Raw genomic sequence first — 56,609 nt, forward strand, 5'->3', positions numbered from 1 at the left:
CAGGCCGCTCGCGCCAGGGCCAGAGGCTACCGAAACGTCACGAACTTCATCACCATGATCTACCTAATCGCAGCCCCAATCGCCGACTTCCTTGCTCAATGAATTCCATTTGAAACGTCGAAGAACCATATTGTCGACGCATTGGCTGCCGATGAATCCATTATAAACAAGGAATTGGTATTTCAGCACGTCTCAGGGCGGCGTTTCATCGGCCTTTGCTCGGCAGCGAGCATTGAGGCCTTCGGCAAGCGCTGTTTGCTCATCATCATCGCGGATATCACCGAGCGTAAAAATCTTGAAAACGAGCTGGTCAGCGCCCGGGAACAAGCCGAAATTGCCAGTCGCGCCAAGTCAGACTTTTTAGCGAATATGAGTCATGAGATTCGTACTCCAATGAATGCCATCCTGGGCATGGCAGAATTGTTGGCAGAAACAGAACTCTCCGCGCGACAGAAAAGCTATGTGGATATTTTCAAGAACTCGGGAAATATTCTCTTGCGGATCATTAATGACATTTTGGACCTTTCCAAGCTTGATGCCGGCAAGTTCACGCTTGTTAAGGAGGAATTCAATCTGCCTGAGACATTACGCCAGGTCTGCGAGGTCTTTCGTCCTCAGGCAACGGAGAAAGGGGTTGCGGTATACTGTGACTTGCCGGCTGACCTGCCCGAGCGCGTGTGGGGGGATAATATTCGGTTGACCCAGATCGTGGTGAATATCCTGGCCAATGCCTGCAAATTCACGCAGGCTGGGGAAATTCGCATCCGAGCGTCGTGCGCGGCCACGGCCAATCCTGATGGATGCCTTTTGCACGTGGAATGTCAGGATTCTGGCGTTGGCATCGCGGCCGGGGATCTCGCCTCAGTGTATGATAGCTTTTTTCAGTCTTCGACTGGCAGTCGGGCCGGTACTGGCCTTGGGTTGGCTATAGTCAAGCGCCTGGCGATGCTCATGGGCGGTGACATCGAGATTGAAAGCCGTCTTGGCACAGGGACAACCGTGCGGGTGACCGTCCAACTCGAATCCCTCCGGAAGCTTGACCCTGATCCAGGTCAGAGCGCCGATCACACTCTTGTCCGCGGACCGTCTCAAGCTGCCCAACGGCCCCGCAGAGTTCTTCTGGCTGATGATTCCAGCAGCAACCGGGAGGTTGTGAAGCTTTTTCTTCAAAATACAGAATTTGAGATCGAAGAAGCGGAAACCGGTCGGGATGCCTTGGCAAAATTCAAGCTACAGCGCTTTGACATTGTGCTGATGGATCAAGTCATGCCTGAGATGGATGGGCTGGAAGCTACCCAGGCCATGAGAGACTTCGAGCGGGCGCAGGGGCTTGCCGAAACCCCGATATTGGCGCTGACGGCACATGCATTCCCAGAAAATGAAAAAACCTGCCTGGATGCTGGCTGTACTGCCTTTATGAGCAAGCCCGTGGGCCGGGCGGCATTGCTCCGTATGTTGGACAAATTACTTGAGCGGCCGGCTGTTTGACGTAAACGTCTGGTAGGCAATGCATTTCGCCCGGATTGGTGATGCCGTTGCGCTTGGACGCCCCATGCACCATGGCAAGCCCGTAAGCCGCGATCTGGGAATTAGCCTTTTACAGTGTAAAAGGAGCAGTTTTCCGGGCAACAATCTCTCGCAGAGGCTGGATTTCTCAGTTTGGAGCCTCGCCCCAGCCCGCTTGGCCCGCCGTGACGCGGCGCTGATCGTGTTCGGCCAGGGCAACGATGGGTTTGACCGTTTCCCCATACAGCTGGAGTTCCTTAAACGAGGGCGCCGCCCTGCGGCGTTGCAGCATGAGCGCGTCAGTTTCAAACCAGCAGGGCATGAAGCCGCCGAAAGAATAACCTCGCGTATTCAGTGCCTCAATCCCCGCCGGAGCGTCAGACCGGCCCAGATCGAAAATCGCCTGGACGATGCCGTTGTCGCCGGCCTTGCGTTCCAGGTCGGACACGATCCTTTCCAGGTCGCGACCCGGCTCATGAACCCAGACCTTGATGCAGGCAGCTTTCTCGAAATCGATGACCTCGACCCGCGACAATTCGGGCAAGAGCGCAGGCGAACCGTCCTTGAGCTGTCTGTCCAGGCCGGCCCTGGCGCAAAAGTCGCCGTACGCCGCATGATACGCGGCCGGCAGGTGGATGGTCTGCCGGGTGAAGAGCATGGGCTTGACGGTCAGCACGAGCGAAGTCCGGTCCCCGTGCTGGTAGGTGTCCGAATAGGCGCGGGAAGGGATGGCGTCCATGGCGATGCCGCAGGGAAGCATGCCGGTTGTCTCGCACATGCGCTGGGAAAAGGTGTGGGTGCACACGGCTTCGCCGAAAATCGCCCCGGCTTTGGCCATGTCCGGCAGCAGTTCCATGGCCTTGAGCCAAAGATCGCGAGCCATGCCCTTGCTGCGCTGGTTTTTGAGAATCAAGAGTTGGGCAAGCTCATACAGACGCGGCCAGGGCGAGCAGCGGTAGATGCCGATCATGCCGAGCACATCCCCCTGGCTGGATTTGGCCACCACGGCGTACTGGGCACCCGAGGCGTACAGCCGGGCGATCTCGGCGGGATCGTAAACGTAATCAAAGGGATGTTGGTCGCCATAGACGCTGTAGACCAACCGGGCGACTCCGAGAGCATCCTGTGGCGAAATCAGGGCTATGGCGTAATCCTGGTTTGGGAGGATCGCGCCGTCTCCAAGGCGATGCGTTTCGATTAAAGCGTCGCGGTCCATGGATGCTCCCCTGGTCCTCGCAGATGGTTTTGGGAAAAGACCGATGAGAGTCTGTGCTTAGCGTCTGGACTTTATCCTGTCAAAGCGACTAGAGCAGTGAAGATGAACAGGGTCGGTGGTCCATGGATATCTTGCGCGGCATTCGGGTGGTCAATCTTGCCCTCAACCTGCCCGGACCCCTGGCGGCGAGCCGCCTTGCCCGCATGGGGGCCGAAGTGGTCAAGGTCGAACCGCCGACCGGCGATCCCATGGAATGCTACAGTGCCGCCTGGTACCGGGAAATGGCGGTAGGGCAGGAACTGGTCCGGCTGGACATGAAAACGCCGGAAGGGCAAACGCGATGCGGCGAACTACTCGCCGAAGCCGACCTGCTCATAACCTCCAACCGCCCGTCGGTACTCACCAGACTGCATCTCGCCTGGGAAACGCTGCACCCGAGGTTTTTAAAGCTCTGCCAGGTGGCCATTTTTGGCTACCCGGAGCCTCGCGGCGACGTGGCCGGTCACGATCTGACCTATCAGGCGGCCCTTGGGCTTTTGTACCCGCCAAACCTGCCCCGCACGCTTCTGGCCGATATAGCGGGCGCGGAACGGGCGGTTTCGAGCGCCCTTGGGCTTTTGTACGCGCGCGAGCGTTTTGGGCGCAGCGGTTTTGCGGAGGTGGTGCTGTCGGACGCTGCCGCAGAGGCGGCCGCCCCTTTGTCGTTCGGGCTCACCCGCCCCGGCGGCCTGCTCGGCGGCGGCGCGCCGGAATACAATATCTACCCGGCCAGGGATGGCTTCGTTGCCGTTGCTGCCCTGGAGCCACGCTTTCGCGAGCGGCTGTTCGCCTCTCTCGGCGGGGTGCAAACGGCCGGGGAAATCAGCGCGGCCTTTGCCTCCAGGGACGCTGACGACTGGGAGCAACTCGGCGAAGACCTCGATATCCCCATCGTCAAGGTCCGCCCCGCAGAGGGGCTGGCGTAAATTCCCGGCCGGCGGCGGGAAAAAGCGTCAATACCGGCACGATGCTTCCTGCTCTTGCGTCACCCGCCTTGTACCGCACCCCATTTCAAGGTATCTCGACGTTAAGGTCTGGAACTCTGTGGGTACCCCAGTGCCCGTCGGCGGCCGCTGGCCGGGGAGGCACGCCGGCAAGATCGGCACGGGAGCGCGAAGGGCGCTTGAGGTGTGGACTCGTTTTAAACGTGTAGCTTTCGGAGGAAAGCCATGAAAAAAGTGCTGCTTATCGATAAAGATATTTCGCAAGGCAATATTTTGGCCGATGCAATCCGGCACAGTTCGCGCGAAATTATTATCGTCCACTCCGTCCAGGAAGCTGTCAGTCTCTTTAAAAGAGAGCCCATCGATCTTATCTTGTTGGATATTGTGCCTGAAGCAGATGCGGCAGCGACAGTTGAAGGCGTCAGAAAGGGCGTGGAGGACGTATTGAAACGAAAGGTTCCTCTGATTGTTCTCGCCAAAAGTTTCAGCGAGAGCGCCTATCTGCTGGAGCGGGCAGATGTTGACGTCTTATTGGAGGTGTCGGCCCATGCCGACCAATTGAATCAAATTGTTGAGCAATTTATCGGTTGTACAGTGATATAGCTGTCCAGACGACACGGTATGGCGGGGGCGGTCGAGACGTTCCCCGTCAGTAGCCTGCGCTTTTCCGAACGCGTGCCCTCCCTGTCGGGTACAGACGGGGCTCCTGTCAGAGCCTGCGCTGCCGCAAGCAGCGGGATGTGGCCGTTTTGTCTGGGGCGGCCGTACGGCTACCCGGCAGCCTTGAGGGCGGCTTCGATGGCCTCGGGCCGGAAACCGACGATGACGGTTTCGCCGATGACGATGGTCGGGAAGGTGACTTCGGGGTTGAGCCGGCGCAGGGTATCCATGGCCCGGGTGCGGTCATCGCCGGATAAAAAATCCACACTGACCGTGTCGTAGGGGATGTTGTGCTCGTCGAGATAGTCTTTGGCGTGGTTGCAGTGGGGGCAGGTTGCCAAGGTATAGACGGTGATTGTGGCAGGCATGAGGATCTCCTTGGGCGCACAGAGCCGGTTCGGGTTTGCTCCTTTCCATAGTTACAGACTTCCCCGGTGGCGCGTCAAGGCTGGTTGCGCGAAACGCGTTGGTTGACTGACGCGCGGCAAGGGCGGGGAGGGCGGCACTCCCCGCTCTGTTCAAACAGTATCCGGCCCCAAAGCCCGGGTGCCGGCCGGCAGTGTGCGGCGCGTGGGGAAGGCTCTTGCTACTTGGCGCTTAAAAGCGCCCCGCCATGGATCATCCAATGGTGGACAGCCTCGCGCACGGCCGCAGCCGCCAGATAGGCGCAGTGGCGGTCGTCGTCGGGAAACCGGCCCACGGCCGACACGATGGCGTCTTCGTCGATATCCACGGCCTCGTCCAGGCTCTTGCCCCGGGCCAGGGCCGCTGCCGTGGCCGCGGCAATGAGACTGGAGGCGCAGCCATCGGTGTCGTAATCCGTGGCCGCGATGGTTTCGCCAACGACAAACAGGGCCACGGTGATGGTATCGCCGCAGGAGCCTGTGACCGTGCCCTGGCAGGTTGGTTTGGCCAACCGCTCCCGGTCCGGGGCGTCGCGCCAGATGGCGAAGCCGCGCTGGCCGAAACGCGCAATGAGTTCTTCCTCCTGCTCTGCTTCAAAGCCGTCGAGCAGGCTGTCCAGGGGGTCTGCCTTGTGTTTACAGGCCATTTTCCGCCTCTTTGTCGCTGCCAACGGCCTTGGCCGCAGCGGCGATGACAGCTTTAAAGGCCGTGGCGGCCGGGCTTTGTCCGGCCACGGCCAGATAGACGTCGCCGTCGTCGCCCGAACGGGCCACTTCCGGGTCGATGGGGATGCGGCCCAGAAACGGGACATCCATCTCTTCGGCCAAACGCGCACCACCGTCGGTGCTAAAGATATGGTGCACCGCGCCGCAGTCCGGGCAGGCGAAACCGCTTAAATTTTCCACGATGCCAAGGATGGGGACGTCCATCTGGCGGCAGAAGGTGACGGAGCGGCGCACGTCGTCCACGGCCACATCCTGGGGCGAGGTGACGATAAGGGCCATGGCCTTGGGGCCAAAGAGCTGGAGCACGGACAGCGGTTCGTCGCCGGTGCCCGGGGGGCAGTCCACCACCAGCACGTCGCGGGCACCCCAGGCGACCTGTTCGGCCAACTGGGCGATGACCCCGGCCTTGGCCGGCCCGCGCCAGATGACGGCGTCGTCCTTGCCCGGCAGCAAAAAACCAATGGACATGACGCCCAGATTCCAGTGCCAGTCCACGGGCAGCATGCCCTGGGGAGACATCTCCGGTCGAAAGCCGGTGAGTTTGAGCAGACGCGGGATGCTCGGACCATGGACGTCCACGTCAAGCAGGCCCGTGCGCAGGCCGCCCATGGCCAGACCGGCGGCCAGATTGGCCGAAACCGTGGATTTGCCCACCCCGCCCTTGCCGGAGAGCACCACGATGACGGCCGCGACCTGATCGAGGCCGGTGGGCCTGGGTTTGGCTCCGATGGCATCATTTAAATCATGCAGGGAATTCTCAGTCATGGTGCAGCGTTCTCCGTAGGGATTGGGCGGCTTTTTCCCGCTGTGGGCGGGGGGTTGGGCCGCGGCGTCTGGGTCTGTCTGCCTGCAAACTGTGGTCGGTGGACGGGGCCGGCTGTTGGGCCGCACCGCCTGAGGATGGTCGGCCGGCAGTTAGGCTTTTTTCAGAAAGCAGGTCTTGAGTACCAGCCCCTTGACCTTGTCGGCGTTGCACTCGATGTGCGCCGGGTCGTCGGTGAGGCGGATGTTTTTGATCAGCGTCCCGCGTTTGAGGGTCACAGAGGAGCCCTTGACCTTTAAATCCTTGGTGAGCGTGACACTGTCGCCGTCCGTGAGGACGGTTCCGTTGCTGTCCTTAACGATCACGTCGTCCATGCGATGATTTCTCCGGTTGCTGTTTGCGCGGCAATGCCGGCGCTTACGGACGCTGTCGTACAGTCTCGCCCGCTTCGGATCAAGCGCTTTGGCTCTGGGGCAGTGGCCGGCGGCGAGCACTGCCCCGGCCCTGCCGTTCGATGGCCCTGGGGCGGCTGCGCGCAAAAAAAGGCCGGGACCGAAGTCCCGGCCGCAAGGCACAGGGGGAGGCAGGGGCTTTAGGCCACCGGCAGTCGGTCGCGGGCCACTTCCTGGGCGAATTCGTCGATCCACCAGATGCGGTCGGCCCGGCATTGCAGATCGGTGGAAACGCCGTTTTTAAAGACAAGCAGCTCGAAGCGCTTATTTTTTTCCGTGATGTACTCGATTGCGTCGAGCAGATCGCTGTCGCCGGAGGAGAGGATCAGGGTATCGTAGTTCTCGATGTGGGTCAGGGCCAGGGTGGCCAGCCCGACGTCCACGCCTTTTTGCTGTTCGCGGCTTAAGCGATGGGTCCGGTCATGGGAGCAGGTCACGGTGACCTTGCGGCGGCATTGTTCGCAGTACAGCTCATTTATTTCGCTGGTGCGCAACTCGTAGAGCTTGGTGATGATTTTCGGTCCCTGGGGCGGTGCGGAGCGCATCCAGTTATAAAAGGCCACCTGTGAATCCGGGGTCGGATTGGGGATGGAGTTGAGATAATAGGCCCGCCAGATGGGGGTTTCTGCTTCCAGCTTATTGCGTAACTTAACGTAGTCGATGCTATATTCTCTGTTGTAATAAGACTGGCCTCTGTACATATACCCGGCATCGATCAGCCACAGTCGTCGGTTGGTCATTGATACTTCCTTTTTTTGGGGAAATTATTTTTGAAAATTGTCAACTTTTCGCAAGCGGCAATGCACTCTTATACTGAAAAGCGGCAATCAGGGAAGGGGGGAGCAAAGAGAAAATATTTCTTATAAAAGGTCGGATGTCAACCTGACCCTTGCTGCCCCTTCCTGACATGGCCAGATCTGGTCGGGCCTGATCGCTTCTGGGCTATTCGGTTCCGGTCGGGGCTGGCACCCCGAAGTATGGCCGGCCCCGGACAGGCCCCGGGCACGTTTCAGGGGGGCAGCCGGCGCAGTCGCAGCCGGAGGAGACACAGCCCGATGCGATGCGGCCAGATGAGATGACTTTGCCCTCGATTTGAACTAGGATCGGCCTGGACGAACCACTTCCAACTTTTTTTGCCGTGTCGAGGTTCCATGCGTTTCATTTCGGCCCTGCTGATCCTTTTCTCCTACGCAGCGACCGCTTTTGGCGGCAATCTCGATTTCACCCTGCATAAGCTCGATTCCGGCCGTCCCGGTCCGACCATCCTGGTCATCGGCGGCATCCAGGGCGACGAGCCCGGCGGATTCTCGGCTGCGGCCCTGCTCGTCTCCCACTATAAGATCAAATCGGGCGCGGTCTGGGTGGTGCCCAATCTCAATTTCCTGAGCATTATTCGCAGTTCGCGGGGCGTGTACGGCGACATGAACCGTAAGTTTGCCGATCTTGACCCCAAAGACCCGCAATACGAGGCCGTGCAGAAGATCAAAACGATCATCCGCGACGAGCAGGTCACGGCCGTACTGCATCTGCACGACGGCTGGGGCTATTACAGCCCGACCACGATTTCCGAATGGCAATGCCCGTTGCGTTGGGGCCAGTCGGTGATCATCGACCAGGACGCCACCGAGGCCCGTAGTTTCGGCGACCTCAGGGAATTGGCCGAGCGGGCCGTAGCCGCTGCCAACGAACATCTCTACGAGCCGCTGCACGCCTACCACGTCAAAAACACCCACACCAAGACCCTGGACGACGAAACCGCCAAGGAAATGGCCAAAACTCTGACCTATTACGCCATCGGCCAGGGCAAGCCGGCCTTTGGCATCGAAGGCAGCAAGAATCTGCCGCCGCCCATGCGCTCCTACTATCATCTGCGCGTCATCGAATCGTTTCTCAAATCCTTTGGCGTGGACCACGAGCGCACCTTCGAACTTGGCGCGCCGCAGGTGGCCGAGGCTTTGCAAAGTAACGTTGCGGTGTCCTTTTTCGATAACAAAGTCTACCTGGATCTGCGCAACGCCCGGGAACGGCTGCGCTATATTCCGTTGAAAAAAGACAGCGCCGTGGAATACCAGCCCGGCAGCCCGCTATTGGCCCTGGTGTCGGCAGAAAAAAGCCTCAAGGTCTATTTCGGCAACACCAACGTCACCGAGCTTGATCCGCAATTCATGGAATTTGATTCCAGCGTGACGGCCGTGCCCATGGCCATCGACGGCGTGCGCCGGGAGGTGCCGTTTGGGCAGGTGGTGGCGGTGCGCAAGGACTTTCGGGTGGAGCCGGGGAGCGACTACCGGGTCAACGTCATCGGCTTTGCCAAGCCGGGGCTTGGCGACGAAGCCGGGGTGACGCTGGCTGCGGCGGATTTGAAAAAGGAATTTTCCGTGGACAAGGCCGGCCGGGTCTACCGCGTGGAAGTGTATAAGGGCGAGAAATTTTGCGGCATGATCCTGGCCACGTTTGCGGGTGATGCGCCGCGTCTGGTCAAGGCCAACACCAAGCTGCTGCAACGCCTCAAAAAGACCGGCGAAATCAACCTCGGCCGCTGATTGTCGTCCGCGTCAGACCTTTGCGGCGACGCCCCCCTCCCCTTTCCGGGGGGCCGGGGGATGCTCTCCCGGCGAGGCTCGGGGCAGCCCCCGATTCTCTTCTCTCGCGACGCCTCCGCACCAGTCCAATCCGGCGACGCCTCCCCCTCGGCTAACCCTTTCCGGGGGTCCGGGGGGATGATCCCCCCGGCGGGGCTCGGGGCAGCGCCCCGATTTTCTTCTCTTTTCTTCCCTATTCGCTTCTTCTCGCTATGACCCTGTGGACAGGCCGCGCCGGTCGCTGACGCGGATGGTCTTGCCTTCCTCGCTACGCGCGAGGCTGCCGGGTTCGACCAGACGCACGGCAAAGCCTACACCCAGTTCCGAGGCCAAGCGGCGTTCAAGCTTTTCCAGCAGCGCCTGATGCCCGGAAACGCGGTCAAAAAGCAGCGCCTCGGTAGGCTCCACCTCCACCAACGCAGTATCCAGCGCGCCCTGGCGGGTCAGCACAATGCGATAATGCGGGGTCACGCCCTCGACTTCGAGCAGCAGCGACTCGACACGCGACGGGAAGACGTTGACGCCCCGGATAATCAGCATGTCGTCGCAACGCCCGAGAATGCGGCCGATGCGGCGCATGGTGCGGCCGCACGGGCAAGGCTCGGGGATGATGCGGGTGATGTCGCCGGTACGGAACCGGATCATGGGATAGGCTTCCTTGGCCAGGGTGGTGATGACCAGTTCGCCTTCCTCGCCATCCGCCAGTGGCTCGCCCGTGGCCGGATCGACGATTTCGATCAGAAAATGGTCCTCGTTCACATGCATGCCGGCCTTTTCCAGGCACTCGCCAGCCACACCCGGTCCCATGACCTCGCTTAAGCCGTAGTTGTCCGTGGCCGTGAGTTTCAGGCGATCCTCAATGGCCGCGCGCATGGCCTCGGTCCAGGTCTCTGCCCCAAACAGGCCATAGCGCAACGACAGCGCGTTGACGTTGACATCCATGGCCGTCAACGTCTCGGCCAGATGCAGGGCGTAGCTGGGCGTGGCCACGAAAACCGAGGTGCGGTAATCCTGCATGATGGCCACCTGCCGCCGGGTGCCGCCGCTCGAGGCCGGAATAACCGCCGCGCCAACCGTCTCGGCTCCGTAATGAAACCCCATGCCGCCGGTGAAAAGACCATAGCCCAACGCAATCTGCACCACGTCGTCGCGGCTGACCCCGGCCGCCACCATTACCCGGGCCACAAGGCGTGACCAGGTCTTCACATCATTGCGCGTATAGCCGGCCACCACCGGCTTGCCCGAGGTGCCGGAAGAGGCGTGCAGACGCACCACATCGCGCAAGGGCACGGCAAAAAGCCCATACGGATAAGCCTCGCGCAAATCAGCCTTGGTGGTAAAGGGCAGACGGCGCACATCGGCCAGATCGGCAAACGTTTCAGGATCAACGCCGAGTTCGGCAAAGCGCTTGCGATACAAGGGCACGTTGCGGGCCACGCGGGTCAGCGTCTCCTGCAACCGCTCCAACTGCAACTGCGCCAGCTCCCGACGCTCCATCGCCTCGAATTTCGGCTCAAAACATTCGCGCATGGTCAGGCTCCCGTGCCGAGATCGTTTTATGAGTGCCTCCGGCGGCCGGGGGGGATAATCCCCCCCGGACCCCCTTGATGGGAAAAAATTAAGGGGGGGACAACGAACCCGGCCCACTCGTACCCTTGGGCTTCGTTACCCTTTACCCCCTTTAGGGAGGGTCCGGGAGGGGCTTAGCCCCTCCCGGCCGCCGGAGGCATCTTATCTCTTCCCTCTTCTCTCTTAATTATCCTTCTCGCGCCCCAAGTAGGCACGGCGGACGTCGTGGTTGGCGAGCAGTTCTTCGGAGGTGCCGGAGAGGAGCACCCGGCCTGTCTCCAGTACGTAGCCCCGGTCGGCCACGGCCAGGGCGCTCTTGGCGTTTTGTTCGACCAGGAGCACGGTCAGCCCTTTGTCGCGGCGAAGGGTGACCACATGGCGAAAGATTTCCTTGCAGATCTGCGGTGCCAGCCCCATGCCGGGTTCGTCCAACAGCAGGCAGCGCGGCCGGGCCATGAGCGCCCGACCAATGGCCAGCATTTGCTGTTCGCCGCCGGACAGGGCCGCCGCCTGCTGGTTGTGGCGGTCGCGCAGCACCGGAAACATGGCGTAGATTTCGTCCAGATCAGCGGCCACCTCGCGGCGGCGAAATTTCGTATAGGCCCCGAGCAACAGATTGTCGGCCACGGACATGGGGCCAAAGACCAGCCGGCGTTCGGGTACATGGGACAGGCCCAGGCGTACGATGCGCTCGGGCTTTTCGCTGGCAATGCAGCGGCCGTCGAATTCGATGTCGCCGCCGGAAACGCGCATGAGGCCGGAGATGGCAGAGAGCAGCGTGGTCTTGCCCGCGCCGTTGGCGCCAATAAGAGCCACGATCTCGCCCGGCGCGACATGCAGCGAGACCCGGCGCACCGCATGCACCCGGCCATAATGAATATCAACGTTACGAAGCGTCAGCATGGGTGGAGTGCCCCTGAGTCATTTTAAGAGTGCCTCCGGCGGCCAAAGGGGTGGCCCCTTTGGAATCCCACCTGGAAGGCAAGGGGGTTACGGGGAACAGCGACTGTTGCAACGCAGTTCCCAGAGAAGGAGAGCCTCCGGCGGCCAAAGGGGTGACCCCTTTGGAATCCCTCCTGGAAGGCAAGGGGTTTACGGAGGGGCAATGTCTCCCATTCCAGCCGCAATCCCCCGTTAAAAAATTTTCCCGTCGGGGGGTCCGGGGGGATCATCCCCCCGGCCGCCGGAGGCCTCTTCACTTCTTATCTCTTCTTATCTCTTCGTTTCTTTTTAATCATCTTCACCGAGATACGCTTTAATCACGTCCGGGTTGGCCTGGATGGCGTCGGGTGTGCCGGCGGCGAGCGGCCGGCCGAAGTGGAGCACGGTGATATGGTCGCTAACGGCCATGACCAGTTCCATGTCGTGTTCGACCAGTCCGACGGTGACGTTTCGGCGGTCGCACACGGCCCGGATGAGGTCGCCGAGCTGGGCTGTTTCTTTGGAATTAAGGCCTGCGGCCGGCTCATCGAGGAGCAGCAGTTTGGGTTCGGCGGCCAAGGCCCGGGCCATCTCCAGCAGGCGTTGTTTGCCGTAGGGCAGATCACCGGCCGGCGTGTCGGCAGCCTCGGCCAGCCCGACGAACTCCAGGCAATCCATGGCTGCGTCGCGGCAGGCGCGTTCGGCCCGGCGAAAGCCCGGGGTGCGCAGCAGGCTGGCTGTGATGGAATAGCGGGTGAGCGCATGGCGGCCGGTCATGACGTTTTCCAGCACCGACATGGAGGTGAAGACTTCGAGATTCTGGAAGGTGCGTACCACGCCGGCCGCAGCGCGTTTTTGCGGCGGCAGGCCGGCGATGTCGGTCCCGTCCAGGGTGATGGCCCCGCCAGCCAGGGGCACCATGCCGGTGATGGCGTTTAACATGGTGGTCTTGCCCGCGCCGTTGGGGCCGATAAGGGCTGTGACCGAGCCTTTGGCGATGGTGAAATCGGCTTCGGTCAGGGCGTGGATGCCGCCAAAGCGCACGGTTGCGCCGCTGACGTCCAAAAGCGGGGCGCAGGGCGTCGTATTAGCCGGCATGGTCCACCCCGACGCGGCGCAGTTTGCGGCCCAGCCGTTTGAGGCCGCCGGCCAGTCCGTCCGGTAAAAACATGATGGTGAGCACCAGGATGGCTCCGTAGACCAGGATGTCGATGTCTTCAAATTCGCGCAGGGCTTCGGGCAGGGCGGTGAGGAAAAAGGCTCCGGCAACCGACCCCCAGACGCTGGCCATGCCGCCCAGGACGACCATGACCACGAGTTGCACGGAAAAGGAAAAGCCGAAGGAGGCCGGGGCAATAAAGCTCAGATAATGGGCATAGAGCACCCCGGCCAGACCGGCCAAAGCGGCGGACAGGACAAAGACGAAGCGTTTGTGGGCGGCGATGTCGATCCCCAGGCTGGAGGCGGCCTTTTCGCTGACGTGCAGCGCCCGAAGTGCGCGGCCGGTGCGCGATTTCATGAGATGCAGGGCCACCAGCACGACCAGGGCGAGGACGACGGCCATGAGCGTGTAATAGCTGCGGTCGCTTTCGAAGGTGTAGCCGAAAAGGGCCAGCCGGGGGATGCCGACATAGCCGGACGGGCCGCCGGTCAGGTCCACGGCTTCGTTGAAAACGATGGAGATGATGATGCCAAAGCCCAGGGTGGCCATGGCCAGATAGTTGCCTTTAAGGCGCAGGGTGGGCGCGGCCACGATCCAGGCCACGGCGGCGGCCAGGGTCACGCCGGCGGCCATGCCGACCGGGATGGGCAGGCCGAAGCGGGTGGTTGCGATGGCCGTGGCATAGGCCCCGAGGCCGTAAAAGGCGGCGTGGCCCAGCGACACCTGGCCGGCATAGCCCATGAGGAGATTCAGCCCCACGGCAATGACGGCGTTTAGGCTGCCGAGAATGCAGATGCTCAAATAGTATTCGTTGGGCAGGGCTGCGGGCACGGCCAGGAGCAGCAGCAGGAACAGGCCGGCCTGGACGACGCTTTGGCCGATGACCGGGCGCTTCATACGCGCTCCACCCCGGCCTTGCCAAAAAGGCCCGAGGGTTTGACGAAGAGCAGGAGCAAAAGGACGATAAAGGCGAAGGCGTCCTTGTAGCCCGAGGACACGTAGCCGGCCCCAAAAGATTCGAGGATGCCAAGGATCAGCCCGCCGGCGGCAGCGCCAAAGGGATTGCCCAGGCCCCCCAGGATACAGGCGGCAAAGCCTTTAAGGCCCAGCATCATGCCGACGTCGTAGGCGGTCATGGTGATGGGGGCGAGGATGGCTCCGGCCGTGGCTCCGATAAGGCCGCTTATGGCGAAGGAAAGCAGGGCCATGCGGGCGACCGAGATGCCGACAAGGCTGGCGGCTTTTTTCTGACAGGCGCACGCCAGCATGGCTTTGCCCTGGATGGTGGCGGTGAAAAAGAGCTTGAGCGCGGCCAAAAGGGCGAGTGTCACGGCCAGCACCCACAGGCTCTGGGGCTGGATGGCCGCACCGAAAGCCAGGATGGGTTTGACGCCGGAAAAGGCAGGCAGGGCGAGCGTGTCCTTGCCAAAGGCCAGCATGGCGCCGCCGCGAAGGAGAATGGAGACGCCGATGGTGATGATGACGGCGTTGACGGGCGGCGCACCGGCCAGGGGGCGGATGGCGAGGCGTTCCATGAGGCCGCCGATGACGGCCGTGGCCAGACAGGCGGCCACGATGGCCAGGGGCAGGGGCAGCCCGGCCACCGAGAGGCAAACTGAAAGCATCCCACCGAGCATCACGAACTCGCCCTGGGCGAAGTTGATGATGCCGGTGGTGTTAAAGATCATGGTGAACCCAAGCCCGATCAGACCATAGGCGGCCCCCTGGGTGAGTCCGGAAACGATGTATTGGGGCGCGCCGGCAAACATCACGGACCAACAATGACCCAGTCGCCCTTCTCGATGCCAAGCATAATGAAGGCGTCGGGACCAAGACCGGCATGGTCCTCGGGCGTAAACGTGAAGATGCCGCCGATGCCGGCGAAGCCTTTGATCTTTTCCAGCGCATCCCGGATGGCTTCGGGCTTGTCGGATTTGGCGTCGGCAATGGCCCGCACGGCCAGATGCAGCGAGTCGTAGCCATGGCCGCCAAAGGTCGAGACCGGGGCCTTGTAGCGCTCGTCGTAGGCCGTGGCATAGGCCACAAGCTGGGCCTTTTGCGCGTCGGTGCCCGGCAGCTTGGCGGCGGCGGTGATCTTGCCGGCCGGCAGGAGCAAGCCATCGGCCGCGTCGCCGGCCAGTTCGATGAATTTTTTGGAGGCCACGCCATGGCTCATATAGAGCGGCGTGGTCAGGCCGAGCTGGACCCGATTTTTGGCCACAACGGCCGGGCCGGGGTTGGTACCCCAGCAGATGACGGCGTCGGGGCTGGTTCCCTGGATCTTGGTCAGTTGGGCGGTCATGTCCGTGTCTTTGGGACCGAACACTTCATCGGCCGTGAGTTCAAAGCCTTCGGCCGGCACAAGCTCTTTGAGCACTTCGCGCCCGGCCTGTCCGAAGCCGTCGGACACGGTGAGGATGGCCAGCTTTTTATAGCCCTTGGTCTTGGCGTGGGCCAGGATGCGGGCCACGGCCAGCCGGTCGGACGGAGCGACCTTGAAGATATAGGGATTGACCGGTTTGGTGATTTTCTCGGCAGCGGAGCAGGAAATGAGCGGCACCTTGGCCGCAGCGGCCTTGCCCATGACGGCCAGGGAATTGCCCGAGGTGGTGGGGCCGAGGATGGCGGCCACGTTTTCCTTTTTGATCAGGCGATCCACGGCCAAAACGGCTTTGTTGACGTCGGTTTCGTCATCCAAAATGATGACTTCCACCGGCCGCCCCAGGACGCCGCCGGCAGCGTTTATCTTGTCAACTTCCATCAGGATGGTGTTTTTCTCGGGTTCGCCGAGAAACGAGGCCGGGCCGGTGACGGACAGGACCGCACCCAGGCGGATGGGTTCAGCGGCGCTGGCCGGGCCGGCCGCGACAAACAGGGCGCAAAGCGCGAGGAGGATCGTTTGGAGAGGCATGGCACGCTCCTTACAGCACGTTTGCGCGCGAAGGGGTCAGTCCCGTCGCGCGCAAAACACGGGTTCATCGATTGGCGTCCCGCCTTGTAGTCGATTCCGGGCGGGAAGGAAACCGGAGAGGTCCGCTTCCTGCCGCTAATCGGCCAGCAATTTGAAATCGCCACCGGTGATGGTGACCATGACAAAGGCGCTCTCGTCAAGGCCGTTGTGATCAGCCGGCGAGAAGTTGAACACGCCGGTCACGCCGGGGAAGGCGGCGATTTTTTCCAGAGCCTCGCGGATGGCGGCCGGGGAGGCGTCTTTGCCGGCCGCAATCGCCTGGGCCACCAGCATGAGTCCGTCGTAGCCGTAGCCGCCAAAGGCCGAGGCCGGGGTCTTGAAGCGATCTTCGTAGGCCTTGGAATAGGCCAGGAGCAGGGCTTTTTGGGGATCGGACTCGGGCAGTTGCCCGGCCACGGTCAGCTTGCCGGCCGGCAGCAGCAGGCCTTCGGCCGCTTCGCCGGCCAGTTCGATAAATTTTTTCGAGGCCACGCCATGGCTCATGTAGAGCGGGGTGGTGATGCCGAGCTGGACCCGGTTTTTGGCCACAACGGCCGGGCCGGGGTTGGTGCCCCAGCAGATGATGGCGTCGGGTGCGGTGCCCTTGAGCTTGGTCAACTGGGCGGTCATGTCCGTGTCCTTGGGACCGTAGACCTCATCGCCTGCCAGCTCGAAACCGCCGGCCGGGAGCATTTCCTTGAGCACTTCGCGTCCGGCCTGGCCGTAGCCGTCGGACACGGTGAGGATGGCCAGCTTTTTATACCCCTTGGCCTTGGCGTGGGACAAAATGCGGCCCACGGCCAACCGGTCGGACTGGGCCGTTTTAAACACCCAGGGATTGACCGGCTTGACGATCTTTTCGGCGGCGGCCATGGACACCAGGGGCACCTTGGCGGCTTCAAGCTTGGGGGCCACAGCCAGGGAGTTGCCGGACACGGTGGGGCCGACCACGGCCACGACGTTTTCCTTTTTCAGCAACCGGTCCACGGCCAAAACGGCCTTGTTGACGTCGGTTTCATCATCCAAAACGATGATTTCCACCGGCCGGCCCAGCAGGCCGCCAGCGGCGTTTAGGGCGTCGGCCTGCATTTGCAGGGTATTGCGCTCGGGTTCGCCAAGAAACGAGGCCGGTCCCGTGGCCGACACCACGGCCCCGATTCGGATAGGCTCGGCAGCCCCGGCAGGCAGGGCGACGGAAAGGGCCGCAGCGAAAAGGACAGTCAGGGAGAGAAGGCGCATGAAACCTCCGGGCGGGTAGAGTGGCAACGAATCTTCGGACAATGGCCCAGCAGCCTACTCCAAAACAGCGCATTACACAAGAGTAATATATTAACCATTTGATTTTGCAATTGATGTGCGGCCGAAGAAAATTCGCGGCGGCTGCGGCAAAAGACGGCGGCAGCAAAAGACGGCGGCAGCAAAAGACGGCGGCGGCAACGGGCGGCTGTGGCAACGGACGGCGGCGAGAAAAGACGGCGACGGCTTGCCACGGACGCAGCCCCTGGAATATGGAAGCGATAACAACCTGAATGCTTTCACCGCTCAGGTCGTAAGGAGTCTGCCCATGCGTCACCTGTTCCGTACTGTCTGGCTGGTTGTGTCGTTGCTGGTTTTGGCCGTGTCCCCGGTTCTGGCCCAGGGGCCGGCCCAGCAGGAGGCCAAGCCCAAGGCCGCCCTGCCCCAGGCTGCGCCGAGCGCGCCCGAGGCCGCGCCCAAAAAGGCTGATGAGGCGGCGGTGAAAAAGACGCCGGTGACCATCGATCACGACGACAGCGATCCGGTTGGGGCGCGTTTGGCCTATCGGATAAAGGAACTGCTGGCCCGCTCGGCGCTTATGGCCCCGACCAATCGTGATGAGAAGAAGCTTGTTTTGGTCATTAAGACCAAGGAAGAGTTTCCGGGGCGGCCCAATCTGTGTTCCATCTATGCGGTGAGCTGGCTTTTTTCCTCCCGGGAGGGGTCGCTCAAATATTTCCTGGCCTCTGAGGCCGGCATAGTGGACGCCAGTTCGGTGGACCAGACGGCCGAGGCGCTTTTGGGGCGCACCGACAAGCTGGCCGCGACCTACGGCTATCTGTTTTAACCGTGGCGGGTGGGAGACTTACCGCTTTGGTTGGCCACGCCGCAACACGTTTCTAATCGCCGCCGCCGCGAAGCGCCTCGATGGGGTCCAGGGTGGCGGCCTTTCGGGCCGGGCGCAGCCCAAACAGCAGGGCGATGGCCAGGGCGGCGACCAGGGACAGGACGAAAATCTTGGGGGACAGGCGCAGTTCCAGCAGGCCCAGGCGTGACAGGAATGCACCCAGCCCGACGCCAAGGCCCACCCCCAAAACCGCCCCGGCCAGGGTCAGATAGACGGCCTCGGACAGAAACTGGACTAAAATCGCCGTGCTGGAGGCCCCCACGGCCTTGCGCAGCCCGATCTCCATCCGCCGTTCGCTCACTCCCAGAAACATCAGATTGGCCAGCACGAAGCCGCCGACCAGGATGGCCACCCCGGCCGTGACCCCGAGAAAGGCCACCAGCCCGCCGGTAAAGGCCGTGAGGAATTTAAGCACCTCGCTGGCTGAGATGATGGTGAAATCGTCCGGCTCGCTGGGGTCGAGCTTGTGCTCGTGGCGCAGGAGCGTGCGCAGATTGTCCCGGTAGGCGTCGATCAGTTCCGGGTCAATAAAACGCACGCGCAGGCCCCTGAAATAGCTTCGGTTGAGGTTGAAGCGCTGGGTCAGGGTGGAGATGGGCATGATCAGCCGGTCGTCCACGGACGCATCCGAGCCGCCGCCGGTAAAGCCCCGGTAGGACAGCCGGCCGATGATCTGCACCGGCAGGTTTTTGACGAAAATGGTGCGCCCGACCGGCGATGCGTCGCCAAACAGTTCCCGGGCCGGCACATCGCCAATAAGGGCCACCTTGGCCCCGTATTTGACGTCATCCTCGGAGATGTCGCGGCCTTCGGCCAGGGGCCAGTTCCAGGTCTGGGCGTAGTTTTCGGTGGCCCCGACGACGGTGGGCGCTTCGTGGTTTTTGTTGCCGTATTTAAGGGTCACGGCCCGCACCGAACGCATGGGCAGGACGGCATAGGCCCCGGGCAGGGAACGGGCGATGGCCCGGGCGTCGGCCCAGGTCAGGGTGTTGGTGCGCTGGCCCACAGGCCGGTTTTCGATGTCGCCGCCAAGGACCAGCACAGCGTCCGGGCCAAAAAAATCCACGATCTCCAGGGCTTTTCGCCGCGCGCCGTCCACCGAGGCGATGATGACGGTCAGCGCGGCAATGCCCATGGCCACGGCAGCCACCACAAAGAGGCTGCGGGCCTTGTGCGCCAAAAGCGCCATGACGGCCATAGCCTGCACGCGCCACAAAAGGCGCGGGATGCGGCCAAGGCTACGCCACACGGCCGTCATGGACGAGGATCTGGCGACGGGCGTAGGCGGCCGTGGCGGCTTCGTGGGTGACCACGATGACGGTCTTGCCGGCGTCGCGGTTGATGGTGGCGAGCAGTTCCATGATTTCGACGCTGGTGGCGGAGTCGAGCTGGCCGGTGGGTTCGTCGGCCAGGATGCAGTCCGGGTCGTTGATAAGGGCCCGGGCTACGGCCACCCGCTGTTGCTGGCCGCCGGAGAGTTGGGAGGGCTTGTGCTGGGCTTGGGCGGCCAGACCGACCTTGTCCAGCAGTTCCATGGCCCGGCGGGTGAGGGCGGCGCGCGGGGCGTTGCTGTAAAGCCCGGGGAGCAGGACGTTGTCCAGGGCCGTGGCGTAGGGGATGAGGTAAAAGCTTTGAAAGACAAAGCCAAGGGCCTGATTGCGCAGGGTCGAGAGGTCGTCGTCGCAAAGGGTCGCCGTCTCGCGCCCGGCAAAGCGGTAGCTGCCTGCGCTGGGCCGGTCCAGCAGGCCCAGGAGGTGGAGCAGGGTGGATTTGCCCGAGCCTGACGGCCCCATGATGGCGGCGAATTCCCCGGAGTCGATGGACAGGGTCACGCCGGAAAGGACAGTGTGGACCACCCCGGCCATGGCGTAGGACCGGGTCACGTCGGTTAAGGCAATAAGCGGCCCGGCCGCCGGGGAGAGGCCCGCCTGGGTGGCCATTATCTGGCTCCCGGCCGGTTGGCCTTGGGAATGTTGGCGGTTGGGGCCACCAGGCCCGGCAAAACGATCTGGGTGGCCACCTTCTCGCCGGCACCCAGCCCGTCAAGGATTTCGGTTTCGTTTAAGCCTTCCAGGCCCAGTTTGGGCTGCACTTCGCGCACGCCGCCGCCGTCAGTGACGGCAAAGACCACCTGCCGGTCGCCGATCCATTTGAGGGCCGCGTTGGGAATGACCAGCACGCCCTTTTTTTCCTGGATCACAATCTGGCACTGGGTGGTCATCTCCGGCCGCAGTTTGGCGGATTCGACAGGATCAAGGCGCACCAGGGCCTGATAGTAGACGATGTTGTCGCGGATTTCCGGCTGGGGATAGATCTGGTCCACGCTGCCCTTGAACGTGGTCCCCGGGTAGGAGTCCATGCGAAATTCCACCGGCAGGCCGGGGCGCACCTGCCCCACGTCGGTTTCATCGACATAGATCCACATTTCCAGGCGGCTGGGGTCAAGCACGGTGATGAGATTGGCCACTTGCAGCCCGGCCACCACGGTTTCGCCGGCCTGGGAGGTGACAAAGGCCACCACGCCGTCAATGGGGCTGACGATGTGGGTGTAGGAAATCTTGGTGTTGACCGTGTCGATGACGGCCTGGGCCTCTTCTTTGAATTTCTGGGCTTTTATGGCTTCTTTCTCGAACTCGGTCTGGACGCGGACCAGGGAGGCCTGCCGGGCCAGCACCTCGTTTTGGCTGACCAGTGAATCGCGCCGGGCGGCGTCCAGGACGTCGCGGGCCACGAGTTCCTTTTGAAACAGCTCGGACTGCCGCTTGAGACTGGAAGCGGTGTATTCGGCCTTGGCCTGGGACAGGTGCAGTTCGGCCATGGCCTCGGCGATGCGCCGGGGATAGACGGCCTCGACCTGGGACAGTTCGGCATTGGCCCGGGCCAGCTTGGCTTCGGCCTCATCGAGCTGGGAGCGCAGTTCCCGGGAATCGATGACAGCGATGAGCTGGTCTTTTTTGACCACATCGCCAACCTTGACGTGCATTTCCTTGATGGTGCCCGTGGCCCTGGCCCCGATTTTGACGATGGCCCCGACTTGCGCCTTGATGATGCCGGTGGCTTCGAGCACCTTGCGCACGTCGCCGGTTGTGACTTCGGCCGTGGTGATGACCTTGGGCGGATCGGGTTTTTTAAGGTAGATTTTGGCAGCGTAGAGACCGCCGCCAGCCAGGAGGAGGAGCAGGAAAAGCCACTTTATTGTGCGCATGCGATTGTATCCGATTCTCCGTTTTACCCGTCGTATAGCCCTCTTTGCCGGTGGGGGCAAATGCGCCGGCAATGTTTGGGGGCAGGCCGGCGGCCGGGCCGGGCTGGTGCGCCAGACCAGGCAGCGGCCAAACCGGCCAAGTCGGGCCGATCGGGCAGGCCGGACCGGAAGGGACGCGGACGCGCCTGACCGGCGTTAAAAGGGTGACAGCTTTTTCCAGAACGGCCGTCCATCGGGCGGGCGGCCGGGCTTGGCCCGGTTCTTTTCGTTTTTGCATTCCACCATGACAAACTGCTCGGTCGTGTCCTTGGCGCAACTGAAATAGACCTTGACCAGATAGCTGTTCTCATTGTGGAGCAGCCGGTATTCCAGGAGTTTTTTGCCGCCGGCGGCATCAGAAGCTTGATCGGCGGGACCGTACTGGGTGGTAAACTTGGCCGTGGCCCCGGCCAGATCGCAGCGGTCCAGCACGACTTCGGACGGGCTTAAGGCGAAGCTGTCCTTATAGATGCAGCTATTGTCCAGAATGCCTTTGCCGCCGGGATTGGTCTTGGTTTCGATAAAGGGTTTTTTGGCCAGAGCCTGCCCCAGGGCGTCGCCCTGGTGGTAGTCCTGGGCCAGGGCCGGCCCGGCGGCCAGGGTGGCGGCACACACGAGCGCCGCCACAATGGAGGGCACCGTGCGCCGGTCGGCGACCGGGAGGCGCGGGTCCAGGGCGGCGGGGTGGGCTTTGGACATGATCTCCTCCGTACGTCGGCTCGGGGAGGCGGGGTGGGGCGGCCCAAAGCCCCATGGCCGGGCCGCCCCACTCAGGGCGCAGCGTGCCGGCGGGTTGTCAGCGCAGTTCCGCAATCCAGCGGGCCACCGGCTCTTCGATGAGACGGCGGATTGCGGCCAGACGGGCCTCGGTTTCGGCCTCAAACCGCACCACCAGGGCCGGCTGGGTGTTGGAGGCGCGCAGCAGCCCCCAGCCGTCGGGGAAGGTGAGCCGCACCCCGTCCACGTCGATGACGTCGTACCCGGTGGCGAAATGGGCCTTGGCCCGGTCCACCACGGCGAACTTTATGGCGTCGGGGCAGTCGATGCGGATTTCCGGGGTGTTGACCGTCCCCGGCCAGTCGGCCAGCATTTCGCCCAGGGGCGTGGGCGAGGCGGCAACGATTTCGGCCAAGCGGGCGCTCGCGTAGATGGCGTCGTCAAACCCGTAGTAGCGGTCGGCGAAAAACATGTGCCCGCTCATTTCGCCGGCCAGCACGGCCCCGGTTTCCCGCATACGGGATTTGATCAGCGAATGGCCCGTGGCGGCCATGATGGGCTGCCCGCCGTGGGCGGCGATGTCTTTATACAGCAGATGGCTGCACTTGACCTCGCCGATGACCGTGGCGCCGGGGTGGTTCTTGAGTACCGCCCGGGCAAAGATGGCCAGGAGCTGGTCGCCGTAGAGGAGCCGGCCCGACGCGTCCACCACGCCGATGCGGTCGGCGTCGCCGTCCAGGCCCACGCCGAAGTCAGCCCCTTCAGCCACCACCCGGGCGGCCAGATCGGCCACGTTTTTTTCGATCACCGGATCAGGATGGTGGTTGGGGAAGCGGCCGTCGGGTTCGCAGTAAAGCGGTATGACCCGGGCTCCGGCCTGGCGCAGCACGTCGCAGCACACCAGCCCTCCGGCCCCGTTGCCGCCATCGACCACCACCGTGACCGCCCGGGGCAGGACCATCTGCTCGGCCACATGCTCGATGTAGGACGGGCGGATGTCGTGCTCGCAGACAATGCCGGCACCACGCAAAAAATCCCCGGCGGCCATGATGTCGTAGAGTTCCCGGATGTCGTCGGTGTGGATGGTGGTCTCGCCGGACCAGATCTTAAAACCGTTGAATTCTGAAGGGTTGTGGCTGGCCGTGACCACGACGCCGGCCTTTCGGCCCAGGGCCTTGACGGCATAATAGAACACGGGCGAGGGGACCATGCCCAGGCACACCACGTCGATGCCCGAAGCGGCCAGACCGGCGGTCAGCCGGGCCTGATAGCCTGGGGAACTGAGCCGGCAGTCATGGCCGACAACGGCCTGCTGCTGGCCTCGGCGCAAAAAAAACGTCCCCAGGGCCTGGCCCAGGCGCTCCACCCAGGCGTCATCGAAATCAATGTCAACCAGCCCCCGGATGTCGTAAGCCCGAAAGGGTCCGGGCAAAATAGGCTTCATGTCGTCTCCTTGATCCTGGCATCGTTCGTTTCCGGTCCCGGCGTCCCTTGACCTCGTGCCCGGTTGTCCCCTATTCCATGCCAATGAACTGGGATTGGGACAAGCTCTCCGAGCAAAAACGCCGTCAGGGAAATCCGATACCGGAACCCGGACGGCTGGGCGAGGACTTGGCCGACAGACTGTCGGACATCAAAAAACGGCTGCCCGGCGGCCCGAAACTCATCCTGGCTGCCATTGTCCTGTTGTGGGCCGCCAGCGGCATCTACATCGTGGAACCCGATGAAGCCGGCGTGGTGCAGCGTTTCGGTGCGTACGCCTATCAGACGGGTCCGGGGCCGCATTACCACTTACCGTTTCCCATCGAGACCGTAAAGACCCCGAAGGTTTCCCAGGTGCGCCGGGTGGAAGTGGGCTTTCGCACCTCCTCCCGCGACGGCCTGACCACCCAGTTTCGGGCGGTGCCGGAAGAGTCGCTTATGCTCACCGGGGACGAAAATATCGTGGATGTGCAGTTTATCGTGCAATATCAGATCAATAACCCCGTGGACTATCTGTTCAAGGTGGACCGGCCCGACGAGACGCTCAAAAGCGCGGCCGAAGCGGCCATGCGCGAGGTTATCGGCGACGCCAAGATCGACACGGTGCTCACCGCCGGCAAGGTCAAGGTGCAAGACGACACCAGGGTCCTGCTCCAGGATATGCTCAATCGCTACAACAGCGGCATCGACGTGGTGGCTGTGCAGTTGCAGGACGTGCACCCGCCCAAGGAAGTCGTGGACGCCTTTAAAGACGTGGCCAGCGCCAAGGAAGACAAGATCCGGTTCGTCAACGAAGCCGACTCCTACGCCAACGACATCGTGCCCAAGGCCCGGGGCCGGGCCGCTGCCGTGGTCAACGAGGCCGGGGCCTACCGGGAACAGGTCATCCGCCGGGTCAAGGGCGGCGCGGACCGCTTTTCGGCCCTGCGCACCGAATTTGACAAAGCCCCGGCCGTAACCCGGCAGCGGCTTTTTATTGAAGGCATGGAGACGCTGTTGTCCAATCCCGAACTGGAAAAGCTCATCATGAGCGAGGAAGCGGCCCGTCAGGCCGTGCCCTATCTGCCGCTGGAGTCCGTGCGGCCGGGGAGGCACGCACCTGAGGCACCGGTGGCCCAGGGGAGCCCGTCCGGCCAGCCCACCCCGGCAGGCAAGCCCAAGGGAGGCGCGCAGTGAAAACTTCCCTCGTGGTCGGGGCCGTGGTCTTTTTCCTGGTCCTCGTCACCGTCTCCCAGACGGTCTATGTGGTGGATCAGACCGAGACGGCCATTGTGCTGCAACTCGGCAAACCCGTGGCCGGTCCCATGGCCCCGGGACTGCATGTCAAGATTCCGTTTATCCAAAACGTGGTCACTTTCGACGCCCGGCTGCTCGAATACGACGCCAAAGCGGCCGAAGTGCTGACGCTGGATAAAAAGAATCTGGTCGTTGACAACTACGCCCGCTGGCGCATCACCGATCCGTTGCTGTTTTACCGCACCCTGCGCACCGTGGGCCGGGCCAACGCCCGCTTGGATGACATCATCTACGCCGAGTTGCGCGTGGCCCTTGGCCAGTACACCCTGCTTGACGTGGTCTCGGAAAAGCGCGCGGTCATTATGGGCGAGGTCATGAAGAAGGCCAGCCAGTTGCTGGCCCCCTATGGCCTGGAAGTGGTGGACGTGCGCATCAAGCGCACCGATCTGCCGCCGGAAAACGCCAACGCCATCTACGGCCGCATGAAGGCCGAGCGCGAACGGCAGGCCAAGCTGTACCGCTCCGAGGGCTGGGAAGAGATGGAAAAGATCAAGTCCGGTGCGGACAAGGACCGGGCTATTCTTTTGGCCGAGGCCGAGCGCCAGGCCGAGGTGCTGCGCGGCCAGGGCGATGCCGAGGCCGCTTCCGTGTGGGCCGAGGCGGTGAACAAGTCGCCGGAATTCTTCGGCTTCACCCGAAGCCTCGAAGCCTACCAGAAATCCTTTGCCCGCAATTCCCGCATCTTTCTCACCCCGGATAACCCGTTTCTCAAGTACATGCGTTGACCGCGCGTCCGGCCTGGGGCATGACTCCGGGCCGGGCGGCTTGACAAGGTCCGCGCCTTTGACGGAAGCTGCACCGCCTTTTCGGGCTATGGGAGCAACCGGCACCTTTCGCCGTCCCGCCCGCCAATCCCGCACCAATTCAAGAGGGGGAGACGATGGTTCTGGAGCTGATACGGCCCGGCACGAATATCAATTTTCTCAAGTACCGCAAACTGGCCTACCTCATTTCGGCGGCCATTATTCTGGCCGGCGTCGTGTCCCTGGCCGTCAAGGGCGGCCCGCGCTTCGGCGTGGACTTCTCCGGTGGCCTGTCCATCCAGGTCCGCTTTGCCAAGACCATGGACGTGGAGCAGATCGCCAAGGCCGTGGAAGGCGTGGGGCTGGAAAACATCGTGGTCCAGCGTTTCGGCCAGGACGACGGCAACGAGTTCCTCATCCGGGCCTCGGACCACGAGATCAACCAGGAAACCGTGCGCACCAGCATTGAAAGTGCCCTGGCCAAGAATCTGCCCGACTCGGGCTATGCCGTCCAACGCCTGGAGATGGTCGGCCCCAAGGTCGGCGCGGATCTGCGCGGCAAGGCGCTCGAAGCCATTTTCTATTCGGTGCTCCTGATTGCCATCTACATCTCAGGGCGTTTCGAACAGCGCTGGATGGCGGCCGGGCTTATGGCGGCCGGGCTTTCCGGCGGCATCTATCTGCTCAAGCTGGTCGGGGCCTCCACGGTCTGGCTCATCGTCGCCGCCATGGCCATCACGCTGGTCCTGTGCTTCGTCATGCGCCTGAAATACGCCCTGGGGGCGGTGGTGGCCGACCTGCACGACATCCTGATCACCATTGCCGTTTTTTCGCTGCTCGACCTGGAATTCGACCTGACCATCGTGGCCGCGCTTTTAACCATCCTGGGCTATTCGTTAAACGACACCATCATCGTCTACGACCGCATCCGGGAAAAGCTGCGCGGTGTGGACAAGTCCATGCCTTTTGAGCAGGTCATCAACCAGAGCGTCAACGAGACCCTCTCGCGCACCATCCTGACCGCCGGCACGACGCTTATAACTGTTTCCTGCCTGTTTTTCCTGGGCGGGCCGGTCATCCACGACTTCTCCCTGGCCATGCTCATCGGCATCCTGGCCGGCACGTATTCCTCGGTCTTTGTAGCCAGCCCGATTCTGCTTGACCTTGGCTCGGGCCTCAATAAACCCGCCCCGGCCGAGCCGACCTCCGGCCCCCGGGTCAACGCCGCCAGGGCCTAGATTCGCTTTACGGTTCGGCGTCTGCCCCAACCCAAAAAGGCCGCCCCGGTTCGGGGCGGCCTTTTTTGCGTTCCAGGTGTCGGGCCGCAGGGCGGCGGGTCAGGCAGCGTGCCGGCGGCTGGGGCGCAACAAACACCAGCACTGTGCCTGGGAGAGACAACCGGGGAAGACCTGGACCCCCACCCCCGCTGGCATCTCACAGAAGCCGTCGAAAAGGCCCCGGTCGCTGTCGCCGGTCGCCATGCGCCAGTCTGCGGCCGGCAAAACGCTGGCGCGGGGTGCCCTCGGCGCGCGGCCAATCGGTAGGTGAGGCGCTCCGTCTGGCGGCCGGCAAAAACCCTGGCGCGGGTTGCCGGCCGGGCAGGGGGTCAGGGCGTGGTCTTGGGCGCTTTGACGCTCTTGGCGGCTTCGTGGGCAGACAACTCGCGCTCGGCGTTTTCGAGTTCCTTTTGGGCCGCCGCTTTGGCCCGGCTGTACTGCTCAACGGCCTCGGGAAAGCCATCCTTGCGGGCGTCTTCCTCAGCCTGGCTGTACCGCAGCGCGGCGTTGCGGTAGTTTTTTACTTTTTCTTCCAAGTAGAGGCCCTGCTCGGAAGCGGACAAGGACTTTTTCGAGGCGGTGGTGGAGCACCCCGCCAGGGCCACAGCCAAAACAAGGGCCAGGGTACAACTTACACACAGGGAACGAATTGATTGCATAGGGGAATGGGGGGGGTTGTCGGCCCAGGCCGTCCGAAAGGCAGGAGCGGAACCTAGAGCCGGATGTTGACGATGCCGCCTTGGGCGACCTCTACCACGCCAGCAACGACCGGCGTCACACCGCCGGCAGGGGCGGGTTCGACATGGCCGGCGGGCTGGACCTCAAAGGGGCCGGTGGGCGGGGTGGTCTGGACAATGCCGGCCGGGGAAGGGGTGACAACCCCCGGTGGCAGCGCTTCGGTGTGGCCCGGGGGCATCGCCTCAAAGTGTCCGGGTGGTCCCGCTTCGATGTGTCCGGCCGGGGTGACGGCGTCAGACATGGCCTTCCTCCAGCAGCGATGCATACGCCACTGCTTGGCCTATGCACCACTTTGGCCGGCAGCGCAATCCTTGACCGCTCTGAGCAGAAGGGGCTGCCCTTAAGCGGCCTTGGCAGAGGTGCGCCGGGAGCGGACCAGCGTCTCGGTGGCCAGACCGGCCAGATACAGCACGCCGCGCAGCAACAAGGGCAGGTGCTGCGCCGCAGGCTGGGCGGCGGGAGCCTCAAGGCCGGGGATGGCCTCGTCGCGCACCCCGGTGAGGCGGCGATAAATCGTGCGGGCTTCCAGGTGCCGTTCGTTGAGGCTGATCCCCTTGCGCACGGCCCGTTCGGCCAGATCCGGGCGGCGCAGGAAATGGTAGGCCTTGGACAGCCCGACATAGGCGTCGGCGTTTTTGGGGGCCAGCTCCAGGGCCAGCCGGTACAGCGACACGGCGGCGGTGTAGTGGCGCTCGCCCAAAAGCTCGTGGCCAAGGGCCAAAAAGGGGTTGAACCCGGCCTCGTCGGCGGCCAGCAGGCTGACGAACTGGTCGCGCAGTTCGACAAACCGGCGTTCCCGGGCGCAGGCCGAGGCCGCCTGCTTCATGTAGTGGCGGTACTGGCGCGTGCTGCCCTTGGCCAGCCAGGCCCGGGCCAGGCCGAGATGGGCTTCGACATAGAGCTTGTTGACGGCCAGGGCCTTGTGAAAGGCCAAAATGGCCCGCTCCACATCGCGAACGGCCAGGGCGGCCATGCCTTCCTCAAAAAGGCGCGGGGCGGTGTCCGGGGCCTTGGCCAAGGCGGCAAAGGCGTGCTGGGCTCCGGCCACGTCGCCGGCCGCTTCCTTGTGCACGGCCCGGGCCAGGGCGGCCCGCTCGGCAGCGGCAAACCGGGTCATATGGGCGGCCATGGCCAGATGGCGCTGGAAGGTCACCTCGGAATAGGGGCGCAGCATAAAACCGGCCACGCCGAGCTTGACGGCGGAGAGGACATCGGCCTTGGTGCCGCCGGCGGCGGTCAGGATGACGGGTGCTGCGGCCAGGGCCGGATCGGCCCGAAGCGCCGCGACGAAATCCCGGCCGTCCATGTCGGTGAGCTTGTCGTCGCACAAAACAAGCGTCAGGCCGTCGCGGCGAAGGGCAGCCAAGGCCTCGGCCCCGGAGGCGACATGGCGCACGGCAAAAATGCGGGCGCGCTTTAAAAAGTCGCGGTCAACCCGGGCATGGCCGTCGCTGGCGCTGACGATCAGGGCTGTGGCAAACAGGGCGGCAGGGGTGGTGGGCTCGGTCATGATCGCGTCCTCGCTTCCGGGATTCCGGCGTGCCGGGTTCCAGTGGCCTATGCCACCGTATCGGCCGGGAGCGGGAATGCTTTAGAGCCGGGGCAAACGAAAACCGCCCGCCGGCTGCTGCCGACGGGCGGATATACTTTGCGGGAACGGTCCGGCTTACAGGGCGGCCGTTTTTTTGATCAGGCGCACGAGCTGGTGGGTGAAGCCGGCTTCGTTGTCGTACCAGGACAACACCTTGGCCATGGTGCCGTCCAGCACTTGCGAGGCCTTGGAATCCACCACGCCGCCGTGGGTGTCGCCCACGAAATCAATGGACACCAGCGGTTCGTCGGTAAAGCCCATGCCGTCGCCGGCGGCGGCGGCCAAAACGGCCAGCATGCCGGCGGTGTCGGTGGGCTTTTCCAGCTCGCAGGTGAAATCCACCACCGAGACATTGGGCGTGGGCACGCGGATGGACATGCCGTCGAGGCGGCCGGTCAAGGCCGGGATGACCTTGGTCACGGCCCGGGCGGCACCGGTGGTGGTGGGGATCATGGACAGGGCGCAGGCCCGGCCGCGCCGCCAGTCCTTGTGGGAGCCGTCGAGGATGCGCTGGCTCATGGTGTAGGAATGGATGGTGGTCATAAGGCCGTGCTTGATGCCAAAGGCGTCGTTGAGGGCCTTGGCCACGGGAGCCAGACAGTTGGTGGTGCAGGAGGCGTTGGAAATGATGCGGTGCTCGGGTTTGAGCTCGTGGTCGTTAACACCCATGACGATGGTGACGTCTTCGTTTTTGCCGGGAGCGCTGATGATGACCTTTTCGGCCCCGCACTGGTGGTGCTTTTCGCAAGATTCCCGATCCACGAATTTGCCGGTGGTTTCGATCACATAGCGGCAGCCGAGATCCTTCCAGCGCCATTCGCCGCCGGCGTGGCGGCTGATCTTGACCAGCTTGTCGTTAATGATCAGCCCTTCGTCGCAGGGAACCACCGTGCCGGCAAACCGGCCATGCACCGAATCGTATTTGAGCAGATGGGCCAGTTGGGCATTGTCGGCCCGGGCATTGATGGCCATAAGCGTAATGTCGGGGTCGGTGGCAAGCAGTCGCGTCAAATACCGGCCGATCCGGCCAAATCCGTTGATGCCGATGGTAACCGCCATATCCGTGTCCTCCTGGGAATAAAAGCGTGTCGGAAGCGGGATGCGTCCGCACCCCGGCCCGGGGCGGGCGCACGATTCGTCGGGCAGTCCGCAAGCGCGCAAAATGATAAGCCGAGCCTCGGTTTTGTGTCAACAAAACGTCGGTTTGCCGACTCCGGGCCAAATCCATGGGACAGCGGTGCAACTATTGCGGCAGCAGCCACTTGTCATCGACTTCAAACAACGGAAAAGCCGGCTGGGGCTCGGGCGCACCCTTGATCATGGCGTCGTAGCAGGTCCGTTCCTGGGCCATGGCCCGGTTGTCGGTCATGCGGATGACGTTGCCGGACGGATTTTCGTCGCTGGTTTCCTCAAAATGCTCCAGCAAAATGTCCATGCCCTTGCTTTTGTTGGCCCCAAACACCCAGCGAAAGCCCTTGTACTTGGCTGCCTTGGGTGCCGGCAACGGCAGGGGCACGCCGTAGCGGTCGGTCAAGGTCCGGGTGAGCTTGTCAAACAGGGCCTTGGACCCGTCTTTATATTGCAAACGGATGCGCTCCACGCGATTCTGGGTAGCACAGCCGCCCAAAAGCACATAGCCGGCGATAAAGCCCTTGGTAGGCTTGAGATTGGCCCGCACCAGCCATGGTTTGTCCCACAACGGGGCAACCCGGGCCAGATCAAGACGGTCCCGCATATCCTCGGCATTGGCCCCCATGGCAATGCCGGCCAGTTGGGACGGAGCCTCGGCCGCCCCAAGCGGACCAGCGGACAGCGCGAGGCACAAAACGGCCGAGGCCAGAACAACCAGACAATGCATAGGCAGCTCCTTTAACCAGATGATACACGGTGATTGAACCACAAAACCGGAAGCGGCGACATTGTCAAGGCTGCGCGCTCCCCCCTTGCCGGTCTGACCGCCATGGCGTAGGAAGAAGCCCACGTACACTTTCCGGGCGCATCCTGCCCCTGTTGCCAGCCAAGGAGAATACTATGTCAAAAAAGGCCCTGGTCCTTACCGCTTTGCTTGTTTGTGTGGTTTTGTGCCTTCCCGCCTATGCGGGACCAAAGACCGCTCCGGCCGCCCCGGCCGCTGCCGCCGCTTCCTTTGTCGGTTCGGGCAGCGGGACGTTCGCCCATGCCTGGACCAGCTACTCCGAAAAGGAAAAGCGATCCTTTCTTTTCGGCCTGGCCACGGCTGTTCGCATCATGTGCACCGACATCTCCAGCATGCAAAAAGATGCCAAAGGCCCGGCGATTGAAGCCAATTTCCGGGAATGCTTTAATTCCTACGCCGGCATGGAGCCGGAGCGCCTGATTGCAGCCATGAACGCCCTGTACGCCGATTCCAAAAACGCCATGATTCCTCTCGATGGCGCGTACAAGATCTCGCTTATGCAGGTGCGCGGCGACAAGGTTGACGACATCATCATCCAGTCCCGCAAATACGGCGAAGGCCTGCGTAAGGAAATCGACCAGCAGCGCCAGAAGGGCGGTCAGTAGCCCCACCGGTTCCGGTTCTTTTTTCAAGCAGATGCGGCCCAAAGGGCCGCATCTGCTTCCCACGCTCCCCCCGCCTCAATAATCCCACTTCCAGTTGACCCCCACGCCTTGTTTGTTGTCGGTGCCCACGCGGCTGTCCACGGTGATGTTGGGCGTGACCTGCACTTCCACGGACACGGCACCGCTTTGCGCGCCCATGCCCTGTTCGACGCCCACGGTGACGCCTTGAAAGATTTCCTTGCCGGCTTTGAGCACCGAGCCGGTCAGGCCGCTTTTGCCGGTCACAATGGTCAGTTGGTCCAGGCCCAGGACGCGCCGGGTGCGGGCCAGGATGCTGGTCGGCGTGCCGCCGGCGTAGAGGGAGGCGGCGGCCTGGGCCAGTTGGGCGGCCTGGATGGGGGACAGGGAGCCGGCGCTTTGGCCAAAGAGCAGGCGAGAAAGGATTTCGTCCCGGGGCAGGGGCGGGGTGGAGGTCAGGGTGATGCTGGGGTTGTCGGCGTCGCCGGTGATGGCGATACCGGCGGTGATGTTGTTGGCCGTGGTCTCGGCCCGGATATCGAAGGTCGGGGTGGGAGGGGAGCTGCCGGTGAAGGCCAGTTCGCCCTTGGTGATTTCAAGGCTGGTGCCGAGGAGGTCGAGGCTGCCTTTGGCCACGGTGTATTTGCCAAGGATGCTCGGGGCGGCGGCCGTGCCTTTGATGTCGAGCTGGCCGGTCCAGCGGGATTCGAGGCCCAGGCCTCGCACGAAGACGGTCTGTCCCAGGGCCAGCCTGAGGTCGAGGTCCAGGCGGCGGGCCACGGCCGGGGGTTGGGGTAGGGATTTGGCCGGTTTTTTGGGGGCGGCCGGGTCGTTGATATAGGTGACCGGGATGACGGTCACGTCCGGGGGCAGCGAGGTCGGCAGATTGATTTCGGCCGGGCCGATGCTGACGGTTCCGGCGGCAAGCAGATGGCTTAGGGTGCCGGTGACGCGCACGGTGCCGTCAGCGGCGGCGGTGGCCAGATCAAGCCCGACCAGCCGCAGGCGGGTCAGGCGCAGGCTGAGGTCCACCGGGCTTTGGCTGGGGTCGGCAAAGCCGACGGAGCCGGTGAGCTCGAAGCTGCCGCCCCGGCCGTCCTGGCCCGAGGCTTTGGCGATGGTCAGCACGCCGCCGGCCGCCTGGGCCGACAGGGTCAGGTTGGTCAGGACCAGCCCGGCATCGGCGTTTTCCAGGCGGCTGGCGGCCAGGGCCACGGCCCCGGAGGCGGTGGGGACGGCCAGGGTGCCGCCCAGGGCCAGGTCGGCGGTGAGGCGGCCGACCAGCCGGGTGTTAAAGCGGGCCAGGATCGTAGCCAGATCGGCCAGATCGGCGTCGGCCCGAAGCTGGCCGGTCAGGGCACCGTTTTGCGGCAGATCAAAAACGAACGGGGCCAGGGACAGGCGCACGGGCAGGCCGGCCTTGGCTGTTATGGCATCGGCCTTGCTCTTGCCGGCGACACCGGCCGTTACGTCCAGGCGCGTGGCGGAACAGACGGCCTTGGTCCAGACGGCGACCGTCGGCAGGCCGCTGCCTTTGTCCGAGGCCAGCCGCAGGCCGGCGAGGTTGGCCTCGGCAATGATCTGGGGCTTGGCCGGGGTGCCGGACAGGGTGGCGGTCAGGCTGCCGGTGCCGTCCATGCCGGCCAGGCCAAAAAGGGATAAAAGCGGCAAGGGAAAGCGTTCGACGCTGGCCTTGCCGACCGCTTCGCCGGGCGAGAAGCTCCCAGACGCCGTGATTTTGGCTTTGTCAAAGGCCAGGGCCAGCCCGTCAAGCCGGGTTGCGCCGTGGCCAAAGGTCAGGGCGGCCGGGGCAGTCAGGGAAAATTTGCGGCCGTCCAGGCTCCCGGCGAGGCTTTGCACGGTGAGGCGCTCCCGGCCGGCCTCGGCCGGGGCGAGGCTGGCCCTGGCGCTGGCTTCCAGGGCCCTCTGGCCGGCGATGCGCCCCTTGGCCTCGGTGGCCACGGCCAGGGTGCGGCCGTCGCCCGTGGCGGCCAGCGTCAGGCTGGCCAGGGACGCGCCAGCGGCATCCAGGCCTTTGCCGGCCAGATTGGCTTTGCCCCGGGGGCGGCCGGTCAGGTCGTCGAGGTTGGCCGTGGCGGTCAGGCTGGCGGCGCTTAAGCCCGGCAGCCGCAGGTTGGCGGCGCTCAGGTCAAGGGTCAGGGACTGGTTTGCCCCTTTGCTGCCGGCGGCAGCGCTCACTTTGAGGCTGCCGGCCAGGGGCAGGCCCACAAACCGGCCAAGGCCCGACAGATTGGCGGCCTGGCCGGTCAATTTGCCGGTGACGCGGCCCGAGGCCGTGTCGATGTCGGCCTCGCCGGCAAAGGCGGCCTCCGGGGCGGTGAGCTTGGCATCATTGAGGCGCAGGCGGTCGCCGGCCAGGGCGTAGGCCGTCTCCAGGCGGGCCGTTTCCCCTTCGCGCCGGGCAGTGAGCAAAAGCCGGCCGGACGGACGGGCGAAGGTGTCGGCCATGGAGAGGTCCAAGGCCGCTTCGGCCAGGGCCAGATCGGCCACATGGAGCCGCTCGGCCAAGGCTTTGGCGCTCAGTCGCGGCGCAGCGGCCGGGCCGGACAGTGCGACATCAGCCTCCAGCGAGCCGGCGCACGGCTGGCCCAGGGCCGGGGCCAGCAGGGACAGATCCGCGACCTTGAGGCTGGTTTTGGCCGTCAAGGCGTCGGTTTTGGCCTCAAAGCGGCCGGAACCAGCGAGGGTTACCCCTTTGCCGGTCAAAGTGAGGTCGGACAGGGCCAGCCCGGCCGGGGAAAAAGCGGCGTCGGCAGCCAGACGTGGCGTGGGGCCGAGCAGGGCAGCCAGGGCCGTGGCCGCAGTGTCGTTTGTGGACGGGGCGGCCAGCCGGGACAGGTCAAGCAGCAGCTTGGCCTTGCCCGACCCGGTGGTATCGGAGGCGATGTCGGCGGCGATGGTGGCAGCGCCGGTCAGGTGCAGGCCGGCCAGGGAGGCCGCCCCGGTCAGCTCGGCCACGGCCACGGCCAGCCGCCCGGCCAGATGCTCGCCGTCCAGACGGGCCTCGGCCAGGGAGGCCGAACCGCCGGAACCGGTCAGTGTGGCCTTTTCGACGGCCAGGGCACCGGTCGGGTCCAGGCTGCCCTTGGCGGCAAGGGTCAGGGCCTGGCCCAAAAGCGTGGTCCCGTCCGGGCCGGCCAGTCCGGTAAGCGTGCCCGAGGCGGCCAGGGTTGCGCCGGGGAAGGTGTCGGCCAGGGGACCGGTGGGCGTGGCAGTGGCGCTCAGATCGGCGGCGGTTAGCGAAAGCGGGCCGGCGTGAAAATCCGAGGCCGTGACCTGGGCGCTGAGGTTTGGCCGCGACAGGGTGCCGGCGGCCGTCACCGTGGCCTGCAGGCGGCCGCCCAGGCTGTCGTCCAGGCGGGCGGCGTCGGTCAGGTCCAGGCGGGCCGCAGCGGTCAGGGCGTCGCTGGCCGGGTCCAGGCTGGCGGTCAGGGACAGGCTGCCGGCTGCGGCCGTGATCTCGGCCCGGTCCAGGGTGAGGGCGTCGTGGGCGATGCCGACGCGGCCGGCCAGGGCGCATTGGGGCTTTGGGCCGAGCAGGCTTTCGAGAAAGGCCGGCAGCAGCCCCGGCGGCGGGGCGGCGGTGGCGGTGACGGAAAAGGCGGCCATGGCGTCCTTGGCCAGGGGCACGGCCAGCCCCAGGTCGGCGGCCAGCAGTTCGCTTTGGCCCAGGCTGGCGGTCAGCCGGCCCTTCCAGGCGTCCAGGGGACCGTCGCCGGTCAGGGTGGCGGCCAGGGCCGGGGCTTGCGGCCCGGCCAGGGCGCTGGCGAGGAGTCCGCCCGGGGCGTCGTTTAGATTGGCTTTGATGGCCAGCCGCCACTGGGCGTAATTGAGCGCCGCTCCCACGGTCAGGCTCAGGGGGGCGTCGCCGTCCAGGCGTTTGGCGGCCAGGGACAGGGCCGCCGCCCCGTTGCCCGATTCGGCCAGCCGGCCGGAGAGGGCGAGCTGGGCGGCCTGCCCGGTGAGTTCCTTGTCGAGGATAAGCCGCTCCACGGCCAGCCGGTTGACCAGGATGGGCGGCAGGGAGGGAAAGCGCGGCGGCCACTGGAGGGTGGTCGGGGTGCGGTGGTCTTGGGGAATGTGCGGCGCGCGTGTCAGGCGCACCACCTTGGCGGCGAGTTCGTTAATAACCACCCGGCCGCGCAGCAAGGCTGCCGGCGACCAGGCAAAATCGGCTTCGCCGATGATCAGCCAGGGGCCCCGGTCGTCGGCCAGGGCAAAGCGGCCGACATGCAGGGAAAAGGGGAGCACCCCCGAAACTTCTTCGATGCGGGCGTGAAAGCCGGAGCCGGCGGCAATGGCCCGCTCGGCGATGTGGGCGGCGGTGCCAAGGCCCCACGGGGTGAGCACAAAGCCCCACAGGGCCAAGACCGCGACCAGCACGCCGGCCAGACCGCGCAGAAGGCCGTGTCCAAGGGACCGGGACGGAGAAGGAGCCGGAGCCGGCCTAGAAGGATTGTCCGATGCTGCAGTAGAATTGGGCAATGTCGTCAATGTCCTTGCGCCGGGCCAGCGGGGTGGCCACGTCCAGGCGCACCGGGCCGATGGGGGTGTAGATGCGCAGCCCCAGGCCGGCACCGAGCATGATGGGCTGGTCGTAAGGGGGCAGGGCACCAGTGAACGCCGTACCGCCGTCCAGGAAGGGAACCACCCCGATCAGTTCCGTGACGCGCCAGCGCAGTTCCGCGGAAAAGGTGAGCAGCGAGCCGCCGCCGATGGGGGTGTTGCCGCGCATGGGGCCGACACTTTGGTAGGAGTAGCCCCGGATGGAACCGGAACCGCCGGCGTAGTAGCGCAGATCCGGGGACACGTCGTTGCGCGAGGCCCCGATATTGGCCCCGCCGGAGACGCGGGTGGCCAGGACGATGCCGGGCTTTTCCACGAGTTTGAGATAATGGGCCAGGGAAAATTCCGGGCGCAGGAAATCGGCCCCGCCGGCCAGGGTGCCCCAGTACGGGGCGGCCGAGGCGCTGGCGAGCAGGCCCTTTTGGGGGTCGAGTACGTCGTCGCGCCCGTCGTAGGAAGCCTCCAGCGGGGCGAAGATAAAGCCGTAGCGGGCGTCGTCTTCCCAGGGGCGCGACTGGTCTTCGGCAATGCGCGAAGCACGATAGCCAAGGCCGGCGGCAGCGGAAAAGGACTCGGTGAACTGGCGGCGCAGGCTGGCCGTGACCGTGGCGTTTTGGCCTTTGTAGGCCTTCTTGTCTTCGTTAACGATTTTGGCCTTGGCCCGGAACAACTCTTTGGGTGTTATGCAATCGGGCTTGTCAAAGGCGGCTTCCCCGGACTGCTCGATGCCTGAGCCGCTGGCGGCTACGGACAGTTTTTCGCCGCCGCCGAAAAGGTTGCGGTTTTCCCAGCCGAGGTTGGCTCCGGGGCCTTCGTCGGTCTTGTAATCCACACCGCCTTTGATGGTGCGGTGCTTGCGTTCGACCAGTTCGACCAGGATGGGGGCCTGCCCTGTGGCCGGGTCCACCGGGCCGGTTTCCACCACCACGGCGTTAAAAAGCTCCAGGCTGGTCAGCTTCTTGCGAAAGCGCTCCACGGTGCGGGCATCGTAGGGCGCGCCGCGCTGCCAGGGGACAAGTCCGGCCAGATAGCTTTCCTTGACCGTGGTCTGGCCTTTAAAGACCGCCGGTCCAAACAGCGCCTGGGGACCGGCGTCCACGGTCCAGACCACGGCCACGCTGTGGGTGGCGAAATCGGCCGTGACCTGCCGGTCGGCCACTTTGGCAAAGGGGTGGGCGTTGTCATGGAGCACTTCGGTGAGCTTGGCCTCGGCCTCGACAATGGCCTTGGCGGCAAAGGGGGCCGGCACGGTCAGACCGATCTGCTCCGGCGTCGGCAGGGCGGCCGGATCGCTGCCGCCGGCCGGGGTAAGTGTCACCCGGCGCAGTTCAAACTGCGGGCCGGTGTCGATGCGGTAGGTCAGAACGAGGGGCGTGGCCGCTGCCTCGACCGTGGCGGCGATGGTGGCGGCAAAGTGCCCCTGGGATTGGAACACCTTGGCAAAGGCGGTTTTGTCTTCCTCGGCCCGGCGCTCCAGCAGGAGCACCGAATCCGGCGGCGCGGTCAGCAGCGTCTCGGCCTTGGACACGCGTTTGAGCAGTTCAAGGGTGTCCGGGGCAAGCGCACCTTCGTAGCGCACCACATAGGCCAGTCCCACCGGGGCCTTGGCCGGCTCCACCCGCCCGGCGGCCAGGGCCGGGGCGGTCTGGGCCAGGGCCAGGGCCAGGGCCAGCGCCAGGGCCAGCGCCAGACCGGTTAAGGCGAAGAAAAAACGCTTGCGGTGCGTCCTGCGCAGGTGAGTCGTTACCACGCTAGAAGCCGTAACACGAGGGCCGCCGGCCAAGCAACTGCGCGGCACGCCTACAGCCGTGATTCCAGCCGTTTTTGCACCTCCACCACCCCAAAAGCGATAACCGCCGCCCCGAGGATGCGCAGCCAGGCCTGGGGCGTTATGGCCGCCGAGCCGAAAAGGCTCTGCATAAAAGGGACATAGGTAAAGACGCCCTGCAACACCACAGCCCCGGCCAAGCCCCACAAAATCCAGGGATTGCCGGCCAGCGGCAGGGCCAGAGCCGGGCGGGTCAGGGAGCGGCAGTTGAACAGATAGAGCGCCTCCACAGCCACAAACACGTTCACAGCCACGGTGCGGGCGGCGGCGACCGAAGCGCCGTGGGCCATTTCCCATGCGTAGAGGCCAAAGGCGGCGGCCAAGAGCAGCCCCCCCACCACCAGGATGCGGCGCAACAGGACGCCGTCCAGGATAGGCCGGCCGGGAGCGCGGGGGGGGCGCTGCATGACGCCCGGTTCGCGCGGCTCAAAGGCCAGCATAAGCCCAAGGCTGCCGGCGGTGGTCATGTTGATCCACAGAATCTGCACCGGCGAAATGGGCAGCTCCAGGCCAAAGAGCACGGCTGCCAAAATGACCAGCCCTTCGCCCAGGTTGGTGGGCAGGGTCCAGACGATGAACTTGGTGAGGTTGTCGAAAACGCCGCGTCCTTCCTCCACCGCCGCGGCGATGGTGGCGAAATTGTCGTCGGCCAGCACCATGTCGCCGGCCTCCTTGGCGGCCTCGGTGCCGCCCGCCCCCATGGCCACGCCGATGTCGGCCTGCTTGAGCGCCGGGGCGTCGTTGACCCCGTCCCCGGTCATGGCGCACACATGCCCCAGGCTTTGCAGCGCCTTGACCAGCCGCAGCTTCTGTTCGGGCGAGACCCGGGCAAAGACGTGGCTGGCTGCGGCCCGGGCCGCCAGATCGGCTGGCGGCGTGGCCTCGATGTCGCGCCCGGTCATGGTCAGGACAGGCTCGTCCCCGGCCAGTCCCACGGCCCGGCCGATGGCGGCGGCGGTGGCGGCGTGGTCGCCGGTGATCATTTTGACCATGATCCCGGCCCGGCGGCAGGCGGCCACGGCGGCTATGGCCTCGGGCCGGGGCGGATCGATCAGGCCGACCAGCCCCAGAAAGGCCAGGCCGCCGTCATGCTGGGCCGGGTCCAGGGTCTGGGTGCCGGCGGGCAGGAACTTTTGCGCCAGGGCCAGCACCCGCAGCCCTTGGCTGCCCAGGTCTTCGGCCGTCTGGCGGATGGCCGCGGCAGCCGCCTCGTTGAGGGGCGCGTCGGCCGCCGCTTCGCAGCGGGACAGGACCGCTTCCACCGAGCCTTTGAAAAAAAGCGGTCGCGGTCGGTGCGCGCCGTCGTCGTGGAGTGTGGCCATAAACATGTGCTCGGAGGCAAAGGGCGTTTCGGACAGACGCGGCAGCCGGGTGGCGAGGCCGGCGAGGTCCAACCCGGCGCTGCGGGCGGCGGTTAAAAGGGCCGCCTCGGTGGGATCGCCGGTAAAATCGTCGCCGTCTCCGGTCAGCCCGGCATCGTTGCACAGGGCGGCCACAGTCAGGGCCTGTTCCAAGGCCGGGCGGTCGGCGGCAGAGGCGTCTTGGGCCGGGGCCGGGGCAAATCCGGTGGGGTCGGCCAGCCAGACGCCGCCGGGCAGGACCACTTCGGCCACGCGCATGCGGTTGCGGGTCAGGGTACCGGTTTTATCGGTGCAGATGACGGTGGTGGAGCCAAGCGTTTCGACAGCCGGCAGGCGGCGCACCACGGCCCGCCGGGCGGCCATGCGCGAGACGCCGATGGCCAGGATGACGGTGACGGCGGCGGGCAGGCCCTCGGGAATGGCCCCCACGGCCAGGGCCACCGCTGCCATGAACATTTCGCCGGCCGGCTGGCCCCGGCCCAGGCCCACGGCAAAGGTCAGGCCGGCCAGGATCAGGATGCCGCCCAGGACCAGACGGGAAAAGCGGGCGATGGCCCGGGTCAGCGGCGTGGCGAGTTCGTCGGCCGCAGCGGTCAGGGCCGCGATGTGGCCGATGGCGGCGGCGTCGCCGGTGGCGATAACCACCCCCGTGCCCTGGCCGTAGGTGGCGACCGTGGCGGCAAAGGCCAGATTGGTGCGCTCAGGTGCCAGCGTGTCCCCGGGCAGGGGGGCGACCGTCTTGTCCACGGGCACGGATTCGCCGGTCAGGGCCGATTCGTCCAGGCGCAGGCTCTGGATGGCCAGCAGGCGCAGGTCCGCCGGCACTTTGTCGCCGGGGCGCAGCCGCACGACGTCGCCCGGCACCAGCCCCTCGGCGGGCAACACCAGCCAGACCCCGTCGCGTTGCACTGAGGCCTCGGTGATCATGGAGCGGGAGAGGGCCGACAGGGCGGCCAGGGCCTTGGCTTCCTGGAGATAGCCGGCCACGGCGTTGACCAGCACCACGCCGAGGATGACGGCGGCGTCCACGGTTTCGCCAAGCAGCGCCGCCCCGGCCCCGGCGGCCAGCAGGATGATAATGAGCGGCTGGTTAAACTGGCGTACCAGTCGCAAGAGCGGCCCGGCCTCGCGGCGCGACGCGATGGCGTTGGCCCCGTACCGGGCCAGACGCCGGGCGGCTTCGGCCTCGGACAGGCCTGTTGCGGCGTCGGTATGCAGCTTCTCCAGGACTTCCTGGTCGGTCAGGGCGTGCCAAACAGGTTCAAGCGATGGGGCGTCGGGCATAAACCGTCCTTCGTCTCGGGTGGGTTGGTCAGCCGGCGGGCCTGACTTCCTACCCTGTTTGCCAGGAATTGGCCCTGAATTCAACCGGACGGTCCGGCAAAACGCTGTTGACGGCTTGACCCTGTGGGAACCGATACTCTAAGATCGCAGTTTAGGCCGCTGGGGTAAAACCAAGGACAAGGTTGGTGAGCGTGGACAAGCCCAAACGTATTCTGGCGATAGACGATGAGCGCATCAATCTCCGGGTCATTGGCGGGCTGCTGCGCAATCTCGGCCACGAACCGATTCTGACGGAATCCTTTGCCGAGGCCCAACCCCTGCTTGATGCGAGTATCGACCTCGTGCTGCTCGATGTCATGATGCCTGAAACCGACGGCTTCACCGTGGCCAAGTATATCCGGCAGATGCCGGGCATTTCCGACGTGCCCATCATCATGGTCACGGCTCTGACCAGCAAGCAGGATCGGCTCAAGGCCGTGGAAGCCGGGGCCAACGATTTTATTTCCAAGCCCATCGACCTCACCGAACTGCGGGTGCGCATGGGGTCGTTGCTCAAGATGAAGGAATCCCAGGACGAGGTGAAGCGCTACCAGGCCGAGCTGGAAGAGATGGTGGCGGTGCGCACTTCGGCGCTGAAAATGGCCCTGGACAACGTGCAGCATTCCCAGCGCGTGATATTGACGGCCCACCTGGAAACCATCCACCGGCTGGCCTCGGCAGCGGAATTCAAAGACGAGGAGACCGCCGACCACATCCAGCGCATGAGCCGCTACTGCGCCCTGCTCGCATCCCGGCTCGGCCTGCCCGAGGCCGAAGTGGATCTGATCCTGCAAGCCAGCCCCATGCACGACATCGGCAAGATCGGCATTCCCGACAATATCCTGCTCAAACCGGCCAAGCTCACGCCCGATGAGTGGGAGATCATGAAGCGCCACACCATCTACGGGGCGCGCATCCTGGGCGATTCCAATTTCGAGCTGCTGCGGGTGGGCGAGATCATCGCCATGTCCCACCACGAGAAATGGGACGGTTCCGGCTATCCCAAGGGCATTTGCGGGGAGGACATCCCGCTGTACGGGCGCATCTGCGCCGTGGCCGACGTGTTTGACGCACTCACCAGCCGGCGGCCCTACAAAGAGGCCTTTAGCAACGAGAAATCCCTGGATATCATGCGGGCCGGTCGGGGAACACACTTCGATCCCCGCATCCTGGACGAATTTTTTAACGATTTCGACCGGGTCCAGGCCATCCAAAAGGAATTTCTCGATGGCTAGTGCGGCGTTGCCCAAACCCGACCTGGGGCAGGGCAAAGGCCCCGCAACCGGATCATGATGCCGCCCATGCGACCCTCGGTCCTCATTGTCGATGACGTGCCGGCCAACATCCGGGTGCTGGCCGGGTGCCTGTCCGACGACTATGCCATCCACGTGGCCACGGGCGGGACCGAGGCCCTCAAACTGGCGCGCGCGGTGTTGCCGGACCTCATTCTGCTCGACGTGGTCATGCCCGACCTCGACGGCTACGACGTCTCCCGCCAGCTCAAAGCCGATCCGGCCACCGCCGATATCCCGCTTATTTTCGTCACCGCCCGGGACGCCTCCGAGGACGAAGCCCGGGGGCTTTCCCTTGGGGCGGTGGATTATATCACGAAACCGGTCAGTGGGGCCGTGGTGCGGGCGCGGGTGAAAAACCATCTGGAACTGCGGGCGGCCAGGGAGACCCTGGCCCGGCACAATGCGGCGCTTCTGGAAGCGGCCCAACTGCGCGAGGACGTGGACCGCATCATGCGCCACGATCTCAAAGGCCCGCTGACCGGCATCATCGGCCTGCCCCAGATCATCCTCGACGACGGCGGCCTGTCCGATTCCCAGGCCATGTTTTTGCGGCTCATCGAGGAAAACGGCTACAAGATGCTTTCCATGATCAACCTCTCCCTCGACCTGTTCAAGATCGAGCGGGGAACCTATTGCCTCTCCCCCGAGCCGGTGGATCTGCTGGCCATGCTGCGGCGGCTGTTTCTGGAATTTGCCGGTCTGGCCGGACCTCGGGCCTTGCGCTGCTGTCTGACGGTCCAGGGCCGGGAGCCGGACCTGGACACCATCGCCCTGGTGTCCGGGGAGCGGTTGCTGCTGTATACCATGTTGGCCAATTGCCTGCGAAACGCCCTGGAGGCCTCGCCTCAAGGCGGCCTGGTGGCGGTGGATGTGCACCCCGGCGACCCCACGGCCATTGCCGTGAGCAATGCGGGGGTGGTGCCCTGGGGCGTGCGGGAGCATTTTTTTGAGAAGTACGCCACCGAGGGCAAGATCGGCGGCACCGGGCTTGGGGCGTATTCCGCGCGGCTTATCGCCGAAACCCACGGTGGTTGCGTGACCATGGAGACCAGCGATGAAACGGGTCAGACCCGGGTTGTGCTCAGCCTGCCCCGGGGCGACGTTTCCGGGGCCACGGGCACGCATCCGGGGCAGGTGGGACTTGTCCACAGCAGCATTTAGGTTTCCCGGCCCGGCGCGGGCCCGGCAAGGCAGCACCGGTTAGACGGCAAGGCTGAGGACTGTCCCCTTGGGCAGATACGTCTGTTCCTGGGTCGGGATATCCAAAGGCGACGCCCCGTAGTTTTCGCTCAGATAGGCGTTGGCCGCCACGACCGCCTTGCCCAGGCCCTCACGGGTGGCACCGGTGTCTGTGAAATCCGTCTTTAAAATGTCGGCCACGGCCTTGGCTGCGTCTTCGCCAAATGCCTTGGTCACATGGGCCAGGGTGGAGGAGACGACACCCTGGGCCTGCTTGATGGCGCTGCCCAGGCCGCCGGAGCCATCAGCGGCGTAGAACTCTTCCAGATGCCCGTTCTGGTAGAATGCGTTGATCGAGGTATTGAGCGCCCCGTTAAAATTGGCCATGGCCGCGTCGCCGGCAGCCACGCCGAAGTTGCGGTCAATAAATTTGAGCGCTGAAACCATGGCGTCGCCCAGGGCGTCCTCGCCGCCGGTCCCGTCGCCAACGCCCTTTATAACGATGCCCATGACGGCCGTGGCGGCGGCGTCGCCGTGTTTGGCGCGAACGGTTTCCACGGCACCGGCCAAGGCGGACTGGAGATCGCCGGCTGCCTCCATGTTGACCCCCGCCCCGGCATTGCTGGCCGTGACCGGGGTTTGGGCGCTTTCGATGCGGCGCATGACCTCTGCGGCGAAGACGTCGGAGGTGGTGAGCGAAAAAGTGGAAGAGCCGGCGGCCGCCGTTTTTTTCTGGCTGCTCCCCGTATCAAGGGTCAGGGATACGTGCCCGGAAGCGGCCTCAGAGGACTGGCTCCCAGGCTGGCTGGTCGCGGTGAGCAGGCTTTTGATGCCGCTGGACAGGGATGGTATCTGCATGGCCGTGCCTCGTTGGTCTGTGGTCGTACCCCTCTTATCGGCCTTTTAAGTCGGGGCTTTAGGGTGGTTATTTTGCGTGCCGTGCGGCAGCGCCCGCTGCGCGGTGCCAGTCGGTAAAAAGGCACAAGGACACGCCATGGATCAGCCGTCAGCCCACATCCTTTTTCTCGATCTGGCCACGGGCGCGTGTCGCCGGGAGCCGCTTTCGCCGGCCCGGCGACACGCTGACGGCGGCGGGCGTTCCCTGGCTGGTGCCTGTTTTCTGGCCGCCCAGCCGGACGGTGCGGCCGGGCGTTTTGACGCGCCCGCCACGCCGGTGTGCCTTTTCCCTGGCGGGCTTGCCGGCTATGGCCTGCCCGGAGCTTCGTTTGCCACATTGGTGGGCCGTAGCCCCCACACCGGCGGGGTGCTCACCGCAGCCGTGCCGGGCGGCCTGGGACACGGGCTGGCCCGGGCCGGTCTGGCCGGGCTGGTGCTCACCGGCCGGGCTGCGCAACCGAATATTCTGGTCCTTGACGGCCGGGGCGCGCGCCTGATCCCGGCCGGCGCGTTGGCCGGGCAGGGCACCAGGGCGGTCTTTGCGGCGCTGGCCCCCTGGCTTGGGGCCGTGGCCGTCGGACCGGCGGGCTGGTCCGGCTCGCTTTTGGCCATGGCCGTGGCCGACGGCGTCCATCCGGTGGGCCGGGGCGGTTCCGGCTTGTTGCTGGCCGCCAAGAATTTGCTGGCCGTGGTCGTGACGGACGGTTTGGCCCCGCACCCGGCTTTTGTGATCAACCCGGCAAAGGCAGGCGGTACCGCCGACTCGGCCGACGTGCCCGAACTGGCCGGTCCCGCCGACCCGGCCGGCCCGGCCGACGCGCCCGGGCTGGCCGGGGTCGCCGACCCGGCAGGCCTCGCTGCAGCCCGGGCGGCCATGCTGCGGCTCATCGATGCTTCGCCGGCCTTGGCCGGTCCGTGCGGTTTTGGCCGCTTCGGCCCGGCCGCCCTGCTGGATCTGACCGCCGGGCGGCGGATGCTGCCCACGCGCCATTTTCGCCAGACCTTTTTCGCCCAGGCCGATCAGGTGTCGGCCCCGCGCCTGGAGGCGCTCTATGCCCCCCGGGCGGTGGGCTGCCCCGGCTGTCCGGTGCCGTGCCGCCGGGTGAGCGCCACCGGCGCTGTCCTGCCCGACAACGACGCCCTGTCCCATCTGACGGCGCTGCTCGGCCTGGCCGATCCCCATTTGGCGGTTGCGGCCAACACCATTTGCCTGGATCTGGGCCTGGACCCGCCGGGCGCGGCCGCCGCCCTGGCCTTTTTCGCCGAAGTCGCCGGGCGCGAACCCAGGCCCGAAATGATCCTGGACGGTCTCAGCGCCCTGGCCCGGGAAGGTGCTGGTGCTACGCTCTCGCCCCTGGCCGTCAAAGGTGTTGCGCTCCCGGGTTTTGATCCGCGCGGGGCGTACGGGCTGGCCCTGTCCCTGGCGGTGGGCACGTCCGGCCCCGACCCCTGGGGCGGGCTGTGTCTGGCCCATGAGCTGCTGCGAAAGCCGGTGGCCACCGACCGCTTCACCTTTGCCGGCAAGGCCCGGGCGGTCTTTCTGGGTGAAAACGTCGTGGCGGCGGCCGGGGCCTTTGGCGGCTGTCCGTATTGCACCCTGGCCGTCGGGCTGGAAGAATGGGCCTTGGCTGTTGCGGCCGTGACCGGGGTGCCAACTTGCGCCGGAGATTTGGCCCGGCTTGGCGAGCGCACAGTGGTTCGGGAGCGACTCCTCAACGCCCAGGCCGGGATGGATGCCGCTGCCGATCAGCTGCCCGGGTTGTTTTTTAGCCAGGCCGGCAGCAGTGGCGACGGCATCAACGTGGCCCCCCTGTCCCGGCCGGATTTCCTGGCCGCGCGCGCCGGTTATTACCGCTTGCGCGGGCTGACCGAGACCGGCGCGCCTACCGACGAACGCGCAAGCGCCCTGGAGTTGCCATGTCTGCGCTGACAACCGCCCTGGCCGGGCAGTGGGCCGACCGGCTGGCCCGGGCCGGGCTGTGCGACCCGGGCCAGGGGCTGGTGGCCTGCCTGGACGACGATCTGGCCTTTTCCCGCCCGTCGTCCCATCAGGCCCTTGTGGCTGCCTGCATCGACCGGCTGGGTGTGGGCTGCGTCATCCTGGCTCCGCCGGCCGAGCCGCATCGCACCATCCTGGAATTTCTGGCCGCCCGGGAAGCCCCGGCCATCCGGCCCCGGGACTGCGAGACGCGCACCTTTTTCCACGACATCCCGGTCATCGGGGAAGCGACCCCGGCCGCCGTTGTCGCCGCCCTGGCCCGGCGCAAAGGGGCCTATCTGCCCGGGGTGGGCATTCTGGCCCACGGGGCGCTTTCGCCCGAGCAGGCCTTTGTCACGGTGTCGTCCGTGGCCTTTGCCGGTTTCGTCAAATTTTTCGCCGATCATCTGGCTGCCGCCCGGGCCGGGACGCTGGATGCCGCCGCCCGGACCGCGTTTGCTGCGGCCGTGGCAAAACTGCCGCCGCCGCCAACCGAGGTGCCGCCCCTGGCCCGGGGGCCGTTTGCCGACCGGGAGAGCGTGCTGGCCGCCATGGCCGAGGCCGGCCGGGCCACGGTGGAACTGGGGCTGGTGGATTCGGTTTTCGGCAATATCTCCTATAGCCTTGACGGCGTGCTGGCCATCAGCCAGACCGGGGCGGCCCTGGATGATCTGGTCGGCGGTATCGACTGCGTGCCCCTGGACGGCTCGTCCTGCGCGGGGCTGACCGCCTCCAGCGAACTGGGAGCGCATACCGCCCTGGTCCGCCTGGACAGCCGGCGGGCCATCCTGCACGGCCATCCCCGCTTTGCCGTGATCCTGTCCATGGATTGCGCGGCGCAAGACTGCGCCCAGCGGGATGCCTGCCATGTGGCCTGTCCCCGGGAGCGGTTTGTGGACGATGTGCCCATCGTGCCGGGCGAGGTGGGCTGCGGCCCGCGCGGCCTTGTCCACACCATGCCCCCGGCCCTGGCGGCAGATGGCGGGCGGCGCGGGGTCATTGTCTGCGGCCACGGCGTTTTTACCATGGGAGCCGACGACTTCGGTGTCGCCCTGGCTGATCTCTGCGCCATTGAAACTTTATGCCGGACCCGCTATTTCCAAGCGCTTGGTACATTCCCCCTCTGATATGGAGCCCGCTATGCATGCCCCTGATACCGATACCACCTGCCCCCTGACCGTCAGTGTCGTCATCCCGGTCTACAACGAGGCCCATACCCTGCCACTGGTGCTGGCACTGGTGCTGGCCCGGCCCGAGACCACCGAGGTCATCCTGATCGACGACGCCTCCACCGACGGCAGCGGCGATTATCTGCGCAGTTTAACCGGCGATCCCCGGGTAAAAACGCTTTTTCATGCCAAAAACCAAGGCAAGGGCGCGGCCCTGCGCACCGGCTTTGCCGCCGCAACCTGCGATGTCGTGCTTATTCAGGACGCTGATCTCGAATACGATCCCGAAGACTATCCGGCGCTGCTCCAGCCCATCGCCGCCGGCAAGGCCGATGTGGTCTACGGGTCGCGTTTTCTCGGCGGTCCCCATCGGGTGCTCTATTTCTGGCATTCCGTGGCCAACCGGCTGCTGACGCTGCTCTCCAACATGTTAAATAATATCAACTTGTCGGACATGGAAGTCTGCTACAAGGTCTTTCGCCGGGATATCCTGGCGGGCATCCGCATCGAGAGCGACCGTTTTGGCGTGGAGCCGGAACTGACGGCCAAGGTGGCGCGCCTGCGGGCGCGCATCTACGAAGTGCCGGTGTCGTATTACGGCCGCACCTACGAGGAAGGCAAAAAGATCGGCTGGCGCGACGGGCTGGCTGCCTTGTGGTGGATTGTACGGTTCGGGCTGTTGGCCAAGCGTTCGCCCCGGCCAGGGGCCTGATGTTCTGCATCGCTTTCGCCCGCCGCGCCTGTGCCCTGGCAGTCGGGGCGGGCGATTTCGCGCGGTTTGCTCAGTAGGATTTAAAAATCCAGGCGTAAAACACGTAAATCCAGCCCAGGATGCCGTGGATGATGGCCCAGGCGATGGACTTGTTGAGCGTAAACGACACCGCCATGGCCAGTGCCGAGCCGAAGCCCACACCGTACTTGATGATGGTCTGATTGGCGTAAACGGCCATAATTCCCTCCTCGTGGTTTCCTGCGCCCTACCATGGATTTATGGCGAACGCATCCGCCATCCCGCAACGTCGTCGGATTGACATTTGCCCAAACGCCGCGCATTTAATCCAAATGGCCGGTATCGTGCAGTTTGAGCGAGTCCTTTCGCCCCTGGCCGGCGGCGTCTTTTGGATAGCCGCCGCGCTCCTTTTGCTTTGGGCCGCGCCGGCTTTCGCTGGCGAGGCGACCATCGATCCCAAAATCGTCCAGGCCGTTGGCCGCCTGACCTACGGACCTGCCCCGGGAACTCTGGAGCAGGCCGCTGCCATGGGCCTTGAGGCCTTTGTCGCTGCCCAGCTGGCACCCGAGCGTCTGCCTGAACCGCCGGAATTGGAACGCGCCCTGGCCGGCCTGCCCTCGCAGCAGATGGACACCGTGCGGCTTTTCCGGGAATACGGTCCCCCGGCCGATGACGGCAAAAATGCCCCGGATGCCATGCGCCGCACCTTCGACCGGGCCGATGTGGTAGCCCTGGAAGCGGCCAAGGCCCGGCTGCTGCGGGCCATCCTGTCGCCGCGCCAACTGGCCGAACGCATGACCGAATTCTGGTGCGAGCACTTCAGCCTCGGCCCCAAAAAAGGGCTGGCCCACCTCTGGGTCGGCTCCTTTGAGCGCGAGGCCGTGCGGCCCTATGCCCTAGGTAAATTTCTGGATCTGCTGGCCGCCACGGCCATGCACCCGGCCATGCTTATTGCCCGGGACAACTGGAAAAACGTGGTCCACCGCGAGGGCGGCACGGCAACCAAGGAAGCCCTTGACCTGGGTTATGCCACCTTGCTTATCAATTTTCAGACGCTGGGCCAGGGCGGCCCGCAAAAGCCGGCCGACATCCAGGCCCTGGCCCGCATCCTTACCGGCTGGCGGGTGGGTGCGGCCCGGGCCGACTCCGACACCGGCGGGTTTTATTTCGACGTGGAGCTGCACGACCCCGCCGACAAGGTGTTGCTGGGCCAGCCGGTCAAGGGCACGGGCCTGGGCGAAGGGGCGGCCGCTCTGCGCATCCTGGCCGAACATCCGGCCACGGCCCGAAACGTATGCCGCAAGCTGGCCGTGTATTTCCTGACCGACGAGCCGCCGGCCGGGCTGGTCGCCCGCATGGCCGAGACGTTTGGCCAAACCGGCGGGGAGATCCGCGAAGTGTTGCGCACGCTTTTTTCCAGCGCCGAATTCTATGACGCCAAATACCGGGGCGGGCGGATCAAGTCGCCGTTGCGCCAGGCGGTTTCCGCCGTGCGGGCTTTGGGCGCACCCCCCACCGACACCGCCGCCCTGGCCGGGGCGCTGGCGGGGCTGGGGCAGCCGCTTTTTGCTGCCGAGGGTCCCGAGGGCTATCCGGCGGCGGCAGCACCTTGGCAAAAGCCCGAAGCCCTGCCGCGTCGGGTGAGCTTTGCCGGGGATCTGGCCGCCGGGCGCGTCCCCGGATTAGGGGGGGTGGGGCCGACGGCAAAGGACAGGGTCGCCGCCCTGGCCGAGACCCTTGGCCCGACCCTGTCCGCCCCGGTGCGCCAGGCGGCGGAGAAGGCCGGCGGCAGCAACGGGGTGGGGCTTATTTTGGCCTCGCCGGATTTTTTGCAGTACTAACGGCGCAGCCGCAGAACACGCGGTGCAGCCGCAGGAACACGCGGTGCAGCCGCAGGAGCGCGGCGCAGGGGGCAAGGTGCGACGAAGAGACGTGCTGCATTGGCTGGCCGGCCTGGGCCTTATAGGCCTAGCCCCGGGGCCGGCCCTGGCGCGCAAAAGCAGGCAGTCCGACCGGGAAGACAACGCCGGCCGCTCTGGCAAGGCCAAGGCCCAAGGGGCCGGCCCGGGCCGGGAGTCGGCCAAGGCTCCCTGGCGGCCCGGCAAACAGCTCGTAGTGGTGCTGCTCAAGGGCGGCCCGGACGGGCTGTCCGTGGCCGCGCCCGTCACGGACCCGCTCTATGCCTTCCTGCGTCCGACCACGGCCCTGGCACCCGATTGCGGCGGCCTGGAGCTGGGCAACGGCTTTGTGCTCCATCCCGCTTTGTCTGGCCTTGCGCCGCTTTATGCCCAGAAACGTCTGGCCGTGATCCCGGCCTGCGCCATGCCCGGCCAGGGCGCGACCCATGCCGCCGCCCTGGCCGACTTTGCCGCTGGCGCGCCGACCGGCCAAGTCAAGGGCAAGGACGGCAAAGCGGGCTGGCTGGGCCGGCTGGCCCTGGCCCTTGGCGGCGAGCGGTCGCAGATGCTGGTGGCCAGTTCTTCGCCGGTCTATGCCGGCGCGCCGCACTATACCATGATCGCTCCGGGCCGGGGGGAGTCGCTGCCGGGTTTGCCGGTTGAGGACCAAACGCTTTTTGAAGGGGCCGGCCGGCTCTATGCCGCTGCCGGCGGGGCGCTTGGCAAGGCCTTTGCCGTGGGCCGGGAAGCCCGTCAGGATCTGTTGGCCAAACTGCTGGAGGAATCGCGCCGGGCCGCCGCCGAGGCCATCCCGACGCCCCATTTCGCCGCTTTCGGCCAGCGTTTCGGCCGTGAACTGGCCCAGCGTCGGGATGCGGCCCTGGGGTTTGTGGCGGTTGGCGGCTTTGACACCCACTCCGGCCAGGGCGCGGCCAAGGGCTATCTGGCCGACCGGCTGCGCGAAGCGGGCCAAGGCTTGGCCGGGCTGCTGGCCGGGCTGGGGCCGGCTGCGGCCGACACGGTCGTTCTGGTCCTGGGGGAATTTGGCCGCAGCGCCCGGGAAAACGCCTTTGGCGGCACGGACAATGGCCTGGGCGGGGTGCTCCTTGTCCTTGGCGGGCCGGTTGCCGGCGGGCGCGTCTGGGGCGAGTGGCCGGGGCTGGCCGGGCACCGGCTGGCCGGGGGGCGCGATGTGGCCGTTGGCACGGACTGGCGCGATGTGGCGGCGGCTGTTGCCGTGGGCCATCTGGGGCTGCCGGAAAAAAAGGTCGGGGAGGTGTTTCCCGGCTTTGCGCCATCGCCGGGTCTGGCCGCGCTTGTCGGCTGAGGCAGCGAGGCCCGCAAATACGCTTGTATTTCTGTAAAACACCGTATGCTGTCTGCATCCTTGCCGTAGCGCCGGGCATCGGCTATTTTCGGTGTATGACAGTTCGCCGATCCAGTCTGTCTTCCCGAGGTCTTCCCTCTGGGCTGCGGCGGGGGATCATGTCCTTCGTCGCCGCACTGCTTGTCGTTTTCGCCTGCCAGGACGTCTCCTGGGGGTTGCCGCGTAAGAACGTGCTGCTCCTGCACAATCTGAATCCAGACTATCCCGCCATCGCCCAGTTCGACCAGGGGCTGCTGGCAGTGTTGCGCGCCAGCGACCGTTTTGACGTGCGTGTGGCGGCGGAATACCTCAATGTGACCGCCTTTGAGGCCCTGCCGTCGTATCTTCCCGAAACGGCGCGGTATCTGGAGATGAAATACACGCATTGGACACCGGACGCCGTCTTTGCGGACCGGGCCGTCACCGGTCTGTATACGCAGTATCTCCACGGAAAATTAAAGGATGTGCCGTGCTTTATTGCCCAGGACCGGGGCGGGGAGGGGAGCGTCCCCGGATCGGTTTTCAAAACCATTTCCTGGAGTACGTCCACGGCTGATATTGTAAAAAATCTTGTGCTGATTCTGACCCTGCGCCCCAAGACGCGCACGGTGCTGGTGGTGCTCGGGGCATCCGAAGAAGAGCGGCGGCTGGCTGGCGAAGTTGCGAAAGCAGCGGCCGGCTTGGCCGACCGGGTCACCTGTGTGCCCACCTCCGGTCTTTCCAAGGCAGCCCTGCTGGAGCAGGTTGCCGCCGTTCCGGCCGATGCGGCGATATTGTATCTTCGCTTTGCCCTGGACGGCGACGGGGTCGTCCATGTCCCGGCCCAGGTGGTCAAAGAGATCACAGGGCGCGCTGTTGCGCCGGTTTTTGTGGTGGCCCGGCATCTGCTTGGCGACGGGGTCGTTGGCGGGTATGCCGCCAGTTTCGAGCTTTTCGGCCGCCGTACGGCGCTGTGGATTCTCGATGCCCTGGACGGCCGCGAGCCGTCCGGGGAGTCGCTGACGACGTCTGTCAGCGACTTCGTGTTCGATTGGCGCGCCCTCAAGCGCTTTAACATCTCCGAATCCGCCCTGCCGCCGGGCAGCCACATCCTTTTTCACAATGCAACACTCTGGGAAACTTACAGCGTATATATTTTAAGCGGCCTCGCCGTGCTGGTCGCCGAAACGTTTCTTGTCCTTGGGCTGGTGCTTAACCGGCTGCGGCGCAGGCGGGCCGAGGCCGCCCTGGCAGCGCTCAACGCCACCCTCGAAACCCGGGTCACGCAACGCACCCGGGAATTGCACGAAGCCAACGACCAGCTTGGCGAGGCCAAGGAAGAACTGGAAGCCCTCAATCGCAATCTGGAACTGCTCTCGCGCACCGACAGCCTGACCGGTCTGCCCAACCGCCGCCATGCCGAGGAGATGCTCCAGGACGCCCTGGTCCGCTTTTCCCGTTACGGCCAAGGGTTTGCCGTGGCCCTGGCCGACATCGATTATTTCAAACAGGTCAATGACCGCCACGGGCATGAGGCCGGGGACGCGCTGCTGCGGGATGTGGCCCGGGTCATGACCAAGGGCGTGCGGCACTGCGATCTGGTGGCGCGCTGGGGCGGTGAGGAATTTTTGCTGCTGCTGCCGGGCACGGATCTGGACGGGGCCGGCCAACTCTTGGAGCGGATTCGGGAACGCCTCGAAACGGCGTCCCTGCGCTGCGGCCCGGCCCGGGCGTCGGTCACGGCGACTATTGGCGCGGCTGTTGTCCGGTGCGGCGATGGCGTGGAAGACGTGGTCCGGCGCGCCGATGCGGCCATGTACCGGGGCAAGGAGCGCGGGCGCAACCGGGTGGTCCTGGAAGAGACTGACCGGCCGGGAGGGCCGGATTGTCCCGAGTGATAGGGCGGCCTGTCTGGAACGGGATGCGGCCGGCGGCAACAAGGCGGGGTGGGCCGGGGTGGGCCAGAGTTCGGCCGGATGGGCCACAGTGGCCTTGAGTGCTCTGGGGAGTCGGCCAGGAGATGCCGGGACGGGACGGGGCGAAACCGGAGCCAAAGTCCTTGTGGCTTGGGGTCCGTGTCAGGAGGCCGGCGGGTTCGCGTCCGCCATTGGCTTTACTTTCGGCAATCTGTCCTGGCGCGCGTGGTTGGCGGTACGTGCGTCAGGCGGTCTCGCCGCGTCTCGTCCGGGCATCGTTGAAAAAAAAGTGGGTAAAGGGCGGTTGTCGGCTTCCCCTACGCGTAAAAAACGTGTATAAAGAAAAGTTGCCCTTTGTCTTGCGCCTTTTTTCACATAAGCTGGAGAAAGGCAAGCCGGTGCAAATCTGCAACCCGTTGGAATTGTACGGCGAGGGAAATTTTTTTCAGGCGGCTGTATTTTTTCGCGACGCCGTCCGGCCCGGCCCGTTGGACCAGCCTACACCGATAGCCTCTTGAAAAACTTCTTCTATCAAGGGGGTCCGGGGGGGATTATCCCCCCCGGCCGCCGGAGGCCTCTTCTGTCTTTCCCCTCCACCGTGTTGCTTAGGGCGGCGGGGCGATGGTCACCAGCACGCGCATGTCGGTTATGGAGCGGATGCCGTGGGGTGTACTGATGGGGCAGACCAGCACATCGCCGGCCTTGGCCGGGCTGGCGGCGTTGTCCGCGCCGAGGAATTCGCCTTCGCCTTCAAGGATCACGATGGACAGTTCGCCGTCCATGTCGTGGGAGTGGACGGGCAGGGTCTGGCCGGCCTTGAAGTTGAAATTGATGATGCGGAAATTGGCGGAATCGTGGAGCCACAGCATGCCGTAACCGGTGTCCTTAAACGGGCCTTCGTCAAAGATATTGTGCTTTGTCATGACCGTACCTCGTGTTTTCGGTCAAAGGGGCCGGCAGGGGCATCCTGCCGGCCATGCGCTGGGCGGTTCGGTTGCGGGCTTAGCCCAGCGTGGTCAAGGGCGCGTTGCCGGTAGGCAGGGGCACCATGCCGGCGATCTCGCCGCGACGGGTCACCACGACCTGGGTGGCGGGCACGCGTTTGCCCGAGGCGGCGATGGCCTGGGCGGCCAGGCGCGACATGCCGGCGCAGCAGGGCACTTCCATTTGCAGCACCGTGATATCGACAATGTCGTTTTGCTGGATAATCGCTGTCAGTTTCTCCACATAGCTTGGCACATCGTCAAATTTGGGGCAGCCCAGGAGCGCAATGCGGCCGGGCAGCAACGCGCTGTGAAAGGCCGGGAAGGCCGGCGGCACGCAATCGGCGGCCAAGAGCAGCTTTGCGCCTTGCAAAAACGGGGCGTTTGGCGGCACCAGGCGCAGCTTGATGGGCCAGGAGGCCAGGGCCGAGCCGCTGCCGGCACTCTGGGTCGCCTGGGCTGTTGGCGCATTGGCGGTCTGGCAGGGCGTCATGGTCATGGGCCGGCTCGACATGCAGCCGCAGGGGCTGGCGGCCTTTTTGATTTCGGCCAGCCGTTCTTCCACAGCCTCTTCGTCAAATTCCGGGGCGTCGCGTTCGATGATTTGCAGGGCGCCGGTGGGGCAGTGGCCGATGCAGGCCCCCAGGCCGTCGCAGAAATGGTCGGCCACGATTTTGGCCACACCGTCAATGATTTCCAGCGCCCCTTCGGCGCAGCCGGTGACGCACTGTCCGCAGCCGTTGCACAGCGCTTCGTCTATTTCAATAATCTTTCGTTTCATGGCTATTCTTTCCTGGGAGGGCGGCCCCGGCTGTCACCGGGGCCGCTGCGTGGGCGAGACTCTCTAGCCGAGGATGGCCTTTAAGTCTTCGTCAGGGGTGGTGATGGCCTTTATATCGTAGTTGGCCACCAGGAAGTTCAGGACATTGGGGGTTAAAAAGGCCGGCAGAGTGGGTCCGAGGCGGATGTTTTTAACGCCCAGGTGGAGCAGCGTCAGCAGGATGGCCACGGCCTTTTGCTCGTACCAGGACAGGATCATGGACAGGGGCAGGTCGTTGACGCCGCACTCGAAGGCCTTGGCCAGGGCCACAGCCACCTGGATGGCGGAATACGCGTCGTTGCACTGGCCCATGTCGAGCAGGCGCGGGATGCCGCCGATGTCGCCGAGCTTTTTGTCGAAAAAGCGGAACTTGCCGCAGGCCAGGGTCAGGATGATGGTGTCGGCCGGGGCCTTCTCCACAAATTCGGTGTAGTAGTTGCGGCCGGGCTTGGCCCCGTCGCAGCCGGCCACCAGGAAGAAGTGCTTGATCTTGCCGGCCTTGACCGCTTCGATGACCGGTCCGGCCACGCCCATGACGGCGTTATGGGCAAAGCCGGTCATGACCGTGTCCTTGTCCTCGTCAGCCGGGAAGCCGGGCATGGCCAGGGCCTTGGCGATGACCGGGCCGAACTCGCCGTTTTTGACATGCACCGCGCCGGGCCAGCCGACGAGGCCCGTGGTGAAGATGCTGCCCAGGTAGCTCTCGGCCGGCTTCTGGATGCAGTTGGTGGTCATGAGGATGGCGCCGGGGAAGGCGGCGAATTCCTTGTGCTGGTTCTGCCAGGCGGTACCGTAGTGGCCGTAGAAGTGCGGGTACTTTTTGAGCTCCGGATAGCCGTGGGCCGGCAGCATTTCGCCGTGGGTGTAGATATTGATGCCCTTGCCGGCGGTCTGCTCCAGGAGCTGCTTGAGATCCTTTAAATCATGGCCGGAAACCAGGATGGCCTTGCCGGCCTTGTGGCCCAGCGGCACGACGGTGGGAACGGGGTGGCCGTAGGCACCGGTGTTGGCGGCGTCCAGGAGTTCCATGGCGCGCAGGTTGACTTCGCCGCACTTGAGAACCAGGGCGACCCAGGCACCGAGGTCTTTGTCGGTGGTGAAGGTGGCGGCCATGCCGTCGTAGAGGAATTCGTACACGGCCGGGTCTTCCTGGCCGAGGATGGCGGCATGGTCGGCGTAGGCGGCAACGCCCTTGATGCCGAAAATGAGCGTGTGCTTGAGCGAGCGGATATCGTCGTTGGCTTCGGGGATGTCTTTGAGGCCGTGCTTGGCACCCTGGGCAGTCAGACCGGCCAGATCGGCGGCCGGGACGTAGGTGGCCGGACCTTCGGGCAGCTTGGCCTTGAGCAGACCGGCCAGGGCGTCGCGCTTGGCTACGGCTTCAAGGATGAGCGGCATAAAATCGGCCGGGTCGAAATTGACGTTGGTGAGCGTCGAGAACATGGCCTTGGCAAAAAAGCGGCCGGTGTCCATGGGCACGGCCACGCCTTCCGCCTTGGCGGCCACGGCGGCCTGCCCCAGGCCCGTCAGGGCGTAGACGAGCAGATCCTGCAGATCGGAGACTTCGGGCTTTTTGCCGCACACGCCGAGTTTGTCGCAGCCCAGGCCCTTGGCGG

General features: G+C 64.9%; 48 protein-coding genes (1 of these 48 running past the window's edge). 17 read left to right on the forward strand and 31 right to left on the reverse strand.

Annotated elements, in window-relative coordinates:
• The first annotated feature begins 141 nt into the window (after window positions 1–141).
• Window positions 142–1,488: an ATP-binding protein gene (locus GTA51_RS06575; protein WP_211922469.1), complete on the forward strand. Its 1,347-nt coding sequence runs from the start codon at window positions 142–144 to the stop codon at window positions 1,486–1,488.
• Window positions 1,489–1,654: 166 nt separating this feature from the next.
• On the opposite strand, the gene GTA51_RS06580 is transcribed toward GTA51_RS06575, so the two are convergent.
• Window positions 1,655–2,722, reverse strand: coding sequence for a GNAT family N-acetyltransferase (locus GTA51_RS06580; protein WP_160959694.1), 1,068 nt, complete (start codon window positions 2,720–2,722; stop codon window positions 1,655–1,657).
• Between the two features lie 122 nt (window positions 2,723–2,844).
• On the opposite strand from GTA51_RS06580, the gene GTA51_RS06585 reads away from it, so the two are divergent.
• Both GTA51_RS06585 and GTA51_RS06590 read left to right on the forward strand, forming a co-directional pair.
• Window positions 2,845–3,687, forward strand: a complete 843-nt coding sequence (locus tag GTA51_RS06585) for a CoA transferase (RefSeq protein WP_160959695.1) — start codon at window positions 2,845–2,847, stop codon at window positions 3,685–3,687.
• Between the two features lie 243 nt (window positions 3,688–3,930).
• The gene (locus GTA51_RS06590) at window positions 3,931–4,308 is read left to right on the forward strand and encodes a response regulator (RefSeq protein ID WP_160959697.1); all 378 of its coding nucleotides are present in this window, start codon (window positions 3,931–3,933) and stop codon (window positions 4,306–4,308) included.
• Window positions 4,309–4,475: 167 nt separating this feature from the next.
• On the opposite strand, the gene GTA51_RS06595 is transcribed toward GTA51_RS06590, so the two are convergent.
• The 5 genes from GTA51_RS06595 to GTA51_RS06615 all read right to left on the reverse strand — a co-directional run bounded on the left by GTA51_RS06595 (window position 4,476) and on the right by GTA51_RS06615 (window position 7,450).
• Window positions 4,476–4,733 (reverse strand): glutaredoxin family protein, encoded by a 258-nt coding sequence (locus GTA51_RS06595; protein WP_160959699.1) that lies wholly within the window; start codon window positions 4,731–4,733, stop codon window positions 4,476–4,478.
• Window positions 4,734–4,951: 218 nt separating this feature from the next.
• Window positions 4,952–5,416: an iron-sulfur cluster assembly scaffold protein gene (locus tag GTA51_RS06600; protein ID WP_160959700.1), complete on the reverse strand. Its 465-nt coding sequence runs from the start codon at window positions 5,414–5,416 to the stop codon at window positions 4,952–4,954.
• On the reverse strand, window positions 5,406–6,260 hold the full coding sequence (locus GTA51_RS06605) for an Mrp/NBP35 family ATP-binding protein (protein WP_160959702.1): 855 nt from the start codon (window positions 6,258–6,260) through the stop codon (window positions 5,406–5,408). Before GTA51_RS06605 ends, GTA51_RS06600 begins: the two co-directional genes overlap by 11 nt.
• 150 nt (window positions 6,261–6,410) lie before the next feature.
• A complete protein-coding gene (locus GTA51_RS06610) occupies window positions 6,411–6,632 on the reverse strand; it encodes an alkylphosphonate utilization protein (protein ID WP_160959703.1) in 222 nt (73 codons plus the stop codon).
• A gap of 218 nt (window positions 6,633–6,850) precedes the next feature.
• Window positions 6,851–7,450 (reverse strand): NYN domain-containing protein, encoded by a 600-nt coding sequence (locus GTA51_RS06615; RefSeq protein WP_160959705.1) that lies wholly within the window; start codon window positions 7,448–7,450, stop codon window positions 6,851–6,853.
• Window positions 7,451–7,861: 411 nt separating this feature from the next.
• Between GTA51_RS06615 and GTA51_RS06620 the strand changes: the two genes are divergently transcribed.
• Entirely contained in the window at window positions 7,862–9,253 is a 1,392-nt protein-coding gene (locus GTA51_RS06620) for a M14 family metallopeptidase (RefSeq protein WP_160959707.1), read from the forward strand.
• Between the two features lie 249 nt (window positions 9,254–9,502).
• Here GTA51_RS06620 and GTA51_RS06625 read toward each other — a convergent pair whose 3' ends face one another.
• From GTA51_RS06625 to GTA51_RS06655, 7 genes are all read right to left on the reverse strand, one after another.
• Window positions 9,503–10,822: a phenylacetate--CoA ligase family protein gene (locus tag GTA51_RS06625; RefSeq protein WP_160959708.1), complete on the reverse strand. Its 1,320-nt coding sequence runs from the start codon at window positions 10,820–10,822 to the stop codon at window positions 9,503–9,505.
• Between the two features lie 222 nt (window positions 10,823–11,044).
• The gene (locus GTA51_RS06630; protein ID WP_160959710.1) at window positions 11,045–11,764 is read right to left on the reverse strand and encodes an ABC transporter ATP-binding protein; all 720 of its coding nucleotides are present in this window, start codon (window positions 11,762–11,764) and stop codon (window positions 11,045–11,047) included.
• A gap of 327 nt (window positions 11,765–12,091) precedes the next feature.
• Window positions 12,092–12,880: an ABC transporter ATP-binding protein gene (locus tag GTA51_RS06635; RefSeq protein ID WP_160959711.1), complete on the reverse strand. Its 789-nt coding sequence runs from the start codon at window positions 12,878–12,880 to the stop codon at window positions 12,092–12,094.
• Window positions 12,870–13,841 carry a branched-chain amino acid ABC transporter permease gene (locus tag GTA51_RS06640; protein ID WP_160959713.1) on the reverse strand — a complete coding sequence of 324 codons (972 nt, stop codon included), beginning with the start codon at window positions 13,839–13,841 and terminating at the stop codon, window positions 12,870–12,872. The genes GTA51_RS06635 and GTA51_RS06640 overlap by 11 nt, the downstream gene beginning before the upstream one ends.
• Window positions 13,838–14,713, reverse strand: coding sequence for a branched-chain amino acid ABC transporter permease (locus tag GTA51_RS06645; RefSeq protein ID WP_160959848.1), 876 nt, complete (start codon window positions 14,711–14,713; stop codon window positions 13,838–13,840). The genes GTA51_RS06640 and GTA51_RS06645 overlap by 4 nt, the downstream gene beginning before the upstream one ends.
• Window positions 14,713–15,855 carry an ABC transporter substrate-binding protein gene (locus GTA51_RS06650; protein WP_160959714.1) on the reverse strand — a complete coding sequence of 381 codons (1,143 nt, stop codon included), beginning with the start codon at window positions 15,853–15,855 and terminating at the stop codon, window positions 14,713–14,715. The genes GTA51_RS06645 and GTA51_RS06650 overlap by 1 nt, the downstream gene beginning before the upstream one ends.
• Window positions 15,856–15,990: 135 nt before the next feature.
• The gene (locus tag GTA51_RS06655) at window positions 15,991–17,133 is read right to left on the reverse strand and encodes an ABC transporter substrate-binding protein (protein ID WP_160959716.1); all 1,143 of its coding nucleotides are present in this window, start codon (window positions 17,131–17,133) and stop codon (window positions 15,991–15,993) included.
• 325 nt (window positions 17,134–17,458) lie between these two features.
• Between GTA51_RS06655 and GTA51_RS06660 the strand changes: the two genes are divergently transcribed.
• On the forward strand, window positions 17,459–17,977 hold the full coding sequence (locus tag GTA51_RS06660; protein WP_160959717.1) for a hypothetical protein: 519 nt from the start codon (window positions 17,459–17,461) through the stop codon (window positions 17,975–17,977).
• A gap of 52 nt (window positions 17,978–18,029) precedes the next feature.
• Here the strand turns inward: GTA51_RS06660 and GTA51_RS06665 are convergent, their stop codons facing one another.
• From GTA51_RS06665 to GTA51_RS06685, 5 genes are all read right to left on the reverse strand, one after another.
• Complete coding sequence (locus GTA51_RS06665; RefSeq protein WP_160959719.1) at window positions 18,030–19,295, reverse strand: ABC transporter permease; 1,266 nt, start codon at window positions 19,293–19,295, stop codon at window positions 18,030–18,032.
• Window positions 19,276–19,977 carry an ABC transporter ATP-binding protein gene (locus tag GTA51_RS06670; protein ID WP_160959720.1) on the reverse strand — a complete coding sequence of 234 codons (702 nt, stop codon included), beginning with the start codon at window positions 19,975–19,977 and terminating at the stop codon, window positions 19,276–19,278. The genes GTA51_RS06665 and GTA51_RS06670 overlap by 20 nt, the downstream gene beginning before the upstream one ends.
• Complete coding sequence (locus tag GTA51_RS06675) at window positions 19,977–21,242, reverse strand: efflux RND transporter periplasmic adaptor subunit (RefSeq protein ID WP_160959722.1); 1,266 nt, start codon at window positions 21,240–21,242, stop codon at window positions 19,977–19,979. Before GTA51_RS06675 ends, GTA51_RS06670 begins: the two co-directional genes overlap by 1 nt.
• Before the next feature lie 195 nt (window positions 21,243–21,437).
• Complete coding sequence (locus GTA51_RS06680) at window positions 21,438–21,980, reverse strand: hypothetical protein (protein WP_246198024.1); 543 nt, start codon at window positions 21,978–21,980, stop codon at window positions 21,438–21,440.
• Between the two features lie 97 nt (window positions 21,981–22,077).
• Entirely contained in the window at window positions 22,078–23,442 is a 1,365-nt protein-coding gene (locus GTA51_RS06685; RefSeq protein WP_160959723.1) for a phosphomannomutase/phosphoglucomutase, read from the reverse strand.
• An 83-nt stretch (window positions 23,443–23,525) separates the two neighbouring features.
• On the opposite strand from GTA51_RS06685, the gene hflK reads away from it, so the two are divergent.
• The 3 genes from hflK (at window position 23,526) to secF (ending at window position 26,757) form a co-directional block, all read left to right on the forward strand.
• Window positions 23,526–24,656 carry an FtsH protease activity modulator HflK gene (hflK, locus tag GTA51_RS06690; RefSeq protein ID WP_160959851.1) on the forward strand — a complete coding sequence of 377 codons (1,131 nt, stop codon included), beginning with the start codon at window positions 23,526–23,528 and terminating at the stop codon, window positions 24,654–24,656.
• Complete coding sequence (gene hflC, locus GTA51_RS06695) at window positions 24,653–25,501, forward strand: protease modulator HflC (protein ID WP_160959725.1); 849 nt, start codon at window positions 24,653–24,655, stop codon at window positions 25,499–25,501. The genes hflK and hflC overlap by 4 nt, the downstream gene beginning before the upstream one ends.
• Before the next feature lie 155 nt (window positions 25,502–25,656).
• Window positions 25,657–26,757, forward strand: a complete 1,101-nt coding sequence (secF, locus tag GTA51_RS06700) for a protein translocase subunit SecF (protein WP_160959726.1) — start codon at window positions 25,657–25,659, stop codon at window positions 26,755–26,757.
• A gap of 368 nt (window positions 26,758–27,125) precedes the next feature.
• Here the strand turns inward: secF and GTA51_RS06705 are convergent, their stop codons facing one another.
• The 5 genes from GTA51_RS06705 to GTA51_RS06725 all read right to left on the reverse strand — a co-directional run bounded on the left by GTA51_RS06705 (window position 27,126) and on the right by GTA51_RS06725 (window position 30,983).
• On the reverse strand, window positions 27,126–27,332 hold the full coding sequence (locus tag GTA51_RS06705) for a hypothetical protein (protein ID WP_160959728.1): 207 nt from the start codon (window positions 27,330–27,332) through the stop codon (window positions 27,126–27,128).
• Window positions 27,333–27,508: 176 nt separating this feature from the next.
• Window positions 27,509–27,775: a hypothetical protein gene (locus tag GTA51_RS06710; protein ID WP_160959730.1), complete on the reverse strand. Its 267-nt coding sequence runs from the start codon at window positions 27,773–27,775 to the stop codon at window positions 27,509–27,511.
• A 99-nt stretch (window positions 27,776–27,874) separates the two neighbouring features.
• The gene (locus tag GTA51_RS06715; RefSeq protein WP_160959731.1) at window positions 27,875–29,044 is read right to left on the reverse strand and encodes a response regulator; all 1,170 of its coding nucleotides are present in this window, start codon (window positions 29,042–29,044) and stop codon (window positions 27,875–27,877) included.
• Window positions 29,045–29,200: 156 nt separating this feature from the next.
• Window positions 29,201–30,184: a type I glyceraldehyde-3-phosphate dehydrogenase gene (gene gap, locus GTA51_RS06720; RefSeq protein WP_160959733.1), complete on the reverse strand. Its 984-nt coding sequence runs from the start codon at window positions 30,182–30,184 to the stop codon at window positions 29,201–29,203.
• Between the two features lie 184 nt (window positions 30,185–30,368).
• Window positions 30,369–30,983, reverse strand: a complete 615-nt coding sequence (locus GTA51_RS06725; protein ID WP_160959735.1) for a hypothetical protein — start codon at window positions 30,981–30,983, stop codon at window positions 30,369–30,371.
• A 173-nt stretch (window positions 30,984–31,156) separates the two neighbouring features.
• On the opposite strand from GTA51_RS06725, the gene GTA51_RS06730 reads away from it, so the two are divergent.
• A complete protein-coding gene (locus tag GTA51_RS06730) occupies window positions 31,157–31,666 on the forward strand; it encodes a hypothetical protein (protein WP_160959736.1) in 510 nt (169 codons plus the stop codon).
• 75 nt (window positions 31,667–31,741) lie between these two features.
• Here GTA51_RS06730 and GTA51_RS06735 read toward each other — a convergent pair whose 3' ends face one another.
• The 3 genes from GTA51_RS06735 to GTA51_RS06745 all read right to left on the reverse strand — a co-directional run bounded on the left by GTA51_RS06735 (window position 31,742) and on the right by GTA51_RS06745 (window position 40,744).
• Complete coding sequence (locus GTA51_RS06735) at window positions 31,742–36,088, reverse strand: translocation/assembly module TamB domain-containing protein (RefSeq protein ID WP_343039491.1); 4,347 nt, start codon at window positions 36,086–36,088, stop codon at window positions 31,742–31,744.
• Between the two features lie 64 nt (window positions 36,089–36,152).
• The gene (locus tag GTA51_RS06740; protein WP_343039492.1) at window positions 36,153–38,021 is read right to left on the reverse strand and encodes an autotransporter assembly complex protein TamA; all 1,869 of its coding nucleotides are present in this window, start codon (window positions 38,019–38,021) and stop codon (window positions 36,153–36,155) included.
• Between the two features lie 50 nt (window positions 38,022–38,071).
• Window positions 38,072–40,744 carry an HAD-IC family P-type ATPase gene (locus GTA51_RS06745; RefSeq protein ID WP_160959739.1) on the reverse strand — a complete coding sequence of 891 codons (2,673 nt, stop codon included), beginning with the start codon at window positions 40,742–40,744 and terminating at the stop codon, window positions 38,072–38,074.
• Window positions 40,745–40,935: 191 nt separating this feature from the next.
• Between GTA51_RS06745 and GTA51_RS06750 the strand changes: the two genes are divergently transcribed.
• Both GTA51_RS06750 and GTA51_RS06755 read left to right on the forward strand, forming a co-directional pair.
• Window positions 40,936–42,018 carry an HD domain-containing phosphohydrolase gene (locus GTA51_RS06750; RefSeq protein WP_160959855.1) on the forward strand — a complete coding sequence of 361 codons (1,083 nt, stop codon included), beginning with the start codon at window positions 40,936–40,938 and terminating at the stop codon, window positions 42,016–42,018.
• Window positions 42,019–42,084: 66 nt separating this feature from the next.
• Entirely contained in the window at window positions 42,085–43,239 is a 1,155-nt protein-coding gene (locus tag GTA51_RS06755; protein ID WP_246198025.1) for a hybrid sensor histidine kinase/response regulator, read from the forward strand.
• A 39-nt stretch (window positions 43,240–43,278) separates the two neighbouring features.
• Here the strand turns inward: GTA51_RS06755 and GTA51_RS06760 are convergent, their stop codons facing one another.
• A complete protein-coding gene (locus GTA51_RS06760; protein ID WP_160959743.1) occupies window positions 43,279–44,115 on the reverse strand; it encodes a hypothetical protein in 837 nt (278 codons plus the stop codon).
• Between the two features lie 136 nt (window positions 44,116–44,251).
• Between GTA51_RS06760 and GTA51_RS06765 the strand changes: the two genes are divergently transcribed.
• From GTA51_RS06765 to GTA51_RS06775, 3 genes are read left to right on the forward strand one after another with little or no spacing between them, the layout of a single operon-like run.
• Window positions 44,252–46,084: an aldehyde ferredoxin oxidoreductase C-terminal domain-containing protein gene (locus GTA51_RS06765; protein ID WP_160959744.1), complete on the forward strand. Its 1,833-nt coding sequence runs from the start codon at window positions 44,252–44,254 to the stop codon at window positions 46,082–46,084.
• Complete coding sequence (locus GTA51_RS06770) at window positions 46,072–47,259, forward strand: class II aldolase/adducin family protein (RefSeq protein ID WP_160959746.1); 1,188 nt, start codon at window positions 46,072–46,074, stop codon at window positions 47,257–47,259. Before GTA51_RS06765 ends, GTA51_RS06770 begins: the two co-directional genes overlap by 13 nt.
• Window positions 47,260–47,272: 13 nt before the next feature.
• Window positions 47,273–48,013 carry a glycosyltransferase family 2 protein gene (locus GTA51_RS06775; RefSeq protein WP_160959748.1) on the forward strand — a complete coding sequence of 247 codons (741 nt, stop codon included), beginning with the start codon at window positions 47,273–47,275 and terminating at the stop codon, window positions 48,011–48,013.
• Between the two features lie 70 nt (window positions 48,014–48,083).
• Here GTA51_RS06775 and GTA51_RS20580 read toward each other — a convergent pair whose 3' ends face one another.
• Window positions 48,084–48,251: a hypothetical protein gene (locus GTA51_RS20580; protein WP_170300325.1), complete on the reverse strand. Its 168-nt coding sequence runs from the start codon at window positions 48,249–48,251 to the stop codon at window positions 48,084–48,086.
• Window positions 48,252–48,375: 124 nt separating this feature from the next.
• Here GTA51_RS20580 and GTA51_RS06780 point away from each other — a divergent pair, with 124 nt between their 5' ends.
• From GTA51_RS06780 to GTA51_RS06790, 3 genes are all read left to right on the forward strand, one after another.
• Window positions 48,376–49,872 carry a DUF1800 domain-containing protein gene (locus GTA51_RS06780; protein WP_343039493.1) on the forward strand — a complete coding sequence of 499 codons (1,497 nt, stop codon included), beginning with the start codon at window positions 48,376–48,378 and terminating at the stop codon, window positions 49,870–49,872.
• Window positions 49,873–49,948: 76 nt separating this feature from the next.
• Complete coding sequence (locus GTA51_RS06785; protein ID WP_160959751.1) at window positions 49,949–51,256, forward strand: DUF1501 domain-containing protein; 1,308 nt, start codon at window positions 49,949–49,951, stop codon at window positions 51,254–51,256.
• Between the two features lie 158 nt (window positions 51,257–51,414).
• Entirely contained in the window at window positions 51,415–53,172 is a 1,758-nt protein-coding gene (locus tag GTA51_RS06790) for a GGDEF domain-containing protein (RefSeq protein ID WP_160959753.1), read from the forward strand.
• A 623-nt stretch (window positions 53,173–53,795) separates the two neighbouring features.
• Here the strand turns inward: GTA51_RS06790 and GTA51_RS06795 are convergent.
• The 3 genes from GTA51_RS06795 to hcp form a co-directional block, all read right to left on the reverse strand.
• The gene (locus GTA51_RS06795) at window positions 53,796–54,113 is read right to left on the reverse strand and encodes a cupin domain-containing protein (RefSeq protein ID WP_160959754.1); all 318 of its coding nucleotides are present in this window, start codon (window positions 54,111–54,113) and stop codon (window positions 53,796–53,798) included.
• A gap of 79 nt (window positions 54,114–54,192) precedes the next feature.
• Entirely contained in the window at window positions 54,193–54,954 is a 762-nt protein-coding gene (locus GTA51_RS06800; RefSeq protein ID WP_160959756.1) for an ATP-binding protein, read from the reverse strand.
• Between the two features lie 63 nt (window positions 54,955–55,017).
• Window positions 55,018–56,609: the 3' portion of a hydroxylamine reductase gene (hcp, locus tag GTA51_RS06805; RefSeq protein ID WP_160959758.1), read on the reverse strand. It continues 25 nt past the right edge of the window; 1,592 of the gene's 1,617 nt are visible here — the last part of the coding sequence; its start codon lies off the right edge, out of view; it ends in the stop codon at window positions 55,018–55,020.

This window comes from Solidesulfovibrio aerotolerans, from assembly GCF_009856865.1.
GTDB lineage: Bacteria > Desulfobacterota > Desulfovibrionia > Desulfovibrionales > Desulfovibrionaceae > Solidesulfovibrio > Solidesulfovibrio aerotolerans.

What these genes read in the sequence shown, in the direction of transcription:
- GTA51_RS06580 (WP_160959694.1), bottom strand. Translation starts at nt 2,722, where the DNA reads ATGGACCGCGACGCTTTAATCGAAACGCATCGCCTTGGAGACGGCGCG.
- GTA51_RS06585 (WP_160959695.1), top strand. Translation starts at nt 2,845, where the DNA reads ATGGATATCTTGCGCGGCATTCGGGTGGTCAATCTTGCCCTCAACCTG.
- GTA51_RS06590 (WP_160959697.1), top strand. Translation starts at nt 3,931, where the DNA reads ATGAAAAAAGTGCTGCTTATCGATAAAGATATTTCGCAAGGCAATATT.
- GTA51_RS06595 (WP_160959699.1), bottom strand. Translation starts at nt 4,733, where the DNA reads ATGCCTGCCACAATCACCGTCTATACCTTGGCAACCTGCCCCCACTGC.
- GTA51_RS06600 (WP_160959700.1), bottom strand. Translation starts at nt 5,416, where the DNA reads ATGGCCTGTAAACACAAGGCAGACCCCCTGGACAGCCTGCTCGACGGC.
- GTA51_RS06605 (WP_160959702.1), bottom strand. Translation starts at nt 6,260, where the DNA reads ATGACTGAGAATTCCCTGCATGATTTAAATGATGCCATCGGAGCCAAA.
- GTA51_RS06610 (WP_160959703.1), bottom strand. Translation starts at nt 6,632, where the DNA reads ATGGACGACGTGATCGTTAAGGACAGCAACGGAACCGTCCTCACGGAC.
- GTA51_RS06615 (WP_160959705.1), bottom strand. Translation starts at nt 7,450, where the DNA reads ATGACCAACCGACGACTGTGGCTGATCGATGCCGGGTATATGTACAGA.
- GTA51_RS06620 (WP_160959707.1), top strand. Translation starts at nt 7,862, where the DNA reads ATGCGTTTCATTTCGGCCCTGCTGATCCTTTTCTCCTACGCAGCGACC.
- GTA51_RS06625 (WP_160959708.1), bottom strand. Translation starts at nt 10,822, where the DNA reads ATGCGCGAATGTTTTGAGCCGAAATTCGAGGCGATGGAGCGTCGGGAG.
- GTA51_RS06630 (WP_160959710.1), bottom strand. Translation starts at nt 11,764, where the DNA reads ATGCTGACGCTTCGTAACGTTGATATTCATTATGGCCGGGTGCATGCG.
- GTA51_RS06635 (WP_160959711.1), bottom strand. Translation starts at nt 12,880, where the DNA reads ATGCCGGCTAATACGACGCCCTGCGCCCCGCTTTTGGACGTCAGCGGC.
- GTA51_RS06640 (WP_160959713.1), bottom strand. Translation starts at nt 13,841, where the DNA reads ATGAAGCGCCCGGTCATCGGCCAAAGCGTCGTCCAGGCCGGCCTGTTC.
- GTA51_RS06645 (WP_160959848.1), bottom strand. Translation starts at nt 14,713, where the DNA reads ATGTTTGCCGGCGCGCCCCAATACATCGTTTCCGGACTCACCCAGGGG.
- GTA51_RS06650 (WP_160959714.1), bottom strand. Translation starts at nt 15,855, where the DNA reads ATGCCTCTCCAAACGATCCTCCTCGCGCTTTGCGCCCTGTTTGTCGCG.
- GTA51_RS06655 (WP_160959716.1), bottom strand. Translation starts at nt 17,133, where the DNA reads ATGCGCCTTCTCTCCCTGACTGTCCTTTTCGCTGCGGCCCTTTCCGTC.
- GTA51_RS06660 (WP_160959717.1), top strand. Translation starts at nt 17,459, where the DNA reads ATGCGTCACCTGTTCCGTACTGTCTGGCTGGTTGTGTCGTTGCTGGTT.
- GTA51_RS06665 (WP_160959719.1), bottom strand. Translation starts at nt 19,295, where the DNA reads ATGACGGCCGTGTGGCGTAGCCTTGGCCGCATCCCGCGCCTTTTGTGG.
- GTA51_RS06670 (WP_160959720.1), bottom strand. Translation starts at nt 19,977, where the DNA reads ATGGCCACCCAGGCGGGCCTCTCCCCGGCGGCCGGGCCGCTTATTGCC.
- GTA51_RS06675 (WP_160959722.1), bottom strand. Translation starts at nt 21,242, where the DNA reads ATGCGCACAATAAAGTGGCTTTTCCTGCTCCTCCTCCTGGCTGGCGGC.
- GTA51_RS06680 (WP_246198024.1), bottom strand. Translation starts at nt 21,980, where the DNA reads ATGTCCAAAGCCCACCCCGCCGCCCTGGACCCGCGCCTCCCGGTCGCC.
- GTA51_RS06685 (WP_160959723.1), bottom strand. Translation starts at nt 23,442, where the DNA reads ATGAAGCCTATTTTGCCCGGACCCTTTCGGGCTTACGACATCCGGGGG.
- hflK (WP_160959851.1), top strand. Translation starts at nt 23,526, where the DNA reads ATGAACTGGGATTGGGACAAGCTCTCCGAGCAAAAACGCCGTCAGGGA.
- secF (WP_160959726.1), top strand. Translation starts at nt 25,657, where the DNA reads ATGGTTCTGGAGCTGATACGGCCCGGCACGAATATCAATTTTCTCAAG.
- GTA51_RS06710 (WP_160959730.1), bottom strand. Translation starts at nt 27,775, where the DNA reads ATGTCTGACGCCGTCACCCCGGCCGGACACATCGAAGCGGGACCACCC.
- GTA51_RS06715 (WP_160959731.1), bottom strand. Translation starts at nt 29,044, where the DNA reads ATGACCGAGCCCACCACCCCTGCCGCCCTGTTTGCCACAGCCCTGATC.
- gap (WP_160959733.1), bottom strand. Translation starts at nt 30,184, where the DNA reads ATGGCGGTTACCATCGGCATCAACGGATTTGGCCGGATCGGCCGGTAT.
- GTA51_RS06725 (WP_160959735.1), bottom strand. Translation starts at nt 30,983, where the DNA reads ATGCATTGTCTGGTTGTTCTGGCCTCGGCCGTTTTGTGCCTCGCGCTG.
- GTA51_RS06730 (WP_160959736.1), top strand. Translation starts at nt 31,157, where the DNA reads ATGTCAAAAAAGGCCCTGGTCCTTACCGCTTTGCTTGTTTGTGTGGTT.
- GTA51_RS06745 (WP_160959739.1), bottom strand. Translation starts at nt 40,744, where the DNA reads ATGCCCGACGCCCCATCGCTTGAACCTGTTTGGCACGCCCTGACCGAC.
- GTA51_RS06755 (WP_246198025.1), top strand. Translation starts at nt 42,085, where the DNA reads ATGCGACCCTCGGTCCTCATTGTCGATGACGTGCCGGCCAACATCCGG.
- GTA51_RS06760 (WP_160959743.1), bottom strand. Translation starts at nt 44,115, where the DNA reads ATGCAGATACCATCCCTGTCCAGCGGCATCAAAAGCCTGCTCACCGCG.
- GTA51_RS06765 (WP_160959744.1), top strand. Translation starts at nt 44,252, where the DNA reads ATGGATCAGCCGTCAGCCCACATCCTTTTTCTCGATCTGGCCACGGGC.
- GTA51_RS06770 (WP_160959746.1), top strand. Translation starts at nt 46,072, where the DNA reads ATGTCTGCGCTGACAACCGCCCTGGCCGGGCAGTGGGCCGACCGGCTG.
- GTA51_RS06775 (WP_160959748.1), top strand. Translation starts at nt 47,273, where the DNA reads ATGCATGCCCCTGATACCGATACCACCTGCCCCCTGACCGTCAGTGTC.
- GTA51_RS20580 (WP_170300325.1), bottom strand. Translation starts at nt 48,251, where the DNA reads ATGGCCGTTTACGCCAATCAGACCATCATCAAGTACGGTGTGGGCTTC.
- GTA51_RS06790 (WP_160959753.1), top strand. Translation starts at nt 51,415, where the DNA reads ATGTCCTTCGTCGCCGCACTGCTTGTCGTTTTCGCCTGCCAGGACGTC.
- GTA51_RS06795 (WP_160959754.1), bottom strand. Translation starts at nt 54,113, where the DNA reads ATGACAAAGCACAATATCTTTGACGAAGGCCCGTTTAAGGACACCGGT.
- GTA51_RS06800 (WP_160959756.1), bottom strand. Translation starts at nt 54,954, where the DNA reads ATGAAACGAAAGATTATTGAAATAGACGAAGCGCTGTGCAACGGCTGC.